This window comes from Chryseobacterium wanjuense (genome assembly GCF_900111495.1).
Classification (GTDB): Bacteria; Bacteroidota; Bacteroidia; order Flavobacteriales; family Weeksellaceae; genus Chryseobacterium; species Chryseobacterium wanjuense.
Genome location: NZ_FOIU01000001.1, coordinates 1,498,426 through 1,556,096 on the forward strand (window position 1 = coordinate 1,498,426; position 57,671 = coordinate 1,556,096).

The 57,671-nt window shown below is 35.4% G+C and carries 53 protein-coding genes and 1 tRNA gene (2 of these 54 only partly in view); 31 read left to right on the top strand and 23 right to left on the bottom strand.

Features of this window, described 5'->3' with window-relative positions; genetic code table 11:
• The 4 genes from BMX24_RS06875 to BMX24_RS06890 form a co-directional block, all read left to right on the top strand.
• Positions 1–63: the 3' portion of an FtsK/SpoIIIE family DNA translocase gene (locus tag BMX24_RS06875; RefSeq protein WP_089791299.1), read on the top strand. 2,481 nt of this gene lie to the left of the window's left edge; 63 of the gene's 2,544 nt are visible here — the last part of the coding sequence; its start codon lies beyond the left edge, outside the window; the stop codon is at positions 61–63.
• 72 nt (positions 64–135) lie between these two features.
• A complete protein-coding gene (locus BMX24_RS06880; RefSeq protein ID WP_089791300.1) occupies positions 136–783 on the top strand; it encodes an outer membrane lipoprotein periplasmic chaperone LolA1 in 648 nt (215 codons plus the stop codon).
• A gap of 98 nt (positions 784–881) precedes the next feature.
• A complete protein-coding gene (locus BMX24_RS06885) occupies positions 882–2,342 on the top strand; it encodes an LptF/LptG family permease (protein WP_089791301.1) in 1,461 nt (486 codons plus the stop codon).
• A gap of 90 nt (positions 2,343–2,432) precedes the next feature.
• The gene (locus tag BMX24_RS06890; RefSeq protein WP_089791302.1) at positions 2,433–3,086 is read left to right on the top strand and encodes a hypothetical protein; all 654 of its coding nucleotides are present in this window, start codon (positions 2,433–2,435) and stop codon (positions 3,084–3,086) included.
• A gap of 63 nt (positions 3,087–3,149) precedes the next feature.
• Here BMX24_RS06890 and frr read toward each other — a convergent pair whose 3' ends face one another.
• Positions 3,150–3,704, bottom strand: coding sequence for a ribosome recycling factor (frr, locus tag BMX24_RS06895; RefSeq protein WP_089791303.1), 555 nt, complete (start codon positions 3,702–3,704; stop codon positions 3,150–3,152).
• 113 nt (positions 3,705–3,817) lie between these two features.
• The gene (gene pyrH, locus BMX24_RS06900; RefSeq protein ID WP_089791304.1) at positions 3,818–4,525 is read right to left on the bottom strand and encodes a UMP kinase; all 708 of its coding nucleotides are present in this window, start codon (positions 4,523–4,525) and stop codon (positions 3,818–3,820) included.
• Positions 4,526–4,908: 383 nt separating this feature from the next.
• Between pyrH and porQ the strand changes: the two genes are divergently transcribed.
• The 5 genes from porQ (at position 4,909) to BMX24_RS06925 (ending at position 8,007) form a co-directional block, all read left to right on the top strand.
• Entirely contained in the window at positions 4,909–5,901 is a 993-nt protein-coding gene (gene porQ / locus BMX24_RS06905) for a type IX secretion system protein PorQ (protein WP_089791305.1), read from the top strand.
• A 97-nt stretch (positions 5,902–5,998) separates the two neighbouring features.
• Positions 5,999–6,673 (top strand): (d)CMP kinase, encoded by a 675-nt coding sequence (gene cmk / locus BMX24_RS06910; RefSeq protein ID WP_089791306.1) that lies wholly within the window; start codon positions 5,999–6,001, stop codon positions 6,671–6,673.
• Positions 6,674–6,769: 96 nt separating this feature from the next.
• On the top strand, positions 6,770–7,117 hold the full coding sequence (locus tag BMX24_RS06915) for a YtxH domain-containing protein (RefSeq protein WP_089791307.1): 348 nt from the start codon (positions 6,770–6,772) through the stop codon (positions 7,115–7,117).
• Between the two features lie 79 nt (positions 7,118–7,196).
• Entirely contained in the window at positions 7,197–7,505 is a 309-nt protein-coding gene (locus BMX24_RS06920) for a phage holin family protein (RefSeq protein ID WP_089791308.1), read from the top strand.
• Between the two features lie 4 nt (positions 7,506–7,509).
• Positions 7,510–8,007: a phosphoribosyl-ATP pyrophosphatase gene (locus tag BMX24_RS06925; RefSeq protein ID WP_089791309.1), complete on the top strand. Its 498-nt coding sequence runs from the start codon at positions 7,510–7,512 to the stop codon at positions 8,005–8,007.
• A gap of 77 nt (positions 8,008–8,084) precedes the next feature.
• On the opposite strand, the gene BMX24_RS06930 is transcribed toward BMX24_RS06925, so the two are convergent.
• A complete protein-coding gene (locus BMX24_RS06930; protein ID WP_089791310.1) occupies positions 8,085–8,810 on the bottom strand; it encodes a TrmH family RNA methyltransferase in 726 nt (241 codons plus the stop codon).
• Here BMX24_RS06930 and tamL point away from each other — a divergent pair.
• Complete coding sequence (tamL, locus tag BMX24_RS06935) at positions 8,796–11,393, top strand: translocation and assembly module lipoprotein TamL (protein WP_089791311.1); 2,598 nt, start codon at positions 8,796–8,798, stop codon at positions 11,391–11,393. The genes BMX24_RS06930 and tamL overlap by 15 nt on opposite strands.
• On the opposite strand, the gene BMX24_RS06940 is transcribed toward tamL, so the two are convergent.
• Positions 11,390–12,007 carry a SanA/YdcF family protein gene (locus tag BMX24_RS06940; protein WP_089791312.1) on the bottom strand — a complete coding sequence of 206 codons (618 nt, stop codon included), beginning with the start codon at positions 12,005–12,007 and terminating at the stop codon, positions 11,390–11,392. The genes tamL and BMX24_RS06940 overlap by 4 nt on opposite strands.
• Positions 12,004–13,128 carry an iron-sulfur cluster-binding domain-containing protein gene (locus BMX24_RS06945; RefSeq protein ID WP_089791313.1) on the bottom strand — a complete coding sequence of 375 codons (1,125 nt, stop codon included), beginning with the start codon at positions 13,126–13,128 and terminating at the stop codon, positions 12,004–12,006. The genes BMX24_RS06940 and BMX24_RS06945 overlap by 4 nt, the downstream gene beginning before the upstream one ends.
• A 31-nt stretch (positions 13,129–13,159) precedes the next feature.
• Here BMX24_RS06945 and BMX24_RS06950 point away from each other — a divergent pair, with 31 nt between their 5' ends.
• The 10 genes from BMX24_RS06950 to BMX24_RS06995 all read left to right on the top strand — a co-directional run bounded on the left by BMX24_RS06950 (position 13,160) and on the right by BMX24_RS06995 (position 23,625).
• Positions 13,160–13,708, top strand: coding sequence for a TlpA family protein disulfide reductase (locus BMX24_RS06950; RefSeq protein WP_089791314.1), 549 nt, complete (start codon positions 13,160–13,162; stop codon positions 13,706–13,708).
• A gap of 16 nt (positions 13,709–13,724) precedes the next feature.
• Positions 13,725–14,696 carry a FecCD family ABC transporter permease gene (locus BMX24_RS06955; protein ID WP_170835669.1) on the top strand — a complete coding sequence of 324 codons (972 nt, stop codon included), beginning with the start codon at positions 13,725–13,727 and terminating at the stop codon, positions 14,694–14,696.
• 224 nt (positions 14,697–14,920) lie between these two features.
• Positions 14,921–15,298, top strand: a complete 378-nt coding sequence (locus BMX24_RS06960) for a GxxExxY protein (protein ID WP_089791315.1) — start codon at positions 14,921–14,923, stop codon at positions 15,296–15,298.
• Positions 15,299–15,392: 94 nt separating this feature from the next.
• The gene (locus BMX24_RS06965) at positions 15,393–16,316 is read left to right on the top strand and encodes an ABC transporter ATP-binding protein (protein WP_089791316.1); all 924 of its coding nucleotides are present in this window, start codon (positions 15,393–15,395) and stop codon (positions 16,314–16,316) included.
• 166 nt (positions 16,317–16,482) lie between these two features.
• The gene (locus BMX24_RS06970; protein ID WP_089792801.1) at positions 16,483–16,932 is read left to right on the top strand and encodes a MarR family winged helix-turn-helix transcriptional regulator; all 450 of its coding nucleotides are present in this window, start codon (positions 16,483–16,485) and stop codon (positions 16,930–16,932) included.
• 118 nt (positions 16,933–17,050) lie between these two features.
• The gene (locus BMX24_RS06975; protein WP_089791317.1) at positions 17,051–19,444 is read left to right on the top strand and encodes a 3-hydroxyacyl-CoA dehydrogenase/enoyl-CoA hydratase family protein; all 2,394 of its coding nucleotides are present in this window, start codon (positions 17,051–17,053) and stop codon (positions 19,442–19,444) included.
• A gap of 100 nt (positions 19,445–19,544) precedes the next feature.
• Positions 19,545–20,009, top strand: coding sequence for an IS200/IS605 family transposase (gene tnpA / locus BMX24_RS06980; RefSeq protein WP_089792803.1), 465 nt, complete (start codon positions 19,545–19,547; stop codon positions 20,007–20,009).
• 109 nt (positions 20,010–20,118) lie between these two features.
• A complete protein-coding gene (locus BMX24_RS06985; RefSeq protein WP_089791318.1) occupies positions 20,119–21,297 on the top strand; it encodes a thiolase family protein in 1,179 nt (392 codons plus the stop codon).
• Between the two features lie 51 nt (positions 21,298–21,348).
• Complete coding sequence (locus BMX24_RS06990; protein WP_089791319.1) at positions 21,349–21,723, top strand: four helix bundle protein; 375 nt, start codon at positions 21,349–21,351, stop codon at positions 21,721–21,723.
• Between the two features lie 123 nt (positions 21,724–21,846).
• Positions 21,847–23,625 (top strand): acyl-CoA dehydrogenase family protein, encoded by a 1,779-nt coding sequence (locus BMX24_RS06995; protein WP_089791320.1) that lies wholly within the window; start codon positions 21,847–21,849, stop codon positions 23,623–23,625.
• Positions 23,626–23,714: 89 nt separating this feature from the next.
• On the opposite strand, the gene BMX24_RS07000 is transcribed toward BMX24_RS06995, so the two are convergent.
• On the bottom strand, positions 23,715–24,614 hold the full coding sequence (locus BMX24_RS07000) for a T9SS type A sorting domain-containing protein (protein ID WP_089791321.1): 900 nt from the start codon (positions 24,612–24,614) through the stop codon (positions 23,715–23,717).
• 895 nt (positions 24,615–25,509) lie between these two features.
• Between BMX24_RS07000 and BMX24_RS07005 the strand changes: the two genes are divergently transcribed.
• The 5 genes from BMX24_RS07005 to BMX24_RS07025 all read left to right on the top strand — a co-directional run bounded on the left by BMX24_RS07005 (position 25,510) and on the right by BMX24_RS07025 (position 29,631).
• Entirely contained in the window at positions 25,510–25,719 is a 210-nt protein-coding gene (locus BMX24_RS07005; protein WP_089791322.1) for a hypothetical protein, read from the top strand.
• A gap of 41 nt (positions 25,720–25,760) precedes the next feature.
• Positions 25,761–26,558 (top strand): GLPGLI family protein, encoded by a 798-nt coding sequence (locus BMX24_RS07010; protein ID WP_089791323.1) that lies wholly within the window; start codon positions 25,761–25,763, stop codon positions 26,556–26,558.
• A 151-nt stretch (positions 26,559–26,709) separates the two neighbouring features.
• Complete coding sequence (locus tag BMX24_RS07015; protein WP_089791324.1) at positions 26,710–27,045, top strand: YegP family protein; 336 nt, start codon at positions 26,710–26,712, stop codon at positions 27,043–27,045.
• Between the two features lie 82 nt (positions 27,046–27,127).
• The gene (locus BMX24_RS07020; RefSeq protein WP_089791325.1) at positions 27,128–27,574 is read left to right on the top strand and encodes a phosphohydrolase; all 447 of its coding nucleotides are present in this window, start codon (positions 27,128–27,130) and stop codon (positions 27,572–27,574) included.
• A gap of 122 nt (positions 27,575–27,696) precedes the next feature.
• Positions 27,697–29,631, top strand: a complete 1,935-nt coding sequence (locus BMX24_RS07025; protein ID WP_228404715.1) for a M48 family metallopeptidase — start codon at positions 27,697–27,699, stop codon at positions 29,629–29,631.
• Here the strand turns inward: BMX24_RS07025 and BMX24_RS07030 are convergent.
• Together BMX24_RS07030 and BMX24_RS07035 are read right to left on the bottom strand one after the other, a co-directional pair.
• Complete coding sequence (locus BMX24_RS07030; protein WP_089791327.1) at positions 29,628–30,344, bottom strand: DUF2490 domain-containing protein; 717 nt, start codon at positions 30,342–30,344, stop codon at positions 29,628–29,630. The two genes, BMX24_RS07025 and BMX24_RS07030, sit on opposite strands and share 4 nt — an antisense overlap.
• Before the next feature lie 79 nt (positions 30,345–30,423).
• Positions 30,424–32,232, bottom strand: a complete 1,809-nt coding sequence (locus BMX24_RS07035) for a TonB-dependent receptor plug domain-containing protein (protein ID WP_089791328.1) — start codon at positions 32,230–32,232, stop codon at positions 30,424–30,426.
• Between the two features lie 658 nt (positions 32,233–32,890).
• Between BMX24_RS07035 and uvrA the strand changes: the two genes are divergently transcribed.
• Positions 32,891–35,683, top strand: a complete 2,793-nt coding sequence (uvrA, locus tag BMX24_RS07040) for an excinuclease ABC subunit UvrA (RefSeq protein WP_089791329.1) — start codon at positions 32,891–32,893, stop codon at positions 35,681–35,683.
• Between the two features lie 117 nt (positions 35,684–35,800).
• Here uvrA and BMX24_RS07045 read toward each other — a convergent pair whose 3' ends face one another.
• Positions 35,801–36,436: an NAD(P)-dependent oxidoreductase gene (locus BMX24_RS07045; protein ID WP_089791330.1), complete on the bottom strand. Its 636-nt coding sequence runs from the start codon at positions 36,434–36,436 to the stop codon at positions 35,801–35,803.
• A 608-nt stretch (positions 36,437–37,044) separates the two neighbouring features.
• Between BMX24_RS07045 and BMX24_RS07050 the strand changes: the two genes are divergently transcribed.
• A tRNA-Arg gene (locus BMX24_RS07050) sits at positions 37,045–37,116 on the top strand.
• Positions 37,117–37,142: 26 nt separating this feature from the next.
• Here the strand turns inward: BMX24_RS07050 and BMX24_RS07055 are convergent.
• Positions 37,143–38,057: a helix-turn-helix domain-containing protein gene (locus BMX24_RS07055; RefSeq protein ID WP_089791331.1), complete on the bottom strand. Its 915-nt coding sequence runs from the start codon at positions 38,055–38,057 to the stop codon at positions 37,143–37,145.
• A gap of 130 nt (positions 38,058–38,187) precedes the next feature.
• The gene (locus BMX24_RS07060) at positions 38,188–38,985 is read right to left on the bottom strand and encodes an SDR family oxidoreductase (protein ID WP_089791332.1); all 798 of its coding nucleotides are present in this window, start codon (positions 38,983–38,985) and stop codon (positions 38,188–38,190) included.
• A 242-nt stretch (positions 38,986–39,227) separates the two neighbouring features.
• Here BMX24_RS07060 and BMX24_RS07065 point away from each other — a divergent pair, with 242 nt between their 5' ends.
• Positions 39,228–39,626 carry a VOC family protein gene (locus BMX24_RS07065; protein WP_089791333.1) on the top strand — a complete coding sequence of 133 codons (399 nt, stop codon included), beginning with the start codon at positions 39,228–39,230 and terminating at the stop codon, positions 39,624–39,626.
• A gap of 98 nt (positions 39,627–39,724) precedes the next feature.
• On the opposite strand, the gene BMX24_RS07070 is transcribed toward BMX24_RS07065, so the two are convergent.
• From BMX24_RS07070 to BMX24_RS07080, 3 genes are all read right to left on the bottom strand, one after another.
• On the bottom strand, positions 39,725–40,930 hold the full coding sequence (locus BMX24_RS07070; protein ID WP_089791334.1) for an MFS transporter: 1,206 nt from the start codon (positions 40,928–40,930) through the stop codon (positions 39,725–39,727).
• Positions 40,931–40,993: 63 nt separating this feature from the next.
• Entirely contained in the window at positions 40,994–41,572 is a 579-nt protein-coding gene (locus BMX24_RS07075) for a TetR/AcrR family transcriptional regulator (protein WP_089791335.1), read from the bottom strand.
• A gap of 227 nt (positions 41,573–41,799) precedes the next feature.
• The gene (locus tag BMX24_RS07080) at positions 41,800–42,717 is read right to left on the bottom strand and encodes a ClpXP adapter SpxH family protein (RefSeq protein WP_089792805.1); all 918 of its coding nucleotides are present in this window, start codon (positions 42,715–42,717) and stop codon (positions 41,800–41,802) included.
• Positions 42,718–42,967: 250 nt separating this feature from the next.
• Between BMX24_RS07080 and BMX24_RS07085 the strand changes: the two genes are divergently transcribed.
• The gene (locus BMX24_RS07085) at positions 42,968–43,327 is read left to right on the top strand and encodes a winged helix-turn-helix transcriptional regulator (protein WP_089791336.1); all 360 of its coding nucleotides are present in this window, start codon (positions 42,968–42,970) and stop codon (positions 43,325–43,327) included.
• A gap of 283 nt (positions 43,328–43,610) precedes the next feature.
• Here BMX24_RS07085 and BMX24_RS07090 read toward each other — a convergent pair whose 3' ends face one another.
• The 6 genes from BMX24_RS07090 to BMX24_RS07115 form a co-directional block, all read right to left on the bottom strand.
• Positions 43,611–44,111: an endonuclease V gene (locus BMX24_RS07090; protein ID WP_089791337.1), complete on the bottom strand. Its 501-nt coding sequence runs from the start codon at positions 44,109–44,111 to the stop codon at positions 43,611–43,613.
• Between the two features lie 20 nt (positions 44,112–44,131).
• A complete protein-coding gene (locus tag BMX24_RS07095; RefSeq protein ID WP_089791338.1) occupies positions 44,132–44,500 on the bottom strand; it encodes a VOC family protein in 369 nt (122 codons plus the stop codon).
• Positions 44,501–44,502: 2 nt separating this feature from the next.
• Entirely contained in the window at positions 44,503–44,937 is a 435-nt protein-coding gene (locus BMX24_RS07100) for a GNAT family N-acetyltransferase (protein WP_089791339.1), read from the bottom strand.
• An 81-nt stretch (positions 44,938–45,018) separates the two neighbouring features.
• A complete protein-coding gene (locus tag BMX24_RS07105) occupies positions 45,019–46,062 on the bottom strand; it encodes a M28 family metallopeptidase (RefSeq protein ID WP_089791340.1) in 1,044 nt (347 codons plus the stop codon).
• Positions 46,063–46,131: 69 nt separating this feature from the next.
• Complete coding sequence (locus tag BMX24_RS07110; RefSeq protein WP_089791341.1) at positions 46,132–47,643, bottom strand: helix-turn-helix transcriptional regulator; 1,512 nt, start codon at positions 47,641–47,643, stop codon at positions 46,132–46,134.
• 184 nt (positions 47,644–47,827) lie between these two features.
• Positions 47,828–49,660, bottom strand: coding sequence for a carbohydrate-binding module family 14 protein (locus tag BMX24_RS07115; RefSeq protein WP_089791342.1), 1,833 nt, complete (start codon positions 49,658–49,660; stop codon positions 47,828–47,830).
• Between the two features lie 1,048 nt (positions 49,661–50,708).
• On the opposite strand from BMX24_RS07115, the gene BMX24_RS07120 reads away from it, so the two are divergent.
• Both BMX24_RS07120 and BMX24_RS07125 read left to right on the top strand, forming a co-directional pair.
• A complete protein-coding gene (locus BMX24_RS07120) occupies positions 50,709–52,223 on the top strand; it encodes a tetratricopeptide repeat protein (protein WP_089791343.1) in 1,515 nt (504 codons plus the stop codon).
• 82 nt (positions 52,224–52,305) lie between these two features.
• Complete coding sequence (locus BMX24_RS07125) at positions 52,306–53,445, top strand: aminotransferase class I/II-fold pyridoxal phosphate-dependent enzyme (protein ID WP_089791344.1); 1,140 nt, start codon at positions 52,306–52,308, stop codon at positions 53,443–53,445.
• Between the two features lie 196 nt (positions 53,446–53,641).
• Here BMX24_RS07125 and BMX24_RS07130 read toward each other — a convergent pair whose 3' ends face one another.
• From BMX24_RS07130 to BMX24_RS07140, 3 genes are all read right to left on the bottom strand, one after another.
• Entirely contained in the window at positions 53,642–56,371 is a 2,730-nt protein-coding gene (locus BMX24_RS07130) for a sodium-translocating pyrophosphatase (protein WP_089791345.1), read from the bottom strand.
• Between the two features lie 280 nt (positions 56,372–56,651).
• Positions 56,652–57,263 carry an inorganic pyrophosphatase gene (locus tag BMX24_RS07135; RefSeq protein ID WP_089791346.1) on the bottom strand — a complete coding sequence of 204 codons (612 nt, stop codon included), beginning with the start codon at positions 57,261–57,263 and terminating at the stop codon, positions 56,652–56,654.
• Between the two features lie 23 nt (positions 57,264–57,286).
• Positions 57,287–57,671, bottom strand: partial view of a DUF7935 family protein gene (locus tag BMX24_RS07140; RefSeq protein WP_089791347.1) — the 3' portion only. The gene runs 128 nt beyond the window's last position; only the last 385 of its 513 coding nucleotides appear in the window; its start codon lies beyond the right edge, outside the window — the gene reads right to left on this strand; the stop codon is at positions 57,287–57,289.

The following is a 57,671-nucleotide window of genomic DNA, read 5'->3' on the forward strand; positions in this document are numbered from 1 at the left end:
AGGGAAGTTCTCATCAGTGATCTTCATTCTTTGGAACAGTTTTTGGAAGATCTGCGTAAATAAAAGGAGAATGGGAGGTTGATTTAACTTTCATCCCATAAAAATGTCTAAGATTAAAGAGTATTAAATAAAAAAATGAAAAATATTATTTCAAAAGTTATCGTAAGCGGATTGGTTGTAGGAGCAGTGGGAATAACGAACGCTCAGAAAATTGATGCTAAAGCAAAAAAAATATTAGACGATATTACAGCCAATTACAATTCTAAAAAGAATTCTTATTTTAAGTTTTCTTTCGGAAGCGGAACAAACGGACAGGTTTCTAAAACAGAACCGGGAATTTATTATGCCGCAGGTGACAAATATAAGTTGAAAATCATGGAGACAGAACAGATTTTCGATGGCAATAAAATCTATAATATCAACACCGAAGATATGGAGGTAACGGTGGCAAAACCCAACGGAAGCGGCAGCATGTTCTCCCCTATCAATTACCTTTCTTCCTACAGAAACGATTATAATGTAACATACAACGGAAAGAAAAATGTAAATGGCGTAAATGCTGATTTCATCAAATTGGTTCCGGTAAAATCGAACGGGATAAAATACGTTTATATCTTTGTAGATTCTGTAAAAAAACAAATGGTAAAGCTGGAACAGCACGGAAATAATAAAGATGTTGCCGTAATCGCCATTAAAGAATACAAGGAAAATCAGGATCTTGATCCGAATATGTTCGTTTTTGATAAGAATAAATTTAAAAATTATCTGATCACTGAGCTTTAACAGCGGGGAAATCGGAAGAACACATTAATTATTATAAAATTTCATAAAATATAAGAGCTGCAAAGAAAACTTTGTGGCTTTTTGATTAATTTTGGAGAATGTTAAAAATACTAGACCGATATATCATAAAAACCTTCTTTGGACCGTTTTTTTTCATATTTAGTGTATTGTTTTTCATCTTTATTGTAAACATTATCTGGGTTCAGCTGGGGCAATTTATGGGAAAAGGATTGAGTTACTGGCAAATCCTTAAGTTGCTTTTTTATCTTGGGGTAAGCGTTATCAGTATGGTGTTGCCGCTTACGATCCTATTGGCAAGTATTATGTCTTTCGGAGAATTTGGGGAACGGTATGAGCTCGCCGCGATGAAGGCTGCCGGAATTTCGCTCACACGGGTGATGCTTCCGCTGTTGGGAGTCACCGCGGTTCTCTCCATCATGCTTTATTTCTTTTCCAATAATATTATTCCGGATTTCCAGAGGAAGGCAAAAAATATGCTCTTTAACATTGCTCAGACCAAACCTGCTTTGAACTTTACGCCGGGACAGTTTATCGATCAGATTCCGGGATATATGGTGAAGTTTGACAGGATTCATGGAGAAAACGGAGAAAATATTGACGGGGTATTTGTTCACAAAAAAGCTACAACTTACGAAAATCAGCAATCGATTGTGGCGGAGAAAGGGAAATTTATTCCTGCTGCCAATAAAAATTACCTGAAACTGGTGCTTTACAACGGATATGTTTATGAAGATAATTTTGCAGGAAAAGCTGATAATGTCCGATTGAAACAGCCCGATCAGGCAATAAAATTTGACACTTTGGTTTCCCACTTCGATGTAAGTGAAATCATTAATAAAGCTATTGAAGAAGAAAAAATTACGGACGATTATCGTTTCCAGACCTTCAATGAATTAAATAAAACCATCGATAAAACAAAAAAAGACAACGATAAATTCTTCTCGAATGTCAACAACGATGTCCTGAGCCAGACCAATGCCGTGGTAAGTTATATGGATGCGGCGCAAAACAGAGCCAAGACAAAGCCAAAACAGCAGATAAAACTGGATACGGTAAAAGGTGATAAAAAATTAGAGATCATTAATAATGCTTACAACAGGCTGGATAACTTGAGAAGCACGGTAGATGCTAAAAATAATGAGCTTGATCCGGGGATAAAATATTACGGGAAAGTAGTGATCTATCAGCAAAGAATTGTAACGTATTCCTTCACCTGCATCATTTTCTTTTTGATTGGTGCCAGTTTGGGGTCGATCATCAGAAAAGGGGGAATGGGACTTCCGGTAATCATTGCCATCGTGATTTTCATTATTTTCTACGTCATCAATGTAGGAACGGAAAATATGGCGTGGTCAGGGAAAATTAACCCTTATCTCGCAGCCTGGATTCCGAATATTGTTCTCTTCCCTTTTGGTGTCTGGATGACGTATAAAGCACTGACGGATTCACAATTATTCGATGCCGAAAAATACAAAGCATTGTTTAAGCCGATTACCAGATTGCTTGTTAAAACTAAAGAACATAAAAGGTACCAATAACTTATATAAAGTTTTTATTAAAAAGATTCGATTTTATCGGATCTTTTTTTATTTGCGCACACTTTTTGCATGCATGATATAAAACATTAAATGAAAAATACGATTCTTATTCTGAGCTTAATCTCAATTATTTCATGTAAAAAACAAGAGGTGAAAGATGCTCAGAATACATCTAATGATAGTCTGACAACCCAAAAAGTTTCCGGGGATGTAAAAGATACTACCGGCAAAACCATTGATGACATAAAAAAAGAATACTCTGAGACGAGCGCTCTTTTAGCATCAAAAAAACTGGATTCCACACATTTCAATTATGTCTGTGAAGACGGGATGTCAGGCGATGTGATTTTCTATTATCAGGATAAAAACCTTAAAGCTGTAAAAAATATTTATTCGGAATACAGCCATTTTTCATCCGTTACAGAATATTATGTCGATAAGGAAAATGTGTACTTTATTCTAAAGCAGGATACCTCATGGAATTTTGATATAAATGCTCCAAAGAAAGCCGATGGAAATGCTGAAACGAAAGATGACATTACAGAAAGCCGAATTTATCTGGCAAATAGTAAACCTATTCAGTGTCTGGAGAAAAAATACTCAATACGATCTGCAGGAAACAATCCTGATCCTAATAAAATAGAAAACAAGGAAGTAAAGTGTGATATCAGTAAATTGATGACAACCTACGAGTCTATTATCAAAAATAAAGATAAAAAAGGGAAAGTCAACCAGTGTCTGTAAGCTTATAAATAAAAAGCGGTTTCAAAAAAAATGAAACCGCTTTTTTATTTTCAAAACTGAAAATTATACTTTCATAATTTCAGCTTCTTTTACTTTAAGATGTTCTTCGCAAAGCTTCACATATTTATCGGTAAGTACCTGGATATCTGCTTCCACTCCTTTGATCACGTCTTCAGAAACACCTTCAAGCTTTTTAAGTTCTTTCAAACCGTTTTGTCTTGCGTTTCTTACTACGATTTTAGTATCTTCAGTTTCTCCTTTAGCCTGTTTTGCCAGTTCTCTTCTTCTTTCCTCGGTAAGAGGCGGAACATTAAGAATAATATTAATCCCGTTATTGGAAGGCGCAAAACCTAAATTTGAATTAATGATTGCTTTTTCAATATCATTAATAGCTTTTGAATCCCAAGGTTGAATAGAAATCGTCATGGCATCAGGAATAGAAACATTCGCAACCTGATTGATAGGTGTCAAAGCTCCGTAATATTCTACCATAACATCCTGAACCATATTCGTAGACGCACGCCCCGCTCTGATTCTTTGAAATGCATGATCCAAGTGTTTAAGAGCTGCTTCCATATCCTCTTTTACAGATTCTACTATAAGATCTAATTCTTCCATTATATAATTAAAATTTGATAGGTTACACATTTTGTTAATGATGAGTAATAAGTAATTGGTAGTGAGTAATTTTTAAACATTAAACATTAAACCAAAACTCCCAACTTAAAATATTACAAATCAACTAAAGTACCAACATTTTCTCCGTCTACAATTTTTTCAAGGTTTCCTTCCTTATTCATATCAAAAACAATGATCGGAAGTTTGTTTTCGTGGCTTAAGGTAAATGCCGTCATATCCATTACTTTAAGATTTTTAGCATATACTTCATCGAAAGATAACGAATTATATTTTACGGCATCCGCATTTTTTTCAGGATCGCTGTCGTAGATTCCGTCTACTCTTGTTCCTTTTAAAATAACGTCGGCTCCGATTTCGATGGCTCTTAATGTTGCAGCAGTATCTGTTGTGAAATACGGGTTTCCTGTTCCCGCTCCGAAGATCACTACTCTGCCCTTTTCAAGGTGTCTTACTGCTCTTCTTTTGATGAAAGGCTCGGCAACTTTGTCCATTTCGATCGCTGACTGAAGTCTGGTTCTGATTCCTGCATCTTCCAATGCTCCCTGCAGCGCCATCCCGTTGATTACGGTTGCAAGCATTCCCATGTAGTCTCCCTGTACTCTGTCCATCCCTTTTGCAGCTCCTGCAACTCCACGGAAAATATTTCCTCCTCCAATTACAATGGCAACTTCACAGCCTTTATCTACTACTTTTTTGATCTCAGCTGCGTATTCCTGTAACCTTTCGTTGTCAATACCATATTGTCTGTTCCCCATTAAGGCTTCACCACTAAGTTTTAGAAGGATTCTTTTATATTTCATCTTTAATTTTTAATAACATTTTAGTTCTGTCAATTTCCCTGAAATTTGACTTTGCAAATATAATCATTAATAATATTGATTTTTAATTCTGGATTAAATTTTTAAATGTTGTGCTGTAAGCTGTTCTAAAGGCTTTTTTCTTCATAAAATTATTTGATCTAGTAAAAAATACTTTTCTAATACGTTCGGTTTAATTATCCGCATTGTCAGGCTGAGGCTCTCGAAGCCTTTTTTATTAATTTAAATCAATCTTAATTAATTAACAAGCCAAAGCCCCATCAAACCCTTATTTTCACAAAACTTAAATATTTACGTATAAATAATGTGAGAAATATTTTGAAAAGTACGAAAAAGGATTATTTTTGCATTAATAATAAACTGAATTGAAGAAAATTGTCATTTTTTCATTGTTTCTATCAGGAATTGTTTCTTATGCACAAACAGGAACAAACGTTTATCCGTTCTTAAATATTCCTGTATCTGCAAGACAGGCTGCTTTGGGAGGAGACGCAATTTCTATCAGAGATCGTGATGTATCCTTTGCTATTGCAAACCCCTCTTTGCTGAATAAAGATTCTGATAACCAACTTTCTGTAAACGCGACAGCTTATCTGGCAGATTCAAAATACGGAACTATTGCCTATGCGAAAGATTTTGATAATGGTCACATGGCCACGATCAATGCACGCTACATGAGCTACGGAGATATTCCGAGAACGGATGAAAGCGGTTTTGAAAACGGTACTTTTAACGCTTCAGATGTAGCGATCGGAGCAGGATATGCTTATCAGTTTGAAGAAGACTGGACGATCGGCGGAGGAATTAATTTCATTACTTCAAAAATTGACAACTACACTTCTTCTGCTATTTCCGGAAACGCAGGCGTAACTTATCACAACAAAAAAAATAAGGAAACGGCTTCTTTGGTTTTCAGAAATTTCGGATATCAGTTTAAGTCTTTCAACGGGACAAGGGAAAATCTTCCGTTCCGTGTAGATTTGGGGTACACGAGAATTTTAAAGGCGATTCCGTTAGCTATCACCATTACAGCACACGATTTACAGGAATTTAATATTTCTTCTCAATACAACGTAAACGGACAGGAAGTGAATGTCGGCCGAAAAATTGCAGACCATTTCTCCGTAGGCGCAGAATTGTTTCCGGAAAAAGGGTTTAATATCAGATTAGGATATAATGTAAAAAGAGGAAATGAGCTTGCTGTGGCAGATCAGAGAAATTTTTCAGGGCTTTCTGCGGGGTTTGGTATTAAGATTGCCAGATTCAGGATAGATTATGCTCATGTGAGATATCATAATTCTACCAATGTCAATCAGATAGGGGTTTCTATAGACCTTACAAGCCATGCGGGATATTAATTTTAATTAAAAATATTTAACACTAAAATAAACGGAAGCCTTAAGAAAATCTCTTAAGGTTTCTTGATTTTTAAGAAAATTTCTTGAAATTTGCAGTATGAAAAAACCTGTAATCGCTATCGACGGGTACTCGTCTACCGGAAAAAGTTCAATATCTAAAGTCATCGCCGAAAAGCTGGGACTTATTCATCTGGATACAGGTGCACTTTACAGAGGAGTAACTTGGTTTGCGCTTCAGAATTGCCTTAATGAAGATGGTTCTATTAATCTCGATCACTTGTTTTCGTCATTTGACCAGATCGAACTGGAGTTTAAAAATGATCATGGAGAATTAATTCTTTTCCTTAATCATATCGATATTTCAAAAGCCATCCGTACCAACGAGGTTTCTGATAATGTAAGTTTTGTCGCAAAACAAAAGGAAGTAAGAGATTTTTTATTGCATTCTCAACGCTCTTTGGCAGAAAAAGGCGGCATTATCATGGACGGACGTGACATAGGGACAGTAGTTCTGCCAAATGCGGACTACAAATTTTTCCTGACAGCAAGTATTGACGAAAGAACAAAAAGACGCTACAATGAGCTGATTTCTTTAGGAATCGAGGCTGATGAACAACAGGTAAAAGAAAACCTGATAGAACGCGATAAGATTGATAGTGAGCGGGAAATCGCCCCATTGAAGCAGGCTGAAGACGCCATCGTGATCGACAATACCCATCTTACCAAACAGGAAACCATCGAAAGCATTTTATCTCATATCCAAAATATTTAACATTTTTTAATAGGATATTTTGCCCCTTTGGTATGCTAATTGTACGCATTAATACAGTAAAAACTAATATTATTTAACTATTAAAAAAAACGAAAAATGTCTAGAAAAAACAATACAGCGGGTATTTTGGCAGGACTTCTTGCAGGTGCTGCAGCAGGTGTAATTTTAGGAATGCTTTATGCTCCGGAAGAAGGTAAGGAAACTAGAAAGAAGATAAAAAATAAGGCTAATGATCTTAAAGATCAGGCTAAAAACAAATACGGAGAAGTTTCTGAAAAAGTAAAAGATCAGTATAGCAATATCTCTTCTACTTTCAAAGAAACAGCGAGCAGCGTTGCTCATACGGTAAAAGACGGATACGACAAATACAAAGATCAGATCGTTTCTAAGACTGCAGATGTAGTAAAAAATGTAGAATCTGAACTGAATGATCTAAAAAAATAAATAATTTATTTTTTAGGTAAATTATGAGAAGGAACTTTATACATGAAAGTTCCTTTTTTTGTAACTTTAAAAAAAAACAATGATTGAAACTATTAAAGAATATGCGTCGAAGAGAATCGATCTCCTGAAAATTGAAGCTACCGAAAAGTCTTCCCTTTCAGCCGGAATGATTACTTATTTTGTCGTATTGCTTGTAGCCTTTGGTTTTTTCATTATTCTGTTCAATTTCGGAATTGCGTTCCTTATAGGAAGAGCTTTGGGCGATCATTCCTATGGATTCCTTATTGTTGCGGCTTTTTATCTTTTAATAATGATTCTTGTTGTTATCTTTAAAAAGAGAATCGTAAACTATGTCGCAGATCAGGTTATTAAATTTTTAAATCATTAAAACTATGGGCAGAAAGTATGAGAGCTTAGAGGAACTGAGAAGAAAGAAAAAATTGTTGAAAGAAGAAATCGACGGTTTGGAAGATCTTCTTACATTCAAAAATACAAAAGAAAGTTTGAGTGCATTTACCAATGGTTTGACAGATCAGTATCTGCAGGAGAAAGTAGACGATGACGGTGAAGAAAAAGTTGTTCTCAGAAAAGATGTCATCGCAAAACAGATTACAACTGAAATAAAGGATGCATTCATCAATAAAAATACAGCGATGGGCATTGCCAATTCCGCATTCAAAGGAAATGCAATGGATGCGCTGATAAAATTAGGTGTAACGGCAATCGTAGGAAATTATGCCAAGAAAAACATGAGCAGCTCAAACTGGAAAAAGAAAGTTCTGGGTGCTGCCTTGATTTACCTGGCTCCTATCGCATTGAAATTCATCAGGAAGAAACTGGAAAATTATCAGAAAAATAAAAGTGTTTCGAGTATGGAACAGCTTATCTAATTGTTTTGGAGTTTTAGAGTCGGAGAGTTTTAGGGTTGAAAAAACTCAAACACTCCCACTCTAAAACCCTATTACACTCAAACTCGGAAGAGTTGTCCCAAAATAATTCCCGCCGCCATAGAAACATTCAGGCTTTCTGTAGATTGCGATTTTCCGAATCTAGGGATCATTATGCTTTTTTGAAGAAGTTCTTCCGTTTCCGGACGCATCCCGTTGCCTTCATTCCCAAGAATTAAATTAATTTTTTCAGGTTTTTGAAAAGTATAAATATTCTCCCCTTCCATATCCGTTCCTATATTTACATTTTCTGTTTTGGAAAGGTATTCGACTAAATTGGTATAAACGATATTCACCCTTGTAAAAGACCCCATCGTTGCCTGAATTACCTTAGGATTGTAGAAATCCACAGTATCTTCACTGCAGATAATCTGCTCGATTCCGAACCAGTCTGCCAGTCTGATGATCGTCCCGAGATTTCCCGGATCCTGAATTCCGTCAAGAATCAATTGAATATTTTTGTCTTCCGATTTTTTTTCCGTATTGATATGGCAAACAGCCACAGAATCTTTCGGATGTTGCAAAAAACTAATTTTTTTCAACTCATTCTCAGAGATATGAGTAACCGGTACATCCGAACGGCCTAATTTTTGCGGATCGGTAGAAAATATTTCTTTAATTTTAAAGTTAGAATTGTAAAGTTCACAAATGATTTTATTACCTTCAACCAAAAACAAATTGTATTTTTGTCTGAACTTCTTTTTATCTAAAGACTGTAAAACTTTTATTGTATGAGCTGTAAGCATTATAAGAATTCTCCTCAAAAGTATTATAAAATTATCTCATTTGCAACATTTGTTGGTTTCCTTTATGCATGCAGTACGACTAAAAAAGTTCCGGACGGCGAATACCTGCTTGTAAAAAACAATTTTGAATTTGAAGATAAAAAAGAACCTTTCGACAGTGAGCTGAAAGGCTACGTACAACAAAAACCGAATAAAAGACAGTTTCTGTTCATGCCTTTGAGTTTGTGGCTCTACAACGCTGCAAACCCGAAATACGATACCCTTCTGAATGAATACATGACGTATCCTAATGAATTAAGAGATCAAAAATTAAGAGACTCTCTATTCATTAAATATAATATGAAAAGCAGTGTCGGAAAAAGCCTGTTTTTCGACAGATTGTATCACAGCTGGGGTTCCGCTCCCGTCATTCTGGATCAGACCAAAACGGAAAAAGGTGCAGAATCTATTGAAAAAAGATTAACATATCGTGGATATTGGGATGCTGAAGTGAAATTTAAGCATGATCTGGACTCAGCTGCGAAAAAAGCAGCCGTTACCTATTTCATTACTCACAAAGATCCTACTTATATTAAAGAATATTATTACAATATTACCGATCCTAAGGTTAAAAATATTTATCAGCAAAAACTTCATGAGAGTCTGGTGAGACAAGGGCAAATCCTTGATCAGACAGTCCTTGAAAAAGAAGTGACCAGAATCAATGACCTGATGAGAGACTACGGTTACTATAAGTTTAACAGCCTTGGAGATGAAATTTATTTCGTGGCCGATTCTCTTAAAAGTAGAAAACAGGTTCCTTTAACACTGGAAATCCACAAAGATTCTCTCGATACTCCTTATAAAATGGCAACTATCGGAAATATAGATGTTGCGATTGTGGATGAAATGAATGATTATCCCAAAAATACAACGAAAGACAGCCTTCGCGGAATCAGATTTCATAAAGTGAATAATCAGTATAAGGATCGTGCCATCTGGAGAGCTATTACTGTTGGACCCAAACAGGTTTATGATCAGAAAAAGCTTGATCTTACAAAAAGGAACATATTGTCTATGAACAACTTCAGTATTCTTAAAGCAAGGGATTCTTTAAGACATGGTGGAGGAACTATTCCCAATGACAGTATTGTGGATGTCATGTATATTTTGAAACCGCTTCCGAAATATGAATTAAAAGTGGGAACGGATATTAATTATTCGCAGGTCCTGAACTTAGGGATTTCACCTTCGGTTGATTTGACGACAAGAAATATTTTTGGAGGGGCAGAAAACCTTTCTACCAGTCTTTCAGGGACATTTGGCTCGATCAGAAGTACAAAAGATATCAGCAAAAGGGTTTTAGCGTATGAGTTATCAGCTCAGGCTTCACTTAATTTCCCAAGACTACTGCTGCCATTTGATTATTATAAACTATTACCAAAAAGATACAGCCCTACTTCATCGATTGTTTTAGGAGCTTCAGTTCAGAACAATATCGGTTTGGGAAGGGTGAATTTTAATACAGGTTTAAATTATCTCGCAACCGTAAACGATAAAGTTTCCCACAGGCTTACTATTTTCAATACACAGCTGAGTTTAACTAAAAATAAAGATGCCTATTATGATTACTTCGTCAATGACAATGAGATCAGACAGGAAATTTTTGATAATTATTTTTTAGTTAGACCTAATATTGCTCAACAGTTTAGCTCCGGGCAATTGACTATCGACCAGGTTTCACAGCGAATCACGGAGGATTTGGATTATCAGCAAGGCTTAGATCAAGCGGGTATCGATCGTTATACAGCGTTTATCGGAACGTTGGTAAATAAAGACCGACAGACTCAGGATGTCTTGATTTCTTCATTAATTTATAATTTTGTTTATAATGAAATTGGAAAAAAAGATTATCCAAATGCTTTCTATTTTAACGGGAAAGTAGAATTAGCAGGAAATATTTTCAGCATTTTTAATCAGAAAAGAAATGATGGGGGAATTGTAACAAGCCCGGAAAGAACCATCTTCGGGATTCCTTATGCACAATTTGTAAAATTTGATTTTGATGTAAGAAAGTATTTTAAATTCAGCAAAAATACACTTGTTCTTCGGCAGTTTGTCGGTGTCGGAATTCCTTACGGAAACTCTTCGAATATGCCGGTAATCAGGTCTTATTTTAATGGTGGATCTAATGATATCAGGGCTTGGGTAGCTTTTGGAGGACTGGGACCTGCTGATTCTCAGGTTGATGAGAGGGTTCGTACATACATGACAGACAATTTGAAACTAACAACCAATATAGAATTCAGGGTTCCTTTCAACGATATGTATGAAGGCGCGCTTTTCACGGATATCGGTAACACATGGAGCTTGAAAAATTATAATGACGGTTACGGAGATGAGTTTAAATTTAATAAATTTCTAAGTCAGGTTGGTGTCGGTAGTGGATTTGGATTAAGGGTAAATGTGGCTTATATTACATTAAGACTGGACTTAGCCTATAAAATGTATGATCCGAACAAACCGGAAGGCGACAGATGGAGACTGAAATATTTTCAGCCATTCAAACCTACATTGAATATTGCGTTCGGTTATCCGTTCTAATCCGGGGAGATTCCCAGAGCAAAATATACCACAGCAACGGTTCTGGCCAAAATTTCCCTGAACTGGTTTCTGTAATAGCTTTCGGGCTTCATCACATCCTGTGCATCAAAACCCAGGGCATTCATATTGTTGTTCCTTGCAAAAAGCAGGGCACGAAGATTGTGAAAGCCCTGTGAAACAATGATCACATTATCTTTTTTATAAACATCTTTACAACGCAGAATGCTTTTATAAGTATTAAAACCTCTCGGATCTTCGATGATGATGTCTTCGGGCACCCCTTCCTGATAAATAAGATAATTTTTCATGGCTGCAGGCTCGTCGTATCCCTTGCTTTTCTCGCCGCTTACAATGATTTTTTTGATTTTTCCGTGATGGTAAAGAAGCGCAGTGGCATCCATTCTTTTGGTAAAATACGGATTCGACTGTCCCGATCTCATTTTCGGGGAAGTTCCCAACACAAGGGCAACTTCACGGGGCGGGATTTTTGAAATTTTCGTATACGTTCTGCCGTCTGTAAGGGCAAAAACCCATGCATTAGCGAGACATATCAACAGAATTCCTATTTCTACTGATATAAATGTAAGGTTAAATATGTTTTTTACGATTCTCAACTTAAATCAAAGTTAAGCTTTATTTTTTTGCTTTTAGGAATTGACATACAAGCCAATATATGATGTTTTCTTTCTTCTCTTTCCGTTAAATATTCATTTTCCAGCAGCTCCACTTCGCCTTCTTCCAAAATACATTCACAGCTTCCGCAAATACCTGATTTACAGGAATAAGGAACCGAAAAATTTTGAATCAATAATTGCTGAAGCAGTTTTTCTTTATTGTCGGGAAGCTCTGTACGATATTCTTTTCCCAACATTTTAAATTCAACTTCAATATTTTCAATCAACGGAAACTCTTTTTCAATAGGATAAATATCGTCATTATATTCTTCAAAAAGCTCAAAGTGAATATTTTTCTTTGGAATACCATGATGATAACAAGCATTAGCAAGCGTTTTTATCATCTCTCCTTTTCCGCAAATCAATACTTCATCCACAGCATCCCAGATAGTAGATTCTTCATCGGTATCATCTAAATGTAGAATCTGATTAATTATTAAACCTAATTTTTTATCATCCAATCTACCATGAAAGAAACTGTTAGAAGTTTTTTCCTGGGAAAAAAAGTAAAAAATCTGGAGCCTTTCGCCGCAGTTTCTAGCCAGATTATCTAATTCTTCTCTGTAAATTAAATCCTCATAAGTTTTATTTCCGTAGAATAAAAACAGCCTGGTTCTGGGTTCGTTATAAAGAATATTTTTGAAGTGACTTAAAATCGGGGTAATTCCTATCCCCGCTGCAAAGCCTACAATTGTCCGGAACTCGCTGGGTTTGGAAACTATTGTAAATCTACCGCTGGGTTCGCTTACCAATAAATGATCTCCAATATTATAATTTTTAATCAAATGGGAAGTCGGGCCATCAGGAGAATTCACTTTTATTCCCAATGCAATCTTTTGTTCATACGGAGCCGAAGTCATTGAATAATCATTAATGACATCTACCCCATTTGATTGAAATTTTACACTTACAAACTGGCCTGCATCAAACTTAAAATTTTCTTTCAAATTCTCAGGAATCTCGAATTCGAGAGAAAAAGTATTTTTGGTCAGTTCTTCCTTTTTCGTTATTTTTAGCCAGTGAAACTGCGTTAGTTTCCCCTTATAGATTTGTTGTTCCATACTTCAATTCAAAAATAGATAAAAAATAATTATGAAGAAGATAATTTTATCCACGTTGGTGGTGTTTACATTGGCAAGCTGTAAGAAAGAAAATCAAAAAATTGAAGAGAATACGGCTGCATCAGATTCTATATCGACACCTGCTCCGATAGCCGCTGCCCTGAAAATGGTGACTCCACAACAGGCTTCCGAATTTTTAAATAAAAAAAATGACACTTTATACGTCACCAATTTCTTTGCAACCTGGTGCGGACCTTGTGTAAGAGAAATTCCACATTTTAAAAATAAAATTCAGGAACTGAACGGAAAACCTGTAAAAATTACATTCGTGAGTTTAGACCAAAAAGAAGTCTGGAATTCTGAAGTTCCTCGTTTTGTCGATGAACAGGGAATTCGTAATCAAACGGTTCTGTTAGACGGACAGCTTTTGGATGGAAATTTTTTCAAAAATAATTTTAAGCAGTGGGACGGCGGTGCGATTCCTTTTACTTTCATGAGAAAAGGTGATAAAACTGACGAAACGTTGGGAATGATAAGTGAAGAGCAGCTTAACGAGAAAATTAATGCTCTTTTACAATAGGCTTCAGACTATTATAATGTCAAAAAAATTTAAAATCCTGTGTTTACTGTTGCTGATCGCGATTATTCTGACCGCGGTTTTTAACCTGAACACAGGATTTTTAAATTTACATCTTCAGGATTTTTTTACAGAATCATCCAATAGCCAGATTGCTGAAATTCGTATAAACCGTGTATTAGTCATGCTTTTGGCGGGAATTTCCATTCCGACTTCCGGTTTCCTGATGCAGGAATATTTTCAGAATCCTTTAGCCGGCCCGGATATTTTAGGAATCACTTCTGTGGCGAGTTTGTCGGTGGCATTTTATATATTTTTTTCATATAACATCACCCTTCCGGATTTACTTCAAAACAGCTTTTTAAGTTTTGCGGCAATTGGTGGAAGTTTTTTGCTGATGCTGGTTTTACTATCGATGTCTAATAAATTCCAGGACAAATCGTACTTAATTATTTTCGGATTTTTGGTCTCGGCTTTTGCGGGAGCGATTGTTTCCCTGCTTCAGTTTTATGCAGAAAATCAGAGCTTGAAAAACTATATTTTATGGTCTTTTGGAGCTAATAATATGGTTTCAAGAAATCAGATTTATGTATTGACAATTTTGGTGTTGACAGGATCATTTATTTGTTTTAAAACCATCAAACCGCTTATCGGAAATTCCTTAGGAAATTCATATGCCCAAAGTCTGGGAGTTAATCTGAATCGGTTAAAATTTTTAATTATTGCAGCCTCTTCCCTGCTTTCTGCATCGATTACGGCTTTTTTAGGCCCAATTTTATTCATCGGAATTATTGTTCCGCATTTTTGTAGGTTAATTTATAATCCTGCTAAACTGTGGCAGCAATGGATTCTGAATATGTTTTTAGGAATGCTGATCATGTTGTTGTTTTCCATCGTTGCAGAAAAAACGCAAGTTCCGTTGAATGTGATAAGTTCAATCTTTGGAATTCCTGTGATTTTGATGATGCTTTTGAAACAGAATAAAGTTTAGTTGTTGGTTTTTCGCAAAGGCGCAAAGTTATTTTTATAATTTTACGTCTTAAGGCGCAAGGATTTTATCTTTGATAAAATTTAGTAACGAGAATTATTACAGAGTTAATACGGCACAACACTTGCTGAAAATTTTTGATTTTCTTGCGCCTTAAAAACAGTATAAAATTAGAAATCTTTGCGTCTTTGCGAAAAACCAACAAAATATAAAAAAACACAACACGAATGACAGAAAATGAATTATCAAAGATTGTCTTTGAGACAGGGTTAAAAATTCACAAAAAATTAGGAGCAGGATTATTTGAATATGTTTATGAAGAATGTTTATTCTATGAACTAACAAAAGTTGGACTTTTAGTAGAAAAACAGAAATTACTTCCAATAGTATATGAGGAATTAAAAATTGAAAATGCATTCAGATTAGATATGATTGTCGAAAACAAATTAATTTTAGAAATTAAAACAGTCGAATATATTAATTCCATACATAAAGCTCAACTTCTAACTTATTTAAAGATGACAAATTGTAAATTAGGATTATTATTAAATTTTCAATCTGATGTTTTCAAAAATGGAGTAACAAGAATTGTAAACTTTTTATAATTTAAACGTGTGAAAATTTGACAAAGTCAAATTCCTTGCGCCTTAAAACACTATTTTTGTAAATTAATTTTGCGTCTTTGCGAAAACCAACAAAATGCACCTACAAATCAACCAGGCAAACATCGGCTACAACAAAAGCTTAATTTCAAATATAAATACAAATTTGAACTTAGGAGAAGTATGCTTACTGATTGGTAACAATGGTGTCGGGAAAACGACATTAATTAAATCGATTTTACATCAAATTCCTGTTTTAGGCGGAGAAATTTTCATTAACGATAAAAATGTAAAAAATCTTTCCGTTAAAGAAATTGCAGAAAACATTGCGGTTGTCTTTTCAAAATCAGTTATTCCTCAGAATTATACAGTGGAAGACCTGATTTCGCTGGGTAAATATATTTATTATCCTTTCTATTTTGAGCTTAAAAAAGAAGACAGAGAAGAAGTTTCGGAGATCATCACGGCTTTGGATTTAGATCAATACAAGCATACTTTATTGAGAAATCTTTCTGATGGAAATCTTCAGAAAGCGTTTATCGGACGAGCTTTAACGCAAAATTCTCCCATTATTATCCTTGATGAGCCGACAACGCATTTGGATGAAAAAAATAAAATAATTATTTTAAAAACACTCCGAAAACTGGCTCAGGAACAAAATAAACTGATCCTTTTTTCGTCCCACGACTGGCGTCTGGCAAAAGAATTTGCAGATAAAATATGGTATGTTAAAGACAGCCAATTGTATTCTGGGATGGTGGAGGATGTTTTGCTTCAGCATGATGAACTGATGAATCCTTCCCTATTTCAGATGAATGAAAATTTCGTAGCTCCAAAAATTATCGCACCAGATTTTTATAAAGAAATGCTGTATTCTTTACTTCAAAAAAACATCAATAAAGACCTTTCTTCATTCAATTTTGAATTTCAAAACGACTTTTGGTTAATTTCAAACGATTCGATCAAACAACAATGCGAATCTTTTGGAGAAATCATTAATTTCGTGAAAACCATTTACTAATACCCGTTTTTAGTTAGATATTTCATATACTATGCATGCATAGTATTATGCAAATCATACAATTTAATCCTTTTATTATCAGTGTATTAACAAATTTTAACATTAATAAATACTATGCATGCATAATATTTACTAAATTTGAATAAAACCATTCCCTAAAAAAATGATGGATAATAATAAGGACAAAATAGAAAACGTAGATTTAATTTTAAAACAGACTTGGTTAGCTGTTTCCAAAATGTACACAGAATTGGCTCAGGAACACGATTCTACGGCTGTTCAGGCTCTTACTCTTCTTAAAATAGATCCTAAAGAAGGAACAAGAAGTACAAACCTTGGTCCTAAAATGGCCATAGAACCAACCTCTCTTACAAGAATTATCAAGCTTCTGGAAGACAACGGATATATCTATAAGGAAAAAACGACTACCGATAAACGGGAAGTGATTATTAAGCTTACAGATAAAGGTCTGAATTCCAGGAATCTTTCTAAAGAAGTTGTTGTGAATTTCAACAAAAGAGTTATGGAAAAAATTGCGCCGGAAAAGCTGGAAACTTTCAAGGAAGTCATGACCGAGATCATGAAAATCGCTACAGATTTAAATAACAGAAAATAAATCTTGCGATACTATTCTGAAGGAAGAATTAATTAAAATTTTATACGAAATTCTTGATTGCACTTTATTTAATTCAGAATAACAAAAAATTAAAAACAATTACATAATAATAAATCAAATGAAAAGAAGAATCAAACACGTTACGGTTCTTGGTTCAGGAATTATGGGAAGCGGTATTGCAGCGCACTTTGCCAATATTGGTGTAGAAGTTTCGTTGCTGGATATCGTTCCTTTTGAACTGACTGAAGCAGAGCAGAAAAAAGGTTTGACCAAAGATGATAAAGCGGTAAGAAACAGAATCGCTTCTGAAAACTTTGAAAAACTGAAAAAAGCCAGTCCGGCGCTACTCTATTCGCCGAAATTCGCAGATAGAATAACAATCGGAAACTTTGATGATGATTTACCGAAAATAAAAAATACAGACTGGATTATTGAAGTGGTGGTTGAAAGACTCGACATCAAAAAATCTGTTTACGAAAAAATTGAGCAGTTCAGGAAACCCGGAACACTGATTTCTTCTAATACATCAGGAATTCCGATTCATCTTTTAACGGAAGGAAGAAGCGAAGATTTCAAGCATTATTTTGCAGGAACACACTTCTTTAATCCTGTAAGATATCTTCCTCTTTTAGAGATTATTCCAACCAACGATACGCTACCGGAAATCATTGATTTCTATATGAATTACGGAGCGAAATTCTTGGGAAAAACAACCGTTTTAGCAAAAGATACTCCTGCATTCATCGCTAACAGAATTGGAGTTTTCTCGATGATGGATTTACTTCATAATGTTCAGAAGTTAGGTTTAACCGTTTCGGAAGTTGATAAATTAACGGGTCCTGTGATCGGTCGTCCGAAATCTGCGACATTCAGAACGGCGGATGTTGTTGGGTTGGATACATTGGTGATGGTGGCAAACGGCGTTCGTCAAAGCGGTGCTGAAGCGAATGATTTCAACGATGTTTTTGCTCTTCCTGACTACATCCAGAAAATGGTTGATAATAAATGGTTGGGTTCTAAAACTGAACAGGGTTTCTACAAAAAAGTGAAAAATGCAGAAGGAAAATCTGAAATCCACGGATTGAATCTTGATACGTTGGAATACGAACTTCAAGGGAAATCTTCTTTCCCGACTTTAGAATTAACTAAAAATATTGACAAGCCGATTGACAGATTTAAAGTTTTAATTGGTGGGAAAGATAAAGCCGGAGAGCTTTACAGAAAATCTTTAGGCGCATTATTCGCTTATGTTTCGCATAAAGTTCCTGAAATTTCTGATGAAGTGTACAAAATCGATGATGCGATGAGAGCAGGTTTCGGTTGGGAAAACGGTCCGTTTGAAATCTGGGATGCTGTCGGCGTTCAGAAAGGTATCGAATTGGCTAAGGAAGCCGGTTATGAAGTTTCAGACTGGGTGAAAAATGTGGAAACTTTCTATAAAGTTAATGATGAAGGACAAAGCATTTATGTTGATAAAAACTCCGGTGAATACAACAAAATTCCTGGACAGGATGCCTTCATTATTTTAGATAATATCAGAAAAAATAAAACACTTTGGAGTAATTCAGGAGCTGCGATTGAAAATTTAGGCGACGGAATTATCAACTTCGAGATTCGTTCTAAAATGAATTCTCTTGGAGGTGAGGTGTTGGACGGATTAAATAGAGCGATTGATTTAGCGGAAAAAGAATACGACGGTTTAGTGATTGGAAATCAAGGCACAAATTTCTCTGTTGGAGCCAATTTAGCCATGATTTTAATGATGGCCATCGAACAGGATTGGGATGATTTGAATATGGCGATCGCTTATTTCCAAAAATCGATGATGAGAGTTCGTTACTCTTCTATTCCTGTTGTAGTTGCTCCTCACGGAATGACCCTTGGTGGTGGTTGCGAAATGACCATGCATGCCGACCGAGTGGTTGCCGCAGCAGAAACGTACATCGGATTGGTAGAAACCGGAGTTGGTGTAATTCCCGGCGGTGGCGGAACGAAAGAATTGACGTTGAGAACTTCAAGAGAATTCCACAGTGATGATGTTAAAAACAACAGGCTTCGTGAAGCTTTCATGAACATCGCAATGGGTAAAGTAGCCACTTCCGCTTATGAAGCCTACGATATGGGAATTCTTGAAAAAGGTAAAGATATCGTTTCCGTAAGCAAAAACAGACAGATTGCAGAAGCTAAAAAGGTTGCAAAATTATTAGCTGAGCAAGGTTATACTCAACCGATCGAACAGAAAGTAAAAGTTCTTGGTAAAGATGCCTTGGGAATGTTCTACGTAGGAACTGACCAGATGTTAACCGGACATTATATCTCTGAACACGACAAAAAAATTGCAGATAAATTAGCCAACGTCATGGTCGGAGGAAATCTTTCTGAACCAACGGTCGTTACCGAACAATATTTATTGAACCTTGAAAGAGAGACATTCTTACAGCTTTGTGGTGAGAGAAAAACGTTGGAGAGAATTCAGTATATGTTACAAAATGGAAAACCTTTGAGAAATTAATGGAGAGCTCCGTAGGAGCGAACTGTTAATAGCAGAACGAGTAGCGAATTTTTTAGAGCCTCGTAGAGGCGACCTGATAATGGACGACCACATTAATTTTATGGCAAACACGTACACACAAATTTATATTCAAATTGTTTTCGCTGTCAAAGGAAGACAAAACCTGATTTCAAAAGAAAACAGAGAAGAATTACATAAATTTATTGCAGGTATTGTTTCCAATAGAAATCAAAAATTATTCGCAGTTTTTGCAATGCCTGACCATGTGCACATTCTTGTAAGTATGAGTCCGACAGGTTCAATTTCAGATTTGGTAAGGGATATTAAAGCGGGTTCTTCAAAGTTCATTAATGAAAAAGGATGGACAAAAGGAAAATTCAGCTGGCAGGAAGGTTATGGTGCATTCTCTTATTCTAAAAGCAGTGTTGATTCGGTTGTAAAGTATATTTTAAACCAGGAAGAACATCATAAAAAGAAAACATTTCAAGAAGAATATTTGGATTTTATGGAAAAATTTGAAATTGAATACGATCCAAAATATTTATTTGAATGGATGGAAAATTAACAGGTCGCTCCTACGGAGCTCCGCAAAGCAAAACAAAACAAACAAAGCTATGAACAGTTTACCTCTACGAGGCAAAACTCTCAAAAAAATAAATTAATCAATAAAAAATATGAAAACAGCATATATAGTAAAAGGTTTCAGAACTGCCGTTGGAAAAGCTCCAAAAGGAAGTTTAAGATTCACGAGACCCGATGTAATGGCGGCAACCGTAATTGAAAAATTAATGGCTGAACTTCCGCAATTAGACAAAAACAGAATCGATGACCTTATCGTAGGAAATGCGATGCCGGAAGCTGAACAAGGCTTAAACGTGGCGCGTTTGATCTCTTTGATGGGACTAAATACAGACAAAGTTCCCGGAGTTACGGTCAACAGATATTGTGCATCAGGAAGTGAGGCGATTGCGATTGCTTCTGCAAAAATTCAGGCAGGAATGGCCGATTGCATTATTGCAGGAGGTACAGAATCAATGTCTTACATTCCGATGGGAGGTTACAAACCGGTTCCTGAGACGGATATGGCAAAAACAAATCCTGACTATTACTGGGGAATGGGTTACACTGCGGAAGAAGTTGCAAAACAGTACAATATCACGAGAGAAGAACAGGATCAGTTCGCTTTTGAATCTCATATGAAAGCTTTAAAAGCCAATGCAGAAGGCAGATTTAAGAATCAGATTGTTCCGATTCCTGTTGAGTATAACTTCCTGGATGAAAACCAGAAAATGCAGACCAAAAAGTTTGACTTTTCAGTGGATGAAGGTCCGAGAGCAGATACTTCTTTAGCTGGTTTGGCAAAATTAAGACCTGTTTTCGCCAACGGAGGAAGCGTAACTGCCGGAAACTCTTCTCAAATGAGTGACGGGGCAGCTTTCGTAATGGTGATGAGCGAAGAAATGGTAAAAGAATTAGGTCTTGAGCCAGAAGCAAGATTGGTGGCTTATGCAGCCGCAGGTCTTGAACCAAGAATCATGGGAATGGGACCGATTTATGCCATTCCAAAAGCTTTGAAACAGGCAGGTTTAGAATTAAAAGATATTGAATTAATCGAATTAAATGAAGCATTCGCATCACAATCTGTTGCCATTAAAAAAGAATTAGGCTTAAATCCTGATATTTTAAATGTAAACGGCGGTGCAATCGCTCTTGGTCACCCACTTGGATGTACCGGAACAAAATTAACGGTTCAGCTTCTTGACGAAATGAGAAAACGCGGAAACAAATACGGAATGGTTTCAATGTGCGTGGGAACAGGACAAGGAGCAGCGAGTATTTTTGAGCTTCTTTAAAGACAATAAGAGAATAGACAGATAGATAATAGATTAGAAACACAAGAAATGATGAATGATTTTAAAAGACACAATTTTAAAAAACTTAAAATTTGGCAGATGAGTATGGAATTATCAAAATTAACATTAGACCTTACTGATACTTTTTCAACTTATGAAAAATACGGTTTGAAAAGCCAAATGGATCGATGTTCAATCTCTATTCCTTCCAATATAGCTGAAGGATCAAGCAGAACAAATAAGTCTTTTAGTCATTTTTTAGATATTTCTTTAGGTTCTTCTTTTGAATTGCAAACACAAATATTGTTAGCAAATCACAGAAAATATTTATCTGATGAAAAGTGTGAAATCTTTGAAAGTAAAATTGAAGAATTTCAAAGAGCAACAATGGTATTTCAGAATATGCTTAACAGATCAGATGAATAGATCATAGACTGATGAAAAATAGACAATCAAATATAGTTTTACACAGACTAAAAAGTCTATCCTCTATCCGTCTATTATCTAAAAGTCTAAAAAAAAATAATAATTAAAAAAATCAAGTATTAAATGGGAAATATATTAAAAGGCGGTGAATTCCTTATCAGAGAAATTCCTGCAAACGAAATTTTCAGTCTTGAAGAACTGAGTGAAGAACAAAAAATGCTTCGCGATTCTGCGAAAGAATTCATTGATAGAGAGGTTGTTCCGCAGCACGATCGTTTTGAGAAAAAAGATTATGCATTAACGGAAGAAACCATGCGCAAATTAGGCGAAATGGGACTCTTGGGAATCACCGTTCCCGAACAATACGGCGGTCTTGGAATGGGATTCGTAAGCACCATGTTGGCTTGTGACTATGTTTCAGGTGGAAACGGTTCATTAGCAACGGCTTACGGAGCACATACGGGAATCGGTACGCTGCCTGTTCTTTTGTACGGAACCGAAGAATTGAAAAATAAATACCTTCCGGATTTGGCGACAGGAACAAAATTCGGAGCGTATTGCCTTACTGAGCCGGATGCAGGTTCTGATGCCAACTCAGGAAAAACAAGAGCAAAATTGTCTGAAGATGGGAAACATTACATCATCAACGGACAGAAAATGTGGATTTCAAATGCAGGTTTTGCAGATACTTTCACTTTGTTTGCGAAAATTGATGACGATAAAAATATCACAGGTTTTATCATTAACAAATCCGAATTGGAGAACCCGGAAAGCCTTACTTTCGGTGAGGAAGAGCACAAATTAGGAATCCGTTCCTCTTCTACCCGTCAGGTTTTCTTTAATGATATGAAAATTCCTGTTGGAAATATGCTGGGCGAAAGAAACAACGGTTTCAAAATCGCTTTAAATGCATTAAATGTAGGAAGAATTAAACTCGCTGCCGCGAATCTTGACGGACAGAGAAGAATCCTGAACCACTCGATTCAGTATTCAAACGAAAGAAAACAGTTTGGCGTTTCGATCTCGACTTTCGGGGCGATCAGAAAGAAAATTGCTGAAATGGCAACAGGAGTTTTTGTAAGTGAAGCCGGTTCTTACCGTTTGGCAAAAAATGTGGAAGATAAAATTGCAGAATTAGTTGCTGGCGGAATGGATCATCAGCAAGCTGAATTAAAAGGTGTTGAAGAATTCGCGGTAGAAGCTTCTATCCTTAAAGTTTTTGTTTCAGATCTTACTCAAAATACAGCCGATGAAGGAATCCAGATCTATGGAGGAATGGGATTCTCAGAAGACACGCCAATGGAATCTGCTTGGAGAGATGCCAGAATCGGAAGAATTTATGAAGGAACCAACGAAATCAACAGGCTTTTAGCGGTTGGAATGCTGATCAAGAGAGCAATGAAAGGAGAATTAGACTTATTATCTCCGGCAATGGCAATCAGCAAAGAATTGATGGGAATTCCGTCGTTTGAAGTTCCTGATTATTCTGCATTTATGAGTGAAGAAAAAGCAATTATCGCCAACCTTAAAAAAGTATTTTTAATGGTTTCCGGAGCTGCTCTTCAAAAATATATGATGGATATTGAGAAACAGCAACATTTATTGTTAAATGCTTCTGAAATTCTGAACCAGATCTACATGGCAGAATCTGCAGTGTTGAGAGCTGAAAAACACTTCTCCGCCGATTCTGTGGAAGCGGCAATGGCTCAGCTGAACCTTTACAAAGCTGTTGAAAAAATCGTGGTTGCAGCCAAAGAAGGAATTGTTTCTTTCGCGGAAGGCGACGAACAGAGAATGATGCTTTCCGGTCTTAGAAGATTCACAAAATATACCAACAACCCGAATGTTGTAGCCTTGACAGAAAAAGTGGCTGCCCATTTCATCGGGAAAGGACATTATTAATGACTTCACATAAATTGATTATTTTTTTGATACTAAAAAGCGCTTCTTATAAGGAAGCGCTTTTGTTTTTTGATTAATTAATAATAAAATTAATTTTTAATGATCTTCCTGGTTATAGATCCTTTTGCGGTATTAATTTTAACCATATAAATTCCATTTTCTAAGGTGCTTACTTCTATTCGATTTTTCCCTTTATGGTCTTTTAAAATCAGCTTTCCGGAAAGATCAAATATTTCTACAGAGTCGATTTTATCCTCAGCTTTAATGTTGATAAAATCAGGAGTTGGATTTGGAAAAATATTGATAAAACTTTTTGAAGAAACTTCTGATGTTCCAAGAGTACCACCGGCATTGGTAATTTTAATATTATCTACTGAACATGAAAGATTAGTTCCTGGGTTCTGCCAATCACTAAAAGAAAAATTAATCATATTAAAATCTGTGACCTGAGCATCGGAGATAGTTATGATCCCGACAGACAGATTATTGATGAAATATTCTACCGTTCTCGCCGTCAGATCTACAACAACTTTATAGTTATTCCATTGCCCGGGAGTAGCCGTAAAACCGGTACTGACAGGTGAAAATGGAGCTGTGTGAACATTTCCGTCAGGTAAAATATAGAATCCTGCAAAATGGGAAAACATACCACTCTTTTTAAATCCTATTAAATATTGTGATTCATTTAGAGTATCAATTTTAAAATCAAAGGAATATTCTGTTTTATTGTAGCCTGTAAATGTTTGCTGAACATATCTGTTATTTCCTCTACCTTCAATTTTCAGATAATTATTTCCGTGCGTAGCAGCTCCGGTATTCATTATTTCAGAAGAAAACGGTGGAGTCATAGAAAAACGTTCCCATTCGTTTTGTGAATGGATATCTCCTAAAGAATACCCTTCCGAGGTTTCAAAAGAGATGGTTTGAGTTTGAGCATACGTGTTGAAATTGATTAAAAGAATTAATAACGCTAATAAATTTTTTTTCATTTTAAATAAATTTTTAAATTAAAATAATCGCATATTCTAGCCTATAGAAAACATATTTTTGTTTTCCATCTTTTTTGAAGGCGATAAAATTGGCCGATATGAGCTGTCAAAAAGGAGAAGCAAAATTACTTTCTTAGTGAATGAAGATCACTACTCTATTTTTTCGATACGATATAAATACTTGTAAACCAATTCAATAATTAATTTAAAATGTTAAAATGCAGTATAATACCATCTGCGAGATTACATATAATTCATCAAAAAAAGTAGAAACAAAGTATCAGTAAACTACTCCAATGGCAACAAAATCCTACACTCGATTGAATGATTATTAATGGAAAATGAAAAAATAATTCTTTCATCATGAAAGGAAAATATTAATGAATCTACATAAAATTGATTATTTTTTGATAAGCAAAAAGCATTTCTTTTAGGAAGCGTTTTTGTTTTTTGAAAAACCACTTTTAAGTGAAGAATTTATTTTTTATTTTCGTCCCAGATTTTTAACGTAAAAAATATAAAGCATTAGCTTTTCTTGTTCTGGTAAAACTGGTAATTTTCAAAATGTACAAGAAGTTGCGATGCTCACGCCTTGGCGTGGGCTTGTTTATTTGTACATTAGGTATACCAGTGCCTCCAGAACAATAGACATAGTTCCACGCTTTTTTCGTGCAATAAAGTCTGGAACATGAACAAATTTTTATGAACCATCTGTTTTACTCTGCGTATTAAAAGGAAAGCATAGAGAGTTTTAAAAATAGGTAGGGATTGAAACATTTAAAACAAAAAAGGTTGGACTCGCCGAAAACCAGCCTTCCGAAAGGAGAAATTAATGTATCAACATTGATATTTTAATACAATAAGTAGGAAATGATTCTAAAAACACTTTAAAAAAATGAAAAAAACATTATTAACAATTTGCTTTTTGGGCGCTGTCGCAGTGTCTGCTTTTCCCTTTAGAACGTCCTGTGGAAGTGTTGTAAATGTATCAGAAGGAATTACATTTTATACTGATGATACATTACAAGAAGCTTTAGCAAGTTTAGATAGATTTCTTTGTAATTCTAACACACAGGCTTCACAAATTGTAGTTTACGGACATTAAATTTTAAATGGTAGTTACTTCGGTAACTACCACATTTAACTATGAAATATTATTTAATTATTATGATATTTTTATTTACAAAAGTATCATCCCAGATAAAATTCAATGTAGAATATGAGGCAGATTATGAATTAAATTATAAAGATTATAACACCTCAAATGCCGTAACAAATAAAACAACTTTTGCATTATTGCTTAATAAAAATGAATCATATTTTAAAAATATGAATAAATATATAAAAGATTCTTTAGTATATGAAAAGTCAATTATTTTGTCTGGAAATGCTTATAAAGATATGAAGATGACGGGAAAATATTATACTGAGTTTCCGGAAACTATCGGGATTACGTCTTCTAAGATATATGTAAGTCTTGTTGCATTTGATAGTTATTTTAAATATGAAGAAGATAATAATATAAACTGGCAATTGCAGAATGATTTTAAAACAATAGGAAAATATAAAGTTCAAAAAGCAACAGCTAAAAAATATGGAAGAATGTGGATAGCATGGTTTGCAAAGGATATTCCTTTTCCTTTTGGGCCTTACAAATTCAGTGGTTTACCGGGTCTTATTTTAGAAGTATATGATGATAAAAATGATTATCACTATTCATTGTATAAATTTGGAAAGAGAAAATATGTCTGCAATTCAGCGAATATGTATAAAAATGCAAAACTAGTTGATAAATCAAAAATATTTGACTACAAAAGAAGATCTTTGCTAGATATCAATAAATATAAACAAATGATTGATGATCCTGAAGTTATCCAAACTATTACAAAAAGAGCTCCAGTTGTAGCTAAAACTTATAATCCAATAGAATTATCAATTTATTAAAAATTCAATAAACAAAAACATCTCTGTCTGAGGTGTTTTTTATTTTAAAAAAAATATTTATTTTTATTAAAAAATTCACACTAATGAGATTATTATAAAACAGAAAATTCTAAATAAAAACTTACAACCAAATCAAACAAATTAGTAGACTATGGGAAAATTTATTATCACAAAAAGAAACAACAACGAGTATCAATTCAATTTAAAAGCGGTAAACGGACAGGTGATTTTGACAAGTCAGGGATATGCTTCAAAACCTTCGTGTGAAAACGGCATCGATTCGGTAAAGAAAAACTCACGCGACAATTCAAATTTCGAAAGAAACAAAGCAAAAGACGAGCGATGGTATTTCAATTTGAAGGCCACCAACGGACAAATCATCGGCACCAGCCAAATGTACGAATCGGAAAACGGCATGGAAAACGGTATAGAATCAGTACAAAACAACGCTCCGAATGCGACGGTGGAAGATGAAACTATTAATTAATTGTAATAATTGAAAATAAAATTTATTTTAATGTCTCAATATGTTGGGGCATTTTTTATTTTTGTACTCTACTTTACATACAATGACAAAAGAAGAACTGCTTCATAAAGCTATAAAAATTGCCGACAAGGCACATAAAGGTCAAACCGACAAATACCACGCTCCCTACATCGCCCACGTCATGCGTGTAATGGAATACGGAAAAACCATGGACGAAAAGATTGTAGGCGTCCTTCACGATGTTGTAGAAGATCATCCGGTCGATTTCAGCCTGGATTACCTGAGAAGTGAGGGCTTTCCCGAATACATCATTTTTGCCATCAGCTGTCTTACAAAGTTCGATCCCGAGGAAGATTACGATGATTTTGTAAAAAGAACGGAACGCTCTCCCCTCGCCGTCGCCGTAAAACTCAATGACCTTCGTGATAATATGGATCTGAGAAGGGTCAACCGCGAACTTCTTCCTAAAGATATTAAAAGATTTAATAAATATTTAAAAGCTTATCGTTATCTGATTGATAAATATTAATACAAATGACTAATAACCTCCCTCCTATTTCATCAGCTTACAGATCTAAGCTGATGTCTGCAATTTTCTCAATTTCAATATTTTTCGTTATATATTTTATTTTGATATTAATTTCATTATTAATGATTTTTTTATTGGGATACGGAGCTGTGAAAATTATTATGTTCCATGCGAATTACTTTACTGTCCTGGCTGCATTGGGGTTATTCAGTATCGGGCTTGTTGTTTTTTATTTTTTGATTAAATTTATTTTCATCAGGAATCATTACAGCAACAGACATTTAATTGAAATTGACAGGGGACATCAGCCTGAACTTTTTGCGATCATTGATGAAATTGTACAGGAAACTAAGGTTCAGAAACCTAAACGTGTTTTTCTGTCTCCTGAAGTGAATGCAAGTGTAAGCTACAATTCTGCTTTTTGGAGTATGTTTTTACCGGTAAAAAAGAACCTCACCATCGGAATGGGACTGATAAACTCCACAACAGTCGGAGAATTGAAAACTGTTTTGGCTCATGAATTCGGACATTTTTCACAGAGAAGCATGAAAATCGGAGGGTATGTAAATCAGGCTGAAAAAATTATTTTTGATACGGTTTACAACAATAAAGAATACGAGAATTCTCTGATGAATGGTTCCGGACACTGGGCATTTCAGCTTACAGGAATCGTTTCTGTAGGATTTATTAATGTTTTTCAATATATCTTAAAAATATTTTCTGATTTTTTATTTAAGAATAATGCTTCTTTACGAAGAGAAATGGAATTTCATGCAGATGCAGTTGCTACCTATGTTACGAATCCAAGAGAACAGGTTTCATCTTTATTAAGGCTGGATCTCAGCAGCGTTGCTTTCAACAGTTCGTTCATGTTTTATGCTGAAAGTGAAGAAAAATATTTGCCCGAAAATCTTTTCGAAAACCAGACCTCATTAATGAAGGTTTTTAGTGAAAGAAATAATCACCCATTTGAAAATGATCTTCCAAAAGTTGATCTGGAAGACCAAACAAGGTATAACAAAAGCAGAATTGAGATTGAAGATCAATGGTCATTTCACCCGGAGACCGATAAAAGAATTGAAAAAATCTGGAAAAATGAGACTAAAAACAGACCTGAAAATAATGAATTGGCAAAAAATATTATCCGTGGTTTTGATGATATTTGCAAAGCCTTAACGAAGAAATATTTAACCTTATACAGCGTAAAAAACGTAGGTGAAGTCATCGAAAATAACGAAAGATTCTTAGAACTTTATCATGAGAAATATCCTTATCAGGTAATGAGTTCTTCTTTTAATGGATATTATGAAAGGCATAATCCGGTTTTAGAAGATGTTGATTCCATTATAAATATTTCTTCAGATTCTGCTAAAAATGAGGATTGGTTTAATGATAAAAAAGTATCTCTGGTTCATGAAAAAGCAGGAATTGAAGCGGATCTTTACACCTTAAACCAATTAGCCGCCAATCCGAAAATAATTAAAACATTTAAATGCGATGGCAGACTTTATAAAGCAAAAGAAGCTAAGATTTTAATTCCAAGATTTACAAAAATATTTGAAGATTTAAAGGCAGAACTTCTTGAAAATGATAAAAAGATCTTCAATTATTACTATAATATTGCCGACGATTATGATAAGGAGATTCTGAAAAGCAAGTATAAAAAATTTGCTGTTTTGGATAGTGAATATGAAATTTTTCAGAATTCCATCAATAATTTTGTTCCCCATACCCGGTTTATGTCTGTAACTTTGCCTTTTGAGGAAATTCGCAAATACAGAGCGGTGCTTATAAAAAACGAAAAACCATTCAAAGAAGTTTTAACACATTTCCTCGAAGAATCGGCTTATAAGGACTTTTTAACTATAGAGAATAAAAACTTATTAAAAGAGTTTATAAATTCTGAATACATTTATTTTAATAACAATAAATATCTTGAAAAAGAAGTAAGTGCTTTATATTCTGTTGTCAACGAATACCAGGCAATGATAAGTAAAATATACATCGATTGTAAAGAAGAACTTCTTGATTTTCAGACAAGATTGGAAAAATCTTAATCCGCCCCCGGATAATCATACGTTTTAACAGGATGATTCGTACCGTCGATATTGATATTTAAAGCCAGGTAAACGAAGTGTAGGTTTTTATTTCCTGCCGCTTCAAATTCCCTCTGCCAAAGATATCCCGTTGCAATCCCGAAATAATCGTCGATCTGATAACCGAACCCGCCATATACTCTGTTTCTTGCAAATGTAGGTTTCATCGGGCTTACAAGGAAAATTTCGTCATAGGCATTTGCGAAAACAGTTCCTTTTTTCACTTCTTTTGCATTTAACGGTACGCTGATGTTCAAACGGTAACGGTAACGCATTCTTTGTGAAGATTTGTCTGTTTTAGGCTCATAAAACCAGCTTTTTTCTGCACGAAAACGGTTCTCAAATTTTACAATTCCTTTTTTTACATCGATCACGTCCTGAAGCCAGACACGCAGCTCTTCCCTGCTCAGGCTGTGATTTTTATAATTTACATACCTCCCGATTCCTACGAATGGCTTGTGATTTTTAGTTAAATAATATCCTAATCCTCCTTTTGCTTCATAATAATCAGGGTAAGAATATTCTTCATTTCCGCGCAGCTGTCCTTCTGCATACAGGAAAAATTTGGGATGAAACTTATAGGTGAGCGTCACCGCGTTGAAGCTTGAGATGTGTTCCTGTGCTTTAAAAAAAGTAATACTTAAAAATAAACTAAGTCCTAAAAAGAGTTTCATCAAAAAAAAATTTTTGCAAAAGTAATTGAATTAACAATTTCGTAATATTAACTTTAATTCATTATTAATTAACATTCGCTTAATATTTGATATTGTACGAAAACCCCACGTGGAACCATCTTTTCGGCATTTGCACTCCAAAAGTTTCTGTATATGATGTATTTGTAATGTTGTTGATTAAAATATACAGTGAAAAGTCTTTTTTAACGAAATTTAATTTTCCATCCAGCAAATTATAACTACCAAGATTTACCCTTTCATTATATCTGTACACCAATTCGGCGGTGAAATTTTTAACTAATTTTGTTTCAAGCTTCGCAATGATCTGATGTTTCAGGTTGTCTAAAACGTATCTTGAAACAAACTCATCGGAAGCCGTAAATTTATTTTCCAGATAAGTGTATCCTGCGGTATATTTCAACCAGTTAAAGATTCTGTGGTTAAGTTCTACTTCAATTCCTTTCGTTTCAATTTTCCCGACGTTCTGGGCGTACCAGATCGGATCGTCCAACGTTTTCTTGATCCAGTCAATAGAGTTGTCAGAATTCCTCAAAAATCCACTGATTTTAGCCAAAATTCCCTTATTCTGAAACTGATAGCCAACTTCTGCTGAAACTGCATTTTCCGGTTGCAAATCAGGATTTCCCTGCTCTGTTTTGCTTACATAATACAAATCCGTAAAAGTAGGAACACGAGAGACTTTAGAAATATTTCCATAGATTTTATTGTTTACATTAAAGTTATATCCAACATCTAGTCCCGGGTAGAAAAAATTTCCTTCTTTCGAATAATTGGCCCAGGAAATTCCCGGATTGATATTTAGTTTTTTATCCAATAAAGAAAAATGATGCTCGAAGAAAACCTGAGAAACAAATCGGTTTCTGTCGCCTAAATTATTGCTCGCCAGAAATTCCTTTCTCAGTTCCAACCCGACTCCTGTCGTTCCCAATCCCCATTGATAGCTGGAATTCACCTCTCCTCCCACATTATTTCCGATGTGCATATTCCGGTAGATTTCAGGTTTTTCGCGATTGAAGAGATACATATCCTGTCCTCTTCTCCAATAGATATTCGAGTGAAGCTTCAGGTTTCCAAACGTCTGCTGATGGGCTATACTTACCACAGAAGCCTGCGTTTCTTCGTATTGTTCAGTGGCTTTCGGAGAAGAATAAAAACCGTTTGCCCCGAATTTTTTCTCAGAAAAACCGGCCTGCAACCTGATGTCTCCTTCTTTTATATTTAATTTACTTTGATAAAAAACATTTCGGATCTCATAATCGGTATTGTACATATATCCCTGAGACGAATTGGAATTTGCCTGCAGAGAATTTGAAAATTTTTCATTTCCCAACTGGGCGTTCAAACCAAAACCATAGCTTTCGTAATCTCCTGCTTCAGCACTTATTTTTACCTTTTTTCCGATGTGGATTTTTGTAATTACATTGATGACTCCCGCAAAAGCATTCTGCCCGAACCTTCTTGCTCCGGGACCTTTGATCACTTCTATCCTCTCCACATCATCAAGGTCGATCGGCAGATTCATAGAATTGTGTCCGGTCTGGGAGTCGTTCATTCTGATTCCGTTCAAAAGAAGAAGTATCTGTTCAAAAGAGCTTCCGCGAAAGCCAAGATCACTCTGTACGCCGTTTGCTCCTCTTCTTCTGATATCCATTCCGGGGATCTGCTGAAGAATTTCATCAATGCTTGTTGCCGGAGAATTCTCTATTTCCTCTCTCGTAATAACGGTGATGTTTTGGTTGGCAATTTTGTAAGGGATGGAAATCAGCTTTCCTTGAATTTCAATGGTCTCAATATCAGTTGATTTCTCCTGTGCCTGAGCAAAAAACAAGGCTCCAAGGAAAAATATACTTCCTATTTTTTTAGTCATAAAATCAGAATTATTCTCAATAAGTTTCGCGAGTCCAAAAGTAATGGAGTTCAGGAAGACATACAAATGATAGTTGTCATAAAAAAAGATGCAGCTTTGGAGGCTGCATCTCTTGGGAAAGTAATTAGTAATTTCTTTATCTTTTTCTCATTAAATGTGTAACTAGATCTCTGATTAATTTTCTCATTTCTATATTACATATTTATGAATACAATTTTAAATATTTTTAAAATACAAAACAATACCTTCTTCACAAATTAACATAAAAATTCTAAAATTTAACATTGAAAATTAATAATATGCAATAAATAACATCCTTTGATTGAAAATTGTTTAATTTTTGGCAAAATAAGAAGGCTGTAATTAGGAATCTTTCATTACCAAGCGTATTTCTTGTTTAATATTTTAAGGCAATTATTTGATTTAAAAGTGAATAAAAATAATTTTTAATTTTATGATTTTACAAGATTATTTTATTTAATAAATGATAGTTATTTTAAAAACTGAGCCGTATTTGTGTGTTGTTTTTTCATTTGAACCTAATGTTTTTTTTTAACCTGGTAGGTTTGAGGCCGCATAAATATTCAAATAATTTGTATTGAACTAAATCATAAAAAATCCGCCAAAAATTCGTAATTTTGTTAGTCTTAATTTCACTATGGCTAATACAACAGATATAGATATAAAGAAGCAGATTTTTGTTAAAAACGCACACCTTAACAATCTGAAACACATCGATGTACTCATCCCGAAAAATAAGCTGATCGTCATCACAGGAGTTTCCGGAAGTGGAAAATCTTCATTGGCTTTCGACACTATTTATGCGGAGGGACAGAGAAGATACGTAGAGAGTTTGAGCTCTTATGCACGTCAGTTTTTGGGAAAACTGGAAAAACCGAAAGTTGATGATATTAAAGGACTGGCTCCATCCATTGCGATCCAGCAGAAGGTAATTTCTTCCAATCCGCGTTCTACGGTAGGAACTTCAACGGAAATTTACGATTATATGAAACTTCTTTTTGCAAGAATCGGGAAAACATTTTCTCCGGTTTCGGGGGAAGAAGTGAAAAAAGATTCGGTTTCCGATGTGGTAGATTTTATTAAAACATCAAAAAAAGATACTTCATTTTTACTGACAGCTCCGCTGGAATATGATATTGCTAATTTTGGCGAAAACCTGAATGTCTTAAAGCTGGCAGGTTTCACAAGGCTGGAAATCAACGGAAATGTAGCAGGAATCGAGGATCTGGAAAGTTTTGGCTTTACTCCCGAAAAAGGAATGGAGATCAATCTTGTGATCGACCGTTTTTCTTACGAAGAAGATGAAAGCTTCCTTCAGCGTTTGGCAGATTCTATCCAGATGGCTTTCTATGAAGGTCGCGGATATTGCTCATTAAAAGATGTTGATACCGGGAAAATCAAGGAATTTTCGAATAAATTTGAGCTTGACGGTATAGAATTTCTTGAACCGAATGTTCATTTTTTCAGTTTTAATAATCCTTACGGCGCTTGTCCAACCTGTGAAGGCTACGGAAAAGTAATCGGAATCGATGAAGATCTTGTCGTTCCCAACAAAACATTATCCATTTTTGAAGACGCCGTTGTTTCCTGGAAAGGAGAAAGCATGAGCGAATGGAAAAAAGCTTTCATTAAAAAAGCGAAAGACTTCCCTATTCATAAGCCTTATCATCAATTAAGCAAAGAACAGAAAAGTTATCTTTGGAAAGGTGACGGAAGTTCGAGCTTTCCATCGATCAATAATTTCTTCAAAATGCTTGAAGAAAATTTATACAAAATCCAATATCGTGTAATGCTTTCCAGATATCGCGGAAAAACACTCTGCCCTACCTGCGAAGGCTTGAGATTGCGTGAGGAAACAAGCTGGGTGAAAATCGACGGGCACAATATCCAGTCGATGATCGAGCTTCCTCTGGACGAACTTTCACCTTTGGTAAACAGCTTAAAACTGTCTGAACACGATCAGGAAATTGCTAAAAGATTATTATACGAAATTACAACCCGCCTAGAATTTTTATTAAAAGTCGGATTAGGATATTTAACATTAAACAGAACCTCAAATACGCTTTCCGGTGGTGAAAGCCAGAGAATTAACCTTGCAACGAGTTTGGGAAGTTCTTTGGTAGGATCTATTTATATTCTGGATGAACCTTCCATCGGCCTTCACTCCAGAGATACGGAAAATTTAATTGAAGTTTTGATGAATCTTCGTGACCTCGGAAATACGGTAATCGTTGTAGAACACGATGAAGACGTCATGAAAGCTGCAGATTATATCATCGATATTGGCCCGGAAGCGGGTTATCTAGGTGGTGAACTGGTTTTCGCAGGAGATTATAAAGACCTGAAAGATGCAGATACTTTGACATCGAAATACCTTACAGGAAGACTTGAAATTGAAGTTCCGAAAAAGAGAAGAGGTGCCAAAGAATGGATCAATATAAAAGGAGCCCGACAAAATAACCTTAAAAACATTGATGTGGATGTTCCTCTGGAAAATCTGGTGGTGATTTCCGGGGTTTCAGGAAGTGGAAAATCTACTTTAATGAAGGAAATCCTTACGAATGATATTCAGATTCAGTTGGGAATGGGCGGTAAAAAAGGTGATTACGATTCTGTGGACTTTCCGAAAAAATTAATTAAAAATATTGAATTAATTGATCAGAACCCGATCGGAAAATCTTCAAGATCCAATCCGGTAACGTATTTGAAAGCTTATGACGACATCAGAGACCTGTTTGCCAAGCAGAAAGTTGCAAAAATGATGGGTTACAAGCCAAAGCATTTCTCCTTCAACGTCGATGGCGGAAGATGCGATGAATGTAAAGGGGAAGGCGTTATTAATGTTTCGATGCAGTTCATGGCAGATATCGAGCTGGAATGTGAAGTTTGTAAAGGCACACGTTTCAAGAGCGAAATTCTCGAAGTGAGATATGACGAGAAAAATATTTCCGATATTCTTCACATGACGGTAGATAATGCTTTGGAGTTCTTTAAAGATAATCATGAAGAAAAAATCGTGACCAAATTAAGACCTCTGCAGGAAGTTGGCTTAGGATATCTTCAGTTGGGACAGAGCTCCTCTACCCTTTCCGGAGGTGAAGCCCAGCGTGTGAAACTGGCATCATTCCTTGTAAAAGGTGTTACGACGGATAAGACATTATTCATTTTTGATGAACCTTCAACGGGGCTGCATTTCCATGATATTCAAAAATTACTGAAATCTTTGCAGGCTCTGATCGATCTTGGTCACTCCGTGATTGTCATTGAACATCAGCCGGATATCATCAAATGTGCAGACTATATCATCGACATTGGTCCTGAAGCCGGAAAACACGGCGGCGAAGTTGTTTTCGCAGGAACACCGGAAGATTTGGTTAAAAATAAAAAATCTCACACAGCGAAATATATTAAAGAAAAGCTGGGGAAATAAAATAAAGAGAGTCAAAACGACTCTCTTTTTATTTAAACACAAATAGCTCTAATTTTTCACAAATAGCACGATTTAAAATTTGTGTGTATCCGTGCAAAATACTTGTGTCATTAGTGTTTAAAAATTATACAAAAACGGACTCTCTTTTATATAACTTCTGTCGCCAATCTGCGAAACCAGAAATTCAGAGAGATCTGTTGCGCTGATATTTTCACCTTTACAGTCTTCCAGGCTTGTTTCGGTTTTAAAGCTTTCGGTTGTTAAATTGATTAAAGGAAGCCGTACCAACGTCCAGTCCAGATTACTTTCTGCAAGAATTTCGTATTCTTTTTGCTTATCTGTCGTAGTTTCGGGATAGTTCTGATACATCCAGTCGGTAGCCATTTTTACCTTTCCGTTTTTATGGTCTTTGGACGTGTTGACACTTAAACCTGTGGTTACGATATACCTTTTTATTCCGTTACTATTCATGGCGTTAATGATATTTTTCGCAGCGTCACTGAAGATCGATTTCTCACCTTTCGGCTGCCCTAGTGTACTGATCACAACATCACAACCCTGAACGAGATCTTTGATGGATTCAAAATTTCGTGCATCGCCTTTCACAACTTCTATTAAAGGGTTTTGAAGCGTAAAATTATCAGGATTTCTCAGTAATAATTTAATGGAATAATTTTTATCCAAAAGATGTTGAACAAGATATTTTCCGGATTTTCCGGTTCCGCCGATTACGGCTACTTTATTTATTTTCATGTGATTTCTCTTTATAATTGTTTGTAAAGCAAGACCACGCAAATGACCAATTCATTCTGCTGTCTTGCTATAAATAAAAGATTGACAGGGTTCATGAATTTGAACCTTAGATTTTCAAGCATAAAATGCTGCCTGAAATTTTAGATGATATTTATAAAGAGATTTTGATGAGATAAATGTAAGAATTTTTTTTATTGCATTAATAATTTAACCACACTTAATACAAATTTAAAAAGACAAAAAACGATGAATCCCTTTGTAGAAGCCAGCTACATGAAAAAATGATATTCTCAAACTTATCCACAAAAAAATGTGGATAACGTGTGAATTTTAACATTTAATTATTGTTTATATGATTTTTATTGTCTACATTTACTATGTAATAATTACTGAAGTGGAAACATATTTTGCTTTTTTCAGTTTTGAAATCGCAATTAAATTTATAAAAATTTAAGCACAGCATTGTCGGCTGTGCTTTTTTATTGTTGTCTAATTAAAAAAATGAGATGTTTTTATCTACTGAATCCGCTCCTAAAGAGCGGATTCTTTCATCTCCTTCCCTTTTCAGCTATTTTTCCCGATTAAATCTTTAACTTTATATCAATAATGGCCTCATAGTTCAATGGATAGAATAGAAGTTTCCTAAACTTTAGATCCAGGTTCGATTCCTGGTGGGGCTACAAATGTCAATGGAGAATGGGCAATTTTAATTAAAAGACTGTTTATAGCTCAAAGGCGTCATATTTGTTTTCTTTTTAAATAATTTATTGAAAGACTGCGAATGTTCAAACCCCAGCTGATAAGCTACTTCCGAGACGGAAAAGCTTGTGGTGGTCAAATATTCCTTTGCTTTTTCAATCAGCTTTTCGTGAATGTGCTGCTGCGCATTTTGTCCGGTAAGATTTCTAAGCATATCACTCAGATAATGGGGAGAAAGATTAAGCTCTGAAGCCAGAAATTCTACCGTAGGAAGCCCTTTTGTCAAGGTTTTCTGCTGGTTGAAATAATCTTCCAGAAGATGTTCCATTTTAGAAAGAAGGTCGTTGTTGACCACTTTTCTGGTGATGAATTGTCTTTTGTAAAAACGGTTGCTGTAGTTTAACAAAACTTCAATATATGAGATGATAACGTCCTGACTTATCTCATCAATAGCCGTATTGAGCTCATCATTAATATTATTCAGCAATCCTACTATTAAAGTTTTTTCTTTATCGGATAAATGCAAAGCTTCATTCGTATCGTAAGAAAAGAAGCCATATTTCTTTATATTTTTCGCCAAAGGATAATTCCGCAAAAAATCCTGATGAATAAATAAAGTATAGCCATGATATTCTGAATCTTCCTCCGTAGAAAGTACCTGATTGGGAGCCGTAAACATCATTCCGCCTTCATTGAAATCATAATATCCCTGTCCGTATCCCATCTTCCCGTTCTCGGAAAATTTATAGGAAATCTTAAAAAAACTCAACGTAAAGCTTCGGTCGAGATAGGTTTTATCTACACTTATTTCCGTATTATCCACCAGACTGATCAGCGGATGAAGCGGCTTCGGCACATTCAGAATCTGATGAAGCTCTGAAATGGTTGTGATTTTCAACGGAGAATTGTCTTTCTTTTCCATAATTTAAAGGTACAAAAATTAAGTTGGAGGGTTGGAAGGTATTAGGATTTGAGAGTTTACCAGATAAATTATAATCACTCTCTCTGACTCTAATACTCTCCCACTCTCAAACCCGAACCTCGTATCTCGATTAAATAAACTGTTTCCCAAACTCTTCTCTGAAAGCTTCAGCGCCCATTTCCAGACGTTGTGCATACAATGCTTTTGCGTCTTCTCCTGCGATATATCTTAATTGTTTTTTGCCGTCTGTTGCAGCTTCGTAAACCACTTCAGCGATAGTTTCCGGCTCAGATGCACCTTCCATTATCGATTCTGTGTTGGAGAACATGCTATCGATCATTTCCTGATATTCAGGTTTTGTTCCGGTGTCTAAAGAACGGCTGATAAAATCGGTTTTAATACCTCCGGGAGAAACGGTTTTTATATCAATTCCGAATTTATTTAATTCAAAACTAAGACTTTCGCTCCATCCTTCCAACGCCCATTTTGTAGCGTGATACGTAGAACTCAAAGGGAATGCAAGCAATCCGCCGATAGAAGTTGTTGTAATGAACATTCCGCTTTTCTTTTCTCTGAAATAAGGAATAAATTCTTTTGTGACACGAATTACCCCTAATAAATTGGTATCCAATTGCTTTAAAATTTGATCGTCTTCCAACGCTTCCAATGGGCCGATCAAACCGTACCCTGCATTATTAAAAACCACATCGATATCGCTGATTTCCAATGCTTTTTTTACGTTTGACTGAATTTGTTCCATACTTGTCACATCCAATGGAAGAAGCGTCACATTTTCCAGTTGGGTCAATTCTGTTTCTGCTTGGGGATTTCTCATTGTTGCGATGACATTCCATCCTCTGCTTTGAAATAATTTTGCTGCTGCTTTTCCTAGTCCTGTTGAGGCACCTGTGATGAAAATTGTTTTCATTTTTTTATTGTTTTAAAATTACATGACAAAGGTCTGCACTTGGGAAAAGAATAGAGTTGCCAAAACGGATATTGATGTAGCCAAAATGAAAGAATTGTTTTTTAACCACAAAAGACACATAAGCATAAAAAAATTCACCAAATGTTCCTGATAAAATCTTTTTGACTTCTCAGGTTAAATTTTATGAAGCTTTAAAAAGTCCGTAACTTTAAGCATTATCAATCCAATTAAAATATATTATTATGAAAATGAAACAAATCTGGGGAAACCTCGCGATCACAGACATTGAGCAGACAACCAAGTTTTATACCGCGCTGGGTTTTAAACCAAATGGCGAAATGAATTCTAAGGAACTAATCAGTTTTTCTTGTGGTGAAAATAATTTTATCATTAATTTTTTCCTGAAAGATGTCCTTGAAAACAATACCAAAACCCAATTTTCAGACTTAAAAAACGGTAATGAAATTATCTTTAGCCTTTCCGCAGAAAGCAGGGATCAGGTAAATGAATGGGTGGAAATTGTAAAAAATGCCGGCGGAAAAATTTCCGTTGAACCTTATGAAATCGGTGAAGGATATACTTTTGTGTTTTCCGATCCGGATGGGCATAAATTCAATGTGCTATACTGGCCGGGAATGTAGGATGTAAAAGATTTGTCATTCCATAAGAATCTGGATACTGTTGTATAGATTCCTGTGGAATGACAAAAATTTAGAAAAAAATTAAACTTAAAAACTGATTATTTATCCAATTGAAGGGCAAGTTTTCGATATTTATTGAAGAAAATAAACACTACAATAAGGATCATAATTAAAGTAATATTGGCAACGCCCAATAAAACCTGGCTTTTTACGGCATATAAATTGGCAAAACTATAGCTTACCAAAGAGCTGATGATGTATAAAACACCTCCCGTTAATCCGCTCGCAATTCCGGCATTTTTTGTAAAACGGCTTAAACAGTACGCATAAACCACATTAAAGGTAAATCCTCCCGCCATATGAATTCCGATGGTGAAACCGACCAAAGTGAAAATATTGGTACCAAAAGGAACGGTTCCGATCATTAACACTACTAAAATAATCTGTATGGAAATTGCTGTGATCACTTTCTGAGCCAGCGGTTTATTAATCATCGATTTTGCGATAATTCCACCCGTCATTAATGATAATCCGGACAATAATGAGCTGTATCCCGTTGCCACTGAAGAATAACCCAAAACTCTTTCAATAATAAACGGACTCGACAGACTGTACACTACAACCAGCCCAAAGCTGATTCCTAAAATGATAATTCCTAAGGTAAAATCCGGAGTTTTTATTTTTCCGACATACGTTTCTGTGATGGTTTTTACTTTAAACGGATGATAATATTTTAAGGTTTCCCCACTGTAGATTAATTCTAAAACTAAAAAAGCCAACGATAAAATTCCCAGGAAATAAAAATTGGAACGCCATCCGAAAAGATCCTGAAGATATCCTCCCAAAAACGGAGCTAAAATCGGAGCTGAAGCCCAGATAATTGAAAATAGGCTGATGTAATTTTTCAGTTTTTCACCGGAATAAAGATCCACAAAATAAGCCCTTTTTCCGACAACGATGAAGGCAATGGCAATTCCCTGGATGATTCTCATCACGTAAATCAGGTAAATATTCGGAACGAGAGCAATCATAAAACTGGTGATGGAAAATACAGCCAATGAAGCCACAGCAACCTTGTAACGACCAAAACTATCGATAATGCTTCCGATAAAAATCTGACTGATCCCGTTGCTGAACATAAATAAAACCAAAGAAAGCTGAATTGCCGCCGAAGAAACATGCAGATCTTTCGCCATCGAAGGCAATGAAGGTAAATAAATATCCGTTGCAAATCCCGATAACGGAATTAAGCCAAGAGCAAGAAATGTGCTAAAACCCTTATGATTAGTGTCTAAATTTCTCATATATATTGTATTAATTATTCAATTAAAAAAAAGACCAATCGGTCTATATTTGGGCAAAAAATTTTAAATCAAATAAGATTCAAAATCTTTTTTTATTGTTTCGATGATGGTAGAAATCACTTCATCATTATCCATGATTCTTCTGCACATAATTGCGCCCTCGATCATCGCAAAAGCTTTAGTACTGAATACTTTCACGTCAATATCTTTTGACACTTCATTATTCGAAATTCCAAATTCAAGAATTCCTGCGATCCTGTTTCTGGCAGAGGAAATCGACTGATTCACCCTTTGTTTGATCTCAGGATGCGTGTCATCTGCCTCGATCCCGAAATTGAGAATAGGACACCCTCCGGAAAGACTTTTATTTTCGTAAACATCCAGCAGATTATCAAGCTTTTCTTTGGCTGTTTTTCCCTTGGTTACAGCTTCATTCAGCCTTCCGGCCAAAGTAGACGAAAGATAAGAATAAGCTTCTTTACAGATCTCGTCTTTGCTTTCAAAGTTGCCGTAAATCCCGCCTTTTGCCAGCTTGGTCGCTTCCATGATGTCCGACATTGAAGTTCCTGCCATTCCTTTTTTATTAATGATAGGAGCTGCAGTTTCAATGATGAATTGTTTGGTTCTTTCGGCTTTGCTCATGATAAATGATTTTGATTCTGCAAATTTAGACCGTTCGGTTTAAAAATCCAAATATTTTTTCAAAAACTTTAATTTTCAGCGATTTAATGCGGGAAATTCAAGTAGTAAAAGTCTGTTTAAATTAACTGAAAAATTCAACCATAAAAGCTCAAACAAATTCTAATTAAAAAAACCGAAGACTCAAAAGAATCTTCGGTAAAAATTTGCTAAATATTACTGAAATTAAATTACGATTTCAAGGTCCAGATAGAACCGTTTTTGGTGGTCAGCTTTTCCAGAGTTCCTTTAGCGGCAAGCTCATTCAGAAGTTGCTCGCTTTCTTTTCTTGGTGTTCCGGACAATTCTGAAAATTCTTTTGCGGTAAGAGAATTGTACTTTGCAAAAAGACTTTCCCAAGTTTTAGAATATTCAGATTTTTTTGTCTCCGAATTTACTCTAAGGATCGCTGTTTCGTAGAATGCATAAGGTTTTGAGCCATACACAATTTCCTTACTTCCCGCTCCGTTGGTAAAGAACATCGTAGGAAAACCACGAACGCCCATTTCTCTGGCCAGTTTCAGATCTTCCTGGAAAAGTTCTTTTCCTTTTCCTTCATAATCTGATTTCAACTGATCTGCATTAAGGCCTACTTTTTTAGCTGCAGCAGCGATATTATCCCATTTTGCGATGTTTATTTTCTTTAAAAATACCATTTCACGAAGTTCTCTCATGAATTCAATAGCCTTCGTTTTATCCTGCATCTGCGCTGCTTTGAAAGCAATAGATGGCGGATATGATGAATCCAGAGGATCCTGCAACCATACATCACCGTCGATCGGCATATCGTAATAGTGGCTCACTTCGTCCCAATGGTGCGCTACGTCAGAAGGCTTGCTTATTCCGCCGCTGTTGTAGCTCCAATCCGGAAGAAGTCCTCCCATTCTGTATTCTATGTCTACGTTGTTTCCGTATTCCAGTTTTAGTTTTCTCAGCTGAGGCTCGATTCCCCAGCAGGAAGAGCAGATAGGATCTGTAAAATAAATAACTTTTACAGGCTTTTCATTAGCTTTTACATTGATATCCCCGATTTCAGTTTTTTCTCCGGGTACTTCACAAATTCCTGTAGCAGGATCACATAATAGTGGGTTTGATGTCTTGTTCTCCATTTTTTTACTTTTACCGTTCTGTCCATTGCAGCTCGCTAAAGCCGCAGTAAGGAAAATGAATGTCAGTATTTTGTAGTTTATCATTTTTTGTGATGATAAGATTATTAATACTATTTTATCTTACCACAAAACTAACATTTGATTTTTAAATACTAATTATGGGTTTACTTTTAGAAACCAGTTTCCTCGAGGAAACTAACTTACTTAATTTTTTATAAATTTACAAAATCAAAAAATAAAGGTCTGAATCATGAAAAAGGAAGCCAACGTTAATACAACATTGATATGTAAAAACAGGATGAATGCTATAAAAGATGCAATGGAAATCCTATCCGGAAAGTGGAAGTTCCATATTTTAGGGACATTAATGCAGGGCGAAAAAATGCGATTTATGGATTTATTGCGCGAAATCGACGGTATTGCTGCCAAAATGCTTTCCAAAGAACTGCAGGACATGGAAATCAACCATCTCATCAATCGTACGGTATTGAATACGAAGCCTGTAACGGTAGAATATGAAGTTACCGAGTACGGAAAAACCATCGAACCCATCATCGACGAAATCGCAAAATGGGGCATTGAATACAGAAGATCTTTGTATCAAAAATAAAAAACCGGCACATAAAACTGCCGGTATAGAAAAAACAAAAATTGATATGGATATGATTAGATATGTGTTTTTTCTTGATTGAATATTTTTACTGGGACAAATTTATATTTATTTAGAATTAATAAAAATAATAATGAAATGACATTTGTCACCTTTTGATGAAAACTTTAATTTTAACCACAATAGAGATAAAAACTATTTTTCAGTGTAATAATGAACTTAAATAATCAATGTGCTAAATCTTTAGCCTCTTTTGTGGTTAAAATAAAAGTAAATACATTCATTAAATTCTCGTCAGCTGATCCAGTTTTTTTAAAAGTGCAGGTATTCTGAAGGCTCCGTGCATCGCCTCTACTTTTGGTTTGATTTCATCAACATCCATTCCGATTGCCGTTAAAAATAATGGTGTTTTGCTTTCTCCACGGTAGATTGACCTTCTTCGGGAATCCGGGGAGTTAAATTCATTCTTTGCAATCCCGATGACAGGATATTTTTGGTCTAAAGCTTCATACAGATAGCCTCCCAACCCTATTTTGCCCTCGTCATTTAAAGTGACATATCCGTCGACGATGATGATGTCTCCGGTTGTAAGCTGGATCTTTTTAAGCAAACTCAAAATGCAGGGAAGTTCTCTTTTGTAAAAGGCGCCGCTTTCATACTCTGAGGTGATATTTGTCTTTTCACTGAAAATTTCAGCTTCATTTTCGGAATTCCAGTTTTCAAAAGCGATACAGATCGTATTGGCATAATCCTCAAAGTAATACGTATCAAATGCGTAAATCATTTTTTAGTTGATAGTTTCTGTTATTTATTAAAAAACTCCCCGAAATGCCACAAAATTCCTGCAGGATCATGCACGAAACACTCTTTTCCCCAATCCATCGTTCTTATGGGAGTTAATCTTGCACTTTTGTATTTTTCAGTAAGATTTAAACCTAAAAGTTCCTGCCAGAATGCTTCAACATTTTCTACTTCAATGAAAAGCATGGTATTATCGATCCAGTCTTTTACGTAGGCATCCTGAAGGTAGAACGCGATTTCCTGTTTTTTGAATACCGATAATTTGGTGTCTAAAATAACTTCTTCAAAGCCCAAATCTTTATAAAAATTTCTGCTTTCCTCAAAATTTTCGGAACCGATAAACGGGCGGATTGATTTTACGTTTTGTTTCATGATTATTTATTTTTCCAGTTGTTATAAGTCATTTCAAATTTTATTTCACCTTTTCCGTGAGTTCCGGTTTCTTTCCAGCCGGATTTCCTGTAAAAATTTTCTGCTCTGGTCTTGGGTGCAGTTCCCAGCCAGACGGTTTCTTTGGTCTGCTCAAAATACCAGTCGAGCATTGTATCATGAAGTTTTCTTCCGATGCCCTGCTTTTCAAAACCGGGATCCAGAAACAAAGCCCAGATGTTTTTTTCTTTTAAATCCACAATCGAAAATCCGACAATCTGATCATCAATTTCATATACCCAGCCTTTTCCTCTTTCAAATAAAAACTCTTCGCAATCTTTATCGGTAACTAAATTGGGATCAGACAAAGTATTTTCTTTGACTGAATTTCGCACTTTCTGTATCTGCGGAATATCTTCTAATCGGGCTTCTCGAATCATTTTAAATTAATTTTTAATAAACATAAAAAGGCAAATTGCATCGTTACAAATTTGCCTTTTCAATATTCTGTTTTGTATGAGTTATTTGTGATCTACTACAATTCTTTCCGGTCTGTTTGCCAGTTCCCACGCGGTTGTGAACACAAGCTGCGTTCTTTTTTCAAGAAGTTTATAGTCGATTTTTTCTACGTCATCTGTAGGTTTGTGATAATCTTCATGAATTCCGTCGAAGAAAAATGCGACAGGAATATTATTTTTAGCAAAATTGTAATGGTCTGATCTGTAATACAATCTTTGAGGATCGTTTGGATCGTCATACTTATAATTCAGTTCAAGGTTGTTTGTTTTTTTATTGGCCGCTTCATTGATTACTTTCAGCTGAGAGCTTAACATCTCGGAACCAATCACATAGACATACTGTTTTCCTCTGTTTTCCGGATCATCGCGACCGATCATGTCGATATTTAAATCCACAATGGTATTAGCCAAAGGGAAAACCGGATTATCCGTGTAAAATTCAGAGCCGAACAAGCCGTGTTCTTCACCTGTCACGTGCAGGAATAAAATTGATCTTTTCGGACCTTTTCCTGCCTTTTTAGCAGCCTGGAAAGCCTTTGCAATTTCCATTACCGCTACGGTTCCGCTTCCGTCGTCATCGGCGCCGTTGTACACTACTCCATTTTTAGTTCCTACGTGATCGTAATGTCCTGAGATCACAACGACTTCTTCAGGCTTTTCACTTCCTTCTATGAAAGCCAGAATGTTTTCAGAATCAGGAAGAGTTTCGCCACCGCGCTGCTTCATATAATCTGAAGGAACTTTTTGATAATAGGATCCAAGAGCCTTCGGATAACCGATTCCTAAGCTTTTATAATAATTAACCATATACTCTCCCGCCTTCTTCTGTCCGGGGCTTCCGGTGTCTCTGCCTCCCATTTCGTCAGAAGCAATTACGTATAAGTTTTTCTTTAAATCATCTGCTTTAATCTCCTTGTATGCAGAAAGAAACGCTTTGTCACCCTTTACGACGGATGAAGTAGTATTTGCTGCATCTGTAGAAGTTTTTGCCGTTCCGCAACTTACCAGTAAGGCTATTGAAAATAGCGGGATAAATAGTTTTTTCATTTAAAAATAATTTGCTTAAAAATAACAAAATTTATTTAATAAGTTATTATTGAATCTTCGGTGTAAACCTTAGCTAATAGAAGAAAGAACTATATATAATTCATTTTGATTACTGACTTTCATTTTTTTCATGATTCTGTATTTTCGGCCTTCTACAGATCTAAGGCTTAATTTGGTGTATAATGAAATTTCTTTGACTGTAAAATTCATTTTTACTAATGCACAAAAACTATAGTCTGAAATTGTGAGACTGGGATATTCTTTTTGTAAGGATTGGTAGAAATCCGGATAGATTTTCGGAAACTCGATATAAAATGTATCAATATCGTTTTTTACCAATAGCAATAATTCTTTTATGATTTCGGGATCTATTTCCGGCTTCTTCTTTTCTTCAGTATTTTGCAAAAAATTACCATTGCCGAATTCATTATATGTTTGACTTCCTTTTTGTTTTTTTTTGTAAACTATCAATACAAAAACAGATAATATCATCGCAAATAAAGCGAAAACCAATGCAAAATCAATTTTTACCTGTTCTAATTTTTTTTCATCTCTCTTCTGAATATTTTTATTGATTTCAGCAATAAGTTTATTATTCTCCGATTTTTTCATCACCTGGGTAATACTGTCTGAAAGATGCTTAAACTTCCATAAATATTCTGATGCATTTTTAAAATCTTTCATCTCACTGTATGATGCTGACATCATCGGGTAAATTTCATAAAGCTCATAGATGTTTTTGTTGTTGGCTGCAATTTCTGCAGCTCTATTAAAATAAGAAATCGCCTGAGCATATTTTTTTTCGTTACTTTCTATTGCTCCTTTTATAATAAAGCTTTGGATCAAAGAATATTTGTTGGGATAGACCTTCAAAAGTTTGTCTATCTGCACAATATAATTTCTTGCGCTGAATACATCTCCCGAAACGGCCAAAGAAAAAGTAAGAGACTCGAGAGCGTATATAATAGTGATTCCTTTATATTTATCAGATTCGCTTAGCTGTTGTGCCAGCGAGTAAGCTTTTTTCTTCAAGGAAATTACAGTTGCCATTTCATCACTCCTTCCCTGTTCATCCACTAATACATCGGCTTTCGCCAGTAAAATATATACGTCATTGATTCTTGCGTTTTCTTTTGCAACATTCAACTCATTATATTCTTCGCATTTTTTTAGAATATACTGGGCTTCATTGAGATAATTTAATTTTAAAAGGGTACTTTGATAGACGAGTAACAGACGACACAGCATATCATAATCTTTTCTGGATTTGGCCAGAGCAATGCCTTCATTTATTTTTTTTAACGAATTTTCAAGATCTCCATTAAAAAAATAAATTCTTGTCTGTTCAAAGATAGAATATGCTTTTCCATCCGGAAAATTTGCTTTTTTGGATAGATAGTACAAATCGTAGGTATAATCCAATAATTGATCTTTATCTACATTGTTGGTAATATAATTTTCCTCGATGATTTTAATAATACGATCGATCTCCGGGGTAGATTTTTGAGCAAAATTTTTAATCGGATAAATACAAAAAAAAGCAATGAAATAAAATTTTAAAAAAGATTTATTTTTACTCATTTGATACTTAATTATACAGAATTTTGAAATACTGACACTTGATTTTCAACGATAGTCTCTGAGAAACAAAGCTAAAATAACTTCAATTGTTTAATTGAATAAAAAAAGAAACAGATAAAACTTCCCCGGTTTTATAAGAACCAGGGAAGCTTTTATTAACATTATTATTTCAAATATCTATTGTTTATGGTGCAACACATTTTCCTTGTGCCCCATTAGGAGCTGCTACATATATATTACCATTAGGACAAGTATATTGATATCTAATAAATTGAGTAGACTGTTGTACACATCTGTAATATTGATGCGGATCATTTGGATTTGCATAATATCCTTCAGCAGTACAAGCTGGTAATACAGAAGCTGTTACGGTTCTTGTTATAGTACATGTTTTTCCTCCGATATTAATAGCAAAACTTGCAGTACCACTCCCTGATGGTGTTCCTGTGATTGTATAAGTAAGGGTTCCGTTGCCGTTGGCAAAACTACCAGCTGATACGGTAGCCGTTAAACCTGTTACCCCAGTAGAGGTTACACTCTGAGCTGCATGTGTCCCACCGTTACCGCCTGTATAAGAGATTACAGAATTCACTCCGGAAGCTGCAACACCAGCAGACAGTGTACCATTATGAGTTGCTCCTGCACAATTTAGGCTTGCAATAGCTCCAGCGACAGGAGCTCCTACCGTTCTTGTAATAGTACATGAACGTCCTCCAATTGTTATAGCAAAACTAGCAGTCCCTGCAGCGGACGGTGTCCCTGTAATGGTATACGTAAGGTTTCCACTTCCTGTAGCGAAATTTCCTCCAGATAATGTAGCTGTTAAACCTGTTACGCCTGTAGAGGATATAGATTGGCTATTATAGAAACCTCCATTTCCTCCCGTATATGAAATTACTGAGCTAACTCCTGAAGCCGAAGAATTAGCTGTTAACGTACCATTATGAGTTGCTCCTGCGCAGTTTAACGCAGATATCGTACCTGGTGCAGGTGGAGCTGATATCGCTCCTTTTACCCCTAGTAAAACATTTAATAAAAATGTTCCTCCCCATTGTAATCCTGAATGGTCTGCTCTTGCAACAGAAACAGTAAGTCTAGTCTTTCCTCCAACTGTTGCTAAATTGATAAATGCAGGTGCAAATACGTCTGGATAGCTAGAGTTATTACCAGCGGTCAACTGAGGAAAAATTTGCGCAGGATCTGGAAAAGCTCCACCTTGATATTCATATACAATTGTCATTCTTGCAGGTGTATTAGTTCCGGGCGCAACAGAAGATTTTGATATCACCCACCAATTATCTGCATCGTAAGCTGTGTTGGCGTGATTTGTAAAATCTACCACAGTTGAATTGTGCGGTGGTATTCTCAATTGAAAACTTTGGAAGGAAACATTAGAGTTCTGTGCATAGCCCAATGTTCCGTCAGTCTTAGCAACCACTAGCCGGGAAAAATCATCAAAATTTTGTCCATTTTGAAGTTCTCTAATACGCGTATTTCCCAGTATATCAAGTTTTTCAGTTGGATTTATAATTCCTATTCCTATTCTGTTATTAGCAGCATCTACAGAAAATGTATTTCCATCCACAGAAAAAGCATTTTCAGCACTTCCTGTAAAAGCAAGTGTATTCCCTTCCTGAGATACAATTCTGTTTCCCGTAAGAATCCCATTGGTATTATAGATGTTGGCACTATCAATACTGGTATTGCTAAACTTCACCCATACACTCCCATCAAAATAATAAAATCCAACTTTGTCAACATTCACTGTTGAGCCAATGGTGCTTCCCGTAGAAACATTGTCTACATAAATTAATGTAGAAACAGGAGTGCCCGCCATACTTTGAGCCCTTTCCCTGTCGACTTTTGGAACAGTAAGACCGTCGACATTAGTCGTGGTTCCTGTCGCATTTTTTGCAACTACATCTAAGGTAGCCGCAGGATCAGCAGTATTCACCCCAACCTGCGCCGCCGCAAATAAAGGAAACAAAGCCAAAAGTAATAATACATTTTTTTTCATTTGTAAAAAATTTTAGTGTTTGAATTAATTTTATTTATTGTTATGTTTGTTGATGATGTTATTTGTGATTGGTAAAAAAATTCCATTAACAGTCATTTCTCCTTGTTTTTTTAGAAGAAATGCTTAAACCTTTAAGTAAATGCTATAAAAATGTCCCCTCAAAAAAACTACCTATGGTATAAACACTAATGAATAAACACTCAGGGGACAAGTTTATAGCTAAACACTATTAATGAATATCTTATCTTTATTTAAATCCCCTTCCTGCTCTTAACTTTTTTTCATCTTTAGTTGGGAACAATTCATCATTTTGGGAACTTCCACAGGAAGGGGAAAAAATAATATCATTTATTTTATGTAAAAAGCCTCTCTGAAACCAGATTTTATTATTGAAAACTATTACTATAAACCGGACAAAGAGGCTGATCTATTTTATCTTTTTCGTTTGTTAAAATAATATCGCCCCCTTTGAAAAAACACAAACCAGTGAAAACACAAAAAATGAAAAATGGGGGCAGATATTATCACAACACTTTGAAAATGAAATTTTTTATATCAATTATTTAATTCATTATTTTAATCCTCTTCCTACTTATCAATTTATTTCATCATTAATTAGGAATATATTTTTCATCATTTTTTGGGAACAACCGCAAGAAGAGGATAAAATAATTTCATTTGTTTGTTTTTATATTTTTATTAATTTTTTCATCAAATCAGTCGAGAACTAAAAATCAGTTTTGAAATGTTTTTGTTGATTTTTACAATTCGTTTGTTGATGATTCGAGGGCAAAATTATAGCCAAAAACTATACGAAAAAAGCCTGAAAGCCCTATTGTGAGGACTTGTGTATATTTGTGTATGTTTAAAGGAAGAATAATTCTAAAGTAATGTTTTGTGTAGAATAAACATTAGATATTGAGTTGAAATTTTATTCTTTTTAAATGAAGTTTTAGGTAAAAAAATAATTAGAATAATAAAATCTCACTTAATATTGACTTAATTATTTAACTAATTCAATATATTTACTAAACAAATTTTAATAGAAATGGGTCGTTTTAAAATATTAAAAACATTTAGTCTTTTTCTTGTTTTTTTTATTTTTCCTATGGATGGATATGCTCAGGATCATAGAAAGGAAATAGATAGTATAAGTAAATTATTGCTAAACAACTACGCAAAGGGAGATCAGAATCCTAATCTTACCCTGAAGCATGTGACTTCACTGTATTATCTTTCTAAAGAAGCAAAATTCTACCAAGGACAAGTGGGGGCTATTTTTGAAGAGGCCAGGATTTATTACTTTAATGGACATTTTGATTCTGCCCTTGCAAAAATCAGTGAAGGAATAGATCTTACCAAAGCAAAAGGGGACGATACTATGCTTTGCCGTTTTCTATTGGTATACCAGAAAGTCCTTCTACAGCTAGATCATCTAAGTGCCGCAACACAGATTTTAAAAGAGGCAGAAAGATATAATGAAAAGGTAACTTCGAAAGAGGATAAGCTCATCAATGATATTTATATTTTATCTTCACAGGCAGACTTGTTAATTCTTAATAAAAATCCTAGTGATATTGAGAAAATTATACAACTAAAAAACCAAGCTTACTCCAAGTCGCTGAAAATAAGTAATAGTAATTATTTAAAAAAAGCGACCATTCTTTATTCCCTCGAATCTTTAACGGCTTCTTTAGCTCATTTTGGAAAAGTTGCCGAAGCGAGAAACTTTATGGCCATTATAGATCAACATTTGAGTACTTTTCCTGATGATGCCTTTACAATTCAAAGTTTAATTATCAAAGGAATGATTGAAAGTGCGGCTAAAAATCCTGAGAAAGCAGTTGGTTATTACACTCAAGCTTCCATAAAAGCTCAAAAAAATAATAATACTTACAAAGAATATGAAATCTATGCAATGATTTCCGCATCGTATGCAGAGATGAAAGATTTTGAGAAAGCTACTTCTTTTTCGAAAAAATATAAACACCTTATCGACAGCATTGATATTGTGAAGAAAAAATCTGGAGATGTAAATTTCATTAATAAAATAAACCAAAAGGTAAGCTCTAAAAAAACTGTTTCCGATAATAATCTATATTTCATCATCTTTTTAGTTGCTGCAATTATTTTAGTTATTCTATTTTTCCTCTACAAAATACGTTGGAAAAAGAAAAATACAGAATATCCGCCCAGTATTTCTGATGTTTCTGTTGACACACCATCTGAGGTAAAACAAAATCAAGAAAATCTTCAACATAATACCTCAGAAAATGTAAAAGAATTGGTGGTTCTTGCAAAAGAAGATATTAATGCTTTTTATATCGAATTTCAGAAAGTCTATCCTGATTTTTATAAAACACTCGCAGAAAAATATCCGGAACTGAATATTTCTGACATTAATTTCTGCACCTTGATGAAAATGAATTTTGGAATTAAAGAAATTTCCCAATACAATAACTCCACCATTCGTGCTGCAGAAGCAAGAAGATACAGAATCATCAAAAAAATGGAGCTCAATAACCAAAATGAACTTTATATGATTTTATCAAATATCAATTGATTTTAAAACGTATTTTAATTTAATTTTAAAGAATCTTTAATCTATCGCTATTTTTATTATATTTGATATAAATGCAATAAGAATGGGCAACATTTACGGATTCAATCATTATTCGTTTTTTACGGAAATGTCCGAATTGGCGACAAGAAACAACAGTTTTGATCTGTCTCTTGGTCTGCCCGATTTTGATATTGATGAACGTTTAAGGGATTATTTAAAAGAATCCGCAGACCTTAATACCCATAATTATGAGCCACTTGCAGGAAATCCTTTACTGATTGAAAATGTCATTAAGTTTAATCTGAAAAGGCCTAACCGCATCAGGCTTAATGAAAATGAAGTTACGATTGTTCCCTGTGCAACCTTTGCTTTATATACTTCTCTTAAATCTATTCTAAATCAGGGAGATGAAGTAATTGTTATTCAACCTTCGTATTATACGTATGGTCCTTCGATTGTAATGAATGGCGGAATTCCGATCTATTATGATCTTGATAATGATTTTGCGATAAATTGGGAAAAATTTCAAAATTGTATCTCAGAAAAAACCAAAGCCATTATTGTTAATTCGCCACAAAATCCTACCGGGAAAATCTGGCGGCAAAACGACTGGAACCAGTTGTATGAATTGATTAAAAATCAGGATATTTACCTTATTTCCGAGGAAATTTACGATACGTATTGTTACGATGGTGTTGAACATTACAGTTCTTTTCTTCATCCTGAACTGAAAAAGAAAACATTCTGTATTTTTTCTTTCGGGAAAATGTTTCATGCAACCGGCTGGAAAGTGAGTTATTTATTAACCTCCGAAGATTTAACGGCAAAATTCCGTTGCCATCAGCAATATATTTCTTACAGTGCAAGTTCTCCTTGTCAGTATGCGATTGCAAAGTATCTTGAGGTCTTTGATCCGTCTGTAAATCAGGCAGAAATGCAGAGAAAAAGGAATATTTTTAATGAATTAATTAAAGAAACTCCATTCATAGTTGAACAAAAAGCTGAAGGAGCTGTTTTTCAGGTCGTTAATTTCAGAAATATTTCAAAAACAATGACCGATGTAGAATTTTCAAGATGGCTGACTGTTGAAAAAAAAGTGGCTTGTCTTCCGCTTTCTGCATTTTATAATTCAAGGCAAGATTCTGATTATGTGCGGTTTAGTTTTGCTAAAAAAGATGAATTGATTTTTGATGCTTTGGAGTATTTGAGGAAGAATCTTTGATATCTTATGTTGCTGTTACTGTGAAATGTACTTTATAGATTTCTCATTCGTCGAAATGACAGAGTGTTTTTTCTCCCGCAGATTTTGCTGATTACGCAGATTTTTTTTTATTTGTGTTAAAATTTGTGTCATTAGTGTTTAAATAAAAACAAAAAAGCACCGCCAACGCAGTGCTTTATATATTTTAAAATTGATTTTAAAGAGCTAGAACCCTTACGTCAATTCTTCTGTTTTTCGCTTTACATTCATCCGTATCATTGGCTTCACAAACAGGATACTGTGAGCCGTAGCCTTCCGCTTCTACCCTGTCTCCGGCAATTCCCAGCTCCAGTAACTTTAGTTTTGCAGTCTGAGCCCTCAAATTAGAAAGTTTTTGGTTGCTTTCTTCATTTCCGGTATTGTCTGTATAACCTCCTAATTTTACTTTTAAATTTGGATAAGTATTTAAAATTTCAACCAAATTTAATAATTGTACTTCAGACCCCGGCTTCAGATCACTTGAACCTGTTTGGAAATATAAATTCTCAATCGTGTACCAGGTGTTCGGATCCAGTACTTTCTGATCTTTATTTTTAATCAAATTATACATCTGATACAACTGGCTTCCTTCCCCGATCGATATTTTCTTTCCACCTTTCAATTCCACCTCCTGAATAGTTCCTGTATCGTAAACGAAGTCTCCGCTTTCATTCAAATGACCTTTGATTTCTTTTGGAGCTAAATCAACCACTCCGGCGGTTACTTCAACACTTTTAACTCCCGCAACGCCCGTTAGTGCTTCAATTTTTGCCTTTCTGTTGGCCTCAATTTTATCTTTATGTAAAACGGCTAAAGTCGGTGCGATAACCAGCGAAACGATTGACATTAATTTAATCAAAATATTCATCGAAGGTCCCGAAGTATCTTTGAAAGGATCTCCCACTGTATCTCCGGTTACCGAAGCTTTGTGAGGTTCAGAGCCTTTGTAATAAGTCTGTCCGTTAATATCTACTCCCTTTTCAAAAGATTTTTTGGCATTATCCCAAGCTCCACCTGCATTGTTCTGGAACATTCCCATTAAAACCCCACTTACGGTAGCACCGGCTAAAAATCCGCCCAATACTTCAGGGCCGAAAATAAATCCGATCAATAAAGGAGAAATAATAGCAATCGCTCCGGGAAGCATCATTTTTTTGATGGAAGCATCTGTTGAGATCGCCACACATTTTTCATATTCCGGCTGAGCTTTTCCTTCCAATATTCCCGGAATCTCACGGAACTGTCTGCGCACTTCCTCTACCATTGCCATTGCAGCCTGTCCCACCGCTGTAATCGCCAATGAAGAAAAGATAAACGGAATCATCCCGCCGACAAATAATCCGGCCAAAACATCCGCTCTGTAAATATCAATACCATCAATTCCTGCAATTCCTACGAACGCTGCGAATAAAGCCAAAGCCGTCAACGCCGCTGAAGCAATCGCAAACCCTTTTCCTGTAGCTGCTGTGGTATTTCCTACCGCATCCAGAATATCGGTTTTTTCACGAACTTCTTTCGGTAATTCACTCATTTCGGCAATACCTCCGGCATTATCTGCAATCGGACCGAATGCATCGATAGCCAACTGCATTGCTGTTGTTGCCATCATTCCGGCCGCTGCGATCGCAACTCCGTAAAGACCTGCACACAGATAAGAACCATAAATTCCGCCTGCCAAAACAATGATCGGAAGTAATGTCGATTCCATCCCAACGGAAAGTCCGCCGATAATATTGGTTGCATGACCTGTCGAAGATTGTCTTACAATGCTTGAAACCGGTCTTTTACCCATTGCTGTATAATATTCTGTGATGATACTCATTAAAGTGCCCACAACTAATCCTACCATAATTGCCCCAAAAACACCCATTTTAGAGAATTCCTGTCCTCTCAGAACCATTTTGTCCGGCAAAAGATATGTTACCAAAAAATAGGAAGCTATAGCTGTAATGACGATACTTCCCCAGTTTCCAAGGTTCAGTGCGTTTTGTACGCTTGATGTGGAAGAATCTTCATTGTCATTAATTCTTACAAACAAAGTCCCGATCATGGAAAAAATAATTCCTGTTCCGGCAATTAGCATCGGTAACAAAATCGGCGCAAAACCACCAAAAGAATCTTCAGAAACCGTTTCTCTTCCCAACACCATTGTTGCTAAAACCGTCGCTACGTATGAACCGAATAAATCCGCTCCCATTCCGGCAACGTCTCCTACGTTATCTCCCACGTTATCAGCAATTGTAGCCGGATTTCTAGGATCATCTTCCGGAATCCCGGCTTCTACTTTTCCTACCAAATCTGCTCCGACATCGGCTGCTTTAGTATAAATTCCGCCGCCTACTCTTGCGAAAAGTGCGATAGATTCTGCACCTAAAGAGAAACCTGTTAAGATTTCGATCGTTCTCTCCATTTCATGAGAGTCTACTGTAGCATGCGGAGCGAAAATTTGTTTGATAATTAAATATAAACCTCCCAATCCTAAAACGGCAAGACCTGCAACCCCCATTCCCATCACCGAACCTCCGGCAAAGGAAACTTTAAGCGCTTTTGAAAGTGAAGTTTTTGCGGCCTGAGCGGTTCTTACATTAGCTTTTGTAGCGATTTTCATTCCGATAAAACCTGCCGAAGCCGAAAATATAGCTCCAAAAACAAAAGCCACCCCGATAGCCCAGTGAGAATTGGCATTGCTCATTCCCATGACGGCTAAAAGAATAGCTACAATCGCTACGAAATAGGTTAAGATTCTGTACTCGGCCTTTAGAAAAGCCATGGCACCGTCAGCGATATGTCCGCTGATAACTTTCATTTTCTCATCCCCGGCATCCTGCTTCGTCACCCAGTTACTTTGAAGAAAGGTGTAAAGTAAGGCAACGACACCAAAGATTGGTACTAACACAAATAAGTCCATAGTTTAATATTTTTTTGGTAATAAAGAACTAAATATAATAAATAATTGCTATGAAATCGTGAAAAAATATTCTAACTATTTAAAAATAATTAGTTAAACGTTTGACCTATTTATTTGAAATTTATTTTAATTTTGATAAATATTTACATCATGCATTAATTTTAAGTTTGGCTAAAGCCCACTCCTATTGAATACAGCGCATTGGTTATCTGCTTGTAACAACAAAAAAGGATAAACGAAAATTCATTTATCCTTTAATTTATCTTAAATAAAGAGTATATTATCCTCCGTATTTATTGGCGTAGTCCTGCTGAGATGCTCTGATTACATGTTTTGCATGTTCAGCACCGTAAACTTCCTGGATTCTGCACTTTGCAGGCTCATCCGGTAAGTTTTTATAAGTCAGGAAATAGTGCATTAATCGTTTCACTTCCGCTTCAGGCAATTCTGCAATATCTCTGAAATGTCCGAAAGCGTGGTCACCGATCATTACAGCAACGATTTTATCATCTGCTTCACCTCCGTCGATCATTTTGAAACCTCCGATAGGAATAGCTTCCATCAACAAACCTCCTGCATGAATATTGTGTGAACTTAAAACACAGATATCAAGCGGGTCATGATCTCCCATTGTAACGTCTGTTGCTCCTCTTTCAATAGCTAAATTCATCACAGCAGAATCGCAGTATGTTCTTGGAACAAAACCATATAATGCAGGAATGATATTAGAAAATTTTTGAGGTCTGTCTACCTTTAAAAAACCGGTTTCTTTATCTACTTCGTATTTAATAGTATCTGAAGGAACGATCTCCACGAAAACATTTACAACATTTGGCGCATCTTCCCCTGCAGAAATCCCATGCCACGGATGTGCTTTAAAATTTGGAATCATTATTTAAATTTTTTATTTTTTAGTTAAGCTATTATTAAAATTTCTCTTCTCAGGTCTTCTATCGTTGCCGAAATATAATCTTCACTGTTCATATAATTCATGATGAAAACCGTTTTGAACTCATCTAAATTCGGGCTGCTGCTGAGGCCTTCATATGTTTTGTGAAGCAAATCTATTACAGCATTTTTAGAATCAACTATATTTTTCCATGAATTTTTCGTTAAATACAGCTGTTGAGAGGAATTATACTCAAACTCTTCATTGATCGATTTTTCCGTAAGAAATATAAACTCATGAACGGCCAGTCCTTTATCAAACTTCTGAATAAGATTGGAAGGTTTTAATCTTTCTAAAAACAATGTCATCCTTTCATAAGACTGGGTTTTATTTTCGGAATTCGATTTTATA

Bases quoted from the DNA above. Each gene is read 5' to 3' on its own strand.
- BMX24_RS07125 (WP_089791344.1), top strand. From the start codon at position 52,306: ATGGGCAACATTTACGGATTCAATCATTATTCGTTTTTTACGGAAATG.
- frr (WP_089791303.1), bottom strand. From the start codon at position 3,704: ATGGAAGAATTAGATCTTATAGTAGAATCTGTAAAAGAGGATATGGAA.
- BMX24_RS06955 (WP_170835669.1), top strand. From the start codon at position 13,725: ATGTCAAAAAAATTTAAAATCCTGTGTTTACTGTTGCTGATCGCGATT.
- BMX24_RS07000 (WP_089791321.1), bottom strand. From the start codon at position 24,614: ATGAAAAAAAATTTATTAGCGTTATTAATTCTTTTAATCAATTTCAAC.
- BMX24_RS07095 (WP_089791338.1), bottom strand. From the start codon at position 44,500: ATGAAACAAAACGTAAAATCAATCCGCCCGTTTATCGGTTCCGAAAAT.
- BMX24_RS06950 (WP_089791314.1), top strand. From the start codon at position 13,160: ATGAAGAAGATAATTTTATCCACGTTGGTGGTGTTTACATTGGCAAGC.
- BMX24_RS07055 (WP_089791331.1), bottom strand. From the start codon at position 38,057: ATGGAAAAGAAAGACAATTCTCCGTTGAAAATCACAACCATTTCAGAG.
- BMX24_RS07015 (WP_089791324.1), top strand. From the start codon at position 26,710: ATGGGAAAATTTATTATCACAAAAAGAAACAACAACGAGTATCAATTC.
- uvrA (WP_089791329.1), top strand. From the start codon at position 32,891: ATGGCTAATACAACAGATATAGATATAAAGAAGCAGATTTTTGTTAAA.
- BMX24_RS06880 (WP_089791300.1), top strand. From the start codon at position 136: ATGAAAAATATTATTTCAAAAGTTATCGTAAGCGGATTGGTTGTAGGA.
- tamL (WP_089791311.1), top strand. From the start codon at position 8,796: ATGAGCTGTAAGCATTATAAGAATTCTCCTCAAAAGTATTATAAAATT.
- BMX24_RS06925 (WP_089791309.1), top strand. From the start codon at position 7,510: ATGGGCAGAAAGTATGAGAGCTTAGAGGAACTGAGAAGAAAGAAAAAA.
- BMX24_RS07060 (WP_089791332.1), bottom strand. From the start codon at position 38,985: ATGAAAACAATTTTCATCACAGGTGCCTCAACAGGACTAGGAAAAGCA.
- BMX24_RS07030 (WP_089791327.1), bottom strand. From the start codon at position 30,344: ATGAAACTCTTTTTAGGACTTAGTTTATTTTTAAGTATTACTTTTTTT.
- BMX24_RS06915 (WP_089791307.1), top strand. From the start codon at position 6,770: ATGTCTAGAAAAAACAATACAGCGGGTATTTTGGCAGGACTTCTTGCA.
- BMX24_RS06960 (WP_089791315.1), top strand. From the start codon at position 14,921: ATGACAGAAAATGAATTATCAAAGATTGTCTTTGAGACAGGGTTAAAA.
- BMX24_RS07075 (WP_089791335.1), bottom strand. From the start codon at position 41,572: ATGAGCAAAGCCGAAAGAACCAAACAATTCATCATTGAAACTGCAGCT.
- BMX24_RS07130 (WP_089791345.1), bottom strand. From the start codon at position 56,371: ATGGACTTATTTGTGTTAGTACCAATCTTTGGTGTCGTTGCCTTACTT.
- BMX24_RS06890 (WP_089791302.1), top strand. From the start codon at position 2,433: ATGAAAAATACGATTCTTATTCTGAGCTTAATCTCAATTATTTCATGT.
- BMX24_RS06945 (WP_089791313.1), bottom strand. From the start codon at position 13,128: ATGGAACAACAAATCTATAAGGGGAAACTAACGCAGTTTCACTGGCTA.
- BMX24_RS06970 (WP_089792801.1), top strand. From the start codon at position 16,483: ATGGATAATAATAAGGACAAAATAGAAAACGTAGATTTAATTTTAAAA.
- BMX24_RS07065 (WP_089791333.1), top strand. From the start codon at position 39,228: ATGAAAATGAAACAAATCTGGGGAAACCTCGCGATCACAGACATTGAG.
- BMX24_RS07090 (WP_089791337.1), bottom strand. From the start codon at position 44,111: ATGATTTACGCATTTGATACGTATTACTTTGAGGATTATGCCAATACG.
- BMX24_RS06990 (WP_089791319.1), top strand. From the start codon at position 21,349: ATGAATGATTTTAAAAGACACAATTTTAAAAAACTTAAAATTTGGCAG.
- BMX24_RS07045 (WP_089791330.1), bottom strand. From the start codon at position 36,436: ATGAAAATAAATAAAGTAGCCGTAATCGGCGGAACCGGAAAATCCGGA.
- BMX24_RS07010 (WP_089791323.1), top strand. From the start codon at position 25,761: ATGAAATATTATTTAATTATTATGATATTTTTATTTACAAAAGTATCA.
- BMX24_RS07135 (WP_089791346.1), bottom strand. From the start codon at position 57,263: ATGATTCCAAATTTTAAAGCACATCCGTGGCATGGGATTTCTGCAGGG.
- BMX24_RS07115 (WP_089791342.1), bottom strand. From the start codon at position 49,660: ATGAAAAAAAATGTATTATTACTTTTGGCTTTGTTTCCTTTATTTGCG.
- BMX24_RS06930 (WP_089791310.1), bottom strand. From the start codon at position 8,810: ATGCTTACAGCTCATACAATAAAAGTTTTACAGTCTTTAGATAAAAAG.
- BMX24_RS06995 (WP_089791320.1), top strand. From the start codon at position 21,847: ATGGGAAATATATTAAAAGGCGGTGAATTCCTTATCAGAGAAATTCCT.
- tnpA (WP_089792803.1), top strand. From the start codon at position 19,545: ATGGCAAACACGTACACACAAATTTATATTCAAATTGTTTTCGCTGTC.
- BMX24_RS06965 (WP_089791316.1), top strand. From the start codon at position 15,393: ATGCACCTACAAATCAACCAGGCAAACATCGGCTACAACAAAAGCTTA.
- BMX24_RS06985 (WP_089791318.1), top strand. From the start codon at position 20,119: ATGAAAACAGCATATATAGTAAAAGGTTTCAGAACTGCCGTTGGAAAA.
- pyrH (WP_089791304.1), bottom strand. From the start codon at position 4,525: ATGAAATATAAAAGAATCCTTCTAAAACTTAGTGGTGAAGCCTTAATG.
- BMX24_RS07080 (WP_089792805.1), bottom strand. From the start codon at position 42,717: ATGGAGAACAAGACATCAAACCCACTATTATGTGATCCTGCTACAGGA.
- BMX24_RS07005 (WP_089791322.1), top strand. From the start codon at position 25,510: ATGAAAAAAACATTATTAACAATTTGCTTTTTGGGCGCTGTCGCAGTG.
- BMX24_RS07035 (WP_089791328.1), bottom strand. From the start codon at position 32,232: ATGACTAAAAAAATAGGAAGTATATTTTTCCTTGGAGCCTTGTTTTTT.
- BMX24_RS07120 (WP_089791343.1), top strand. From the start codon at position 50,709: ATGGGTCGTTTTAAAATATTAAAAACATTTAGTCTTTTTCTTGTTTTT.
- BMX24_RS07100 (WP_089791339.1), bottom strand. From the start codon at position 44,937: ATGATTCGAGAAGCCCGATTAGAAGATATTCCGCAGATACAGAAAGTG.
- BMX24_RS07025 (WP_228404715.1), top strand. From the start codon at position 27,697: ATGATTTTTTTATTGGGATACGGAGCTGTGAAAATTATTATGTTCCAT.
- cmk (WP_089791306.1), top strand. From the start codon at position 5,999: ATGAAAAAACCTGTAATCGCTATCGACGGGTACTCGTCTACCGGAAAA.
- BMX24_RS06885 (WP_089791301.1), top strand. From the start codon at position 882: ATGTTAAAAATACTAGACCGATATATCATAAAAACCTTCTTTGGACCG.
- BMX24_RS06920 (WP_089791308.1), top strand. From the start codon at position 7,197: ATGATTGAAACTATTAAAGAATATGCGTCGAAGAGAATCGATCTCCTG.
- BMX24_RS07105 (WP_089791340.1), bottom strand. From the start codon at position 46,062: ATGAAAAAACTATTTATCCCGCTATTTTCAATAGCCTTACTGGTAAGT.
- BMX24_RS07020 (WP_089791325.1), top strand. From the start codon at position 27,128: ATGACAAAAGAAGAACTGCTTCATAAAGCTATAAAAATTGCCGACAAG.
- BMX24_RS07085 (WP_089791336.1), top strand. From the start codon at position 42,968: ATGAAAAAGGAAGCCAACGTTAATACAACATTGATATGTAAAAACAGG.
- BMX24_RS06975 (WP_089791317.1), top strand. From the start codon at position 17,051: ATGAAAAGAAGAATCAAACACGTTACGGTTCTTGGTTCAGGAATTATG.
- BMX24_RS07110 (WP_089791341.1), bottom strand. From the start codon at position 47,643: ATGAGTAAAAATAAATCTTTTTTAAAATTTTATTTCATTGCTTTTTTT.
- BMX24_RS07070 (WP_089791334.1), bottom strand. From the start codon at position 40,930: ATGAGAAATTTAGACACTAATCATAAGGGTTTTAGCACATTTCTTGCT.